We start from the raw sequence: 45,386 nt of genomic DNA, 5'->3' as shown, positions 1-45,386 counted from the left end.
GGAATGGGAGGGGCGTGCAGCATGGAGCGCCGGTGAGGCGTATTGGCATCCGTTCTACCTGACAGCGGGTCCGATGGTCGAGGCGCGCGGCCGGGTTGACGCGCGAACGCTGACCGTCACGCATGCGTCGCTGCAGATGGAAGGCACGCGCATGGTAGCCGCGTCGGCGGATTTCGATCTCGCCCGCGGTGTGCTGCGTCGTGGAGCGTTGACGGTTGCGGACGCCGATCTGGCGGTGATCGGGCCGCGTTTCCTGGCGCCCCTGCTGGCTCCCGAGAGGGCGAATGCTCTGCGTTTCGCGGGGCACGTCAGCGCCGGGCTGGTTTTCGACAACCAGTCCTTGCAGGCTGCCGAAGTAGCATTCAGCGATGCGGGGTTCAGCTTGACGGATCGCGAGCTGAGCTTCGGCCCCTTGAACGGGGCGCTGCCGTGGCGGGCGAATGGCGCGACGGAGGGGCAGTTGACAGTCGGTGGCGGTCGCTGGCAGAAGCTGACGTTGGGGGCTTTCGACGTCGTGGCGCGGCTGGACGGGAATGGCCTGGATGTCGATCGCGTCAGAATTCCGGTGCTGGATGGTGCGCTGGTGCTCGAAAAGCTCTCCTTGCGGCGCGCGCCCACTGGCTGGAACGGCCACGGCGGCGCGGTAGTGGAGCCCATCTCGATGCAGCGTCTCACCGACACAGTGGGTTTGCCGCCGATGCGTGGTGTGCTGGCGGCGTCGCTGCCTGGTCTGCGCGTCGCGCCGGGCGAAATCGCGCTCGACGGCGCACTCGTGATCTCGGTGTTCGACGGCTACCTGCAGGCGACGCGGTTGCAGGTGCTCGAGCCGTTTGGTGTTGCAGCGCGGGTGTATGCGGACATCGAGGCGCGTCACCTCGATCTCGCTCAACTGACCGATACCTTCTCCTTCGGAAGTGTCACCGGTTTTATCGATGCGGATGTTCATGGACTGGAACTGGTGCGCTGGCGACCGATCCGCTTTGATGCGCGGGTGGCGAGCAGTCCCGGCGATTATCCGCGGCGCATCAGTCAGCGGGCGGTACAGAACATCAGCGCGCTGGGTGGTCCCGGTGCGGTGGCGGCGATCCAGCGCAGCATGCTGGGGATCTTCGAGACTTTTGGCTACAGTGAGATCGGCGTGTCGTGCGCTCTGGTCGACGGAGTATGCCGGATGGGCGGACTCGACGAAGCGGGCGACACCGTGCGCGGTGGGGGCATTGCCCGGTTGGCGCCATCGGGTGTGGGGGGCGGCTTCCCGATCGTGCGAGGTGGCGGCGTCCCGGCGCTGAATGTCATCGGCTACAATCGCCGCGTCGATTGGAACGAGCTGATCGAACGTCTGCAGCGCGTGATTGCCTCGAACGCCGCGCCGATCATCGAGTAGTCCCGCTCATGCCATGAGCCCGGGCAGGGGCCGTGGACGTCCGAAAAGGAGATTCCCGTGATTTCTGTGCCGAAACTCGCGCTATGTGCCGCCATCCTGGCCGGCTTGAGCGCCTGCGTGACGATCAATATTTATTTTCCGGCTGCCGCGGCAGAAAAAGCGGCGGACCGCATCATCGAGGAAGTGTGGCAGTTGCGCGAGGGGGCAGCGGCGCAGCCGAAAGCGAACGGAGAGGCGAAATGAAGACGACGAACATGATTTTTGGATGGATCGGCGCGCTGCTGCTGAGTTTCGCCAGTCTGGCGGGGGCTCAGGGCAATCTGGAGGTGAACACGCCAGCGATCGAGGCCCTCAAGCAGTCGATGCAGCAACGGCATGCGCAGCTCGCGCCCTTGTATGCATCGGGTGCGGTCGGGCTGGCAGCGGACGGGACTGTTGCCTTGCGCGATGCGTCCGGCGTGCCGCTGGCTCAGCGTGGGCAGGCCAGTGCGTGGATTGCCGCGGAAAATGCGGATCGGGTGGCGCTATACCGTGAGATTGCGCGCGCGAATGGTCATCCGGAGTGGGAGCCCGACGTGCGCAAGACTTTCGCGCAGCGCTGGATCGAGCGTGCCCAGCCGGGCTGGTGGGTACAGGGTGGTGCCGGCTGGGTACGCAAGTGATGCCGGTCCTGGTTTTCGATATCGAGACGATTCCGGATGTGGCCGGAATCCGGGTCCTGAATGAATTGCCGGATGAACTGAGCGACTACGAGGTTGCGGAGTTCGCTTCCCAGCAGCGGCGCGCGGCCACCGGCAGCGATTTCCTGCAATTGCATCTCCAGCGCGTGGTGACCATTTCCTGTGCGCTGCGCGATGCGAACCAGTTCCGCGTGTTTTCATTGTCCGAACCCGATAGCGGCGAGGGTGAAATCATTCAGCGTTTCTTTGACGGCATCGAGCGCTATACGCCGCAGATCGTGTCGTGGAACGGGGGCGGCTTCGATCTGCCGGTATTGCATTACCGTGGGCTGAAGCACGGCGTGTCGGCGCCGCGTTATTGGGATCAGGGCGAGGGCGACTACCACGACTCGCGTGATTTCAAGTGGAACAACTACATCGGCCGATATCACAGTCGTCATCTCGATCTGATGGACCTGCTGGCGATGTATCAGGGGCGGGCGAATGCGCCGCTGGACGAACTGGCGAAGCTGATGGGTTTTCCCGGCAAGCTCGGGATGGACGGTTCGGCGGTGTGGCCGGCGTGGCAGGAAGGGCGCATCACGGAGATTCGCGACTACTGCGAGACCGATGTGGTGAATACTTATCTGGTGTATTTGCGTTTCCAGCGCATGCGCGGGCAGCTCGATGGGGCCGGATACGCCGCAGAAGTCGCGACCGTGCGTGAGGCGCTGGCGCGAATCGATGCGCCGCACTGGAAGGAATTTCTCGCGGCCTGGCCGGCGGCGTAAAAAGCCGATGGCCAGCACAAGGCTGGCCATCGACGCTCGTACGGCAGGGGGAGGGGGTTAGTCTCCCCTGCGCGTCCGAACTCTTAGTACACGTCGTGCTGGGTGTTATGCACGTTGAAGTGGCCAGTCGGCGTAATCAGCTTGGGATCCTTGATGACGGTCTTCAACTGCAGCGTCTTGTCATCGACGATCACGATGGCCGATTCCTTGTCCTTGGCCGACCACACCGAGAACCACACCTCATTGCCGTCCTTGTTGTATTCCGGCTGAACCACGCGCTTGGCGCCGTCATCCTTGAGGCCCGCCCATTCGCCGATCGGCAGCACCTTGAAGCCAGCCTGCAGGTTCGTCAGGTCATACACCGCAATCGACTGACTGACCTTGGCTTCGGGGTGGAGGGGATTGTCCACATACAGGTGCTTGGACTTCGGGTGGGTCTTGATGAACAGGGATCCGCCACCCTGGCTCTTCAGGCTTTCCACCAGCTTCCATGCGTACTGTTTGTGGTTCTTCGGATCGGTGCCGATCAGGGCGATCGATTCGTCGCCGAGGTGGCCGGTGGCCCACACCGGACCGTACTTCGGATGGGTGAAGTTGGCACCGCGCCCCGGGTGCGGGATCTTGCCGACTTCGACCATGCCGGCGAGCTTGCCTTCCTTGGCGTCAATGGCCGCGATCTTGTTCGACTGGTTCGCTGCCACCATGAAGTAACGCTTCGACTGGTCCCAGCCGCCGTCATGCAGGTAGCGTGCGGAGCCGATCTCGGTCATCTTCAGGTTCTGGATGTCGGAGTAGTCGACCATCAGCGTCTTGCCGGTTTCCTTGACGTTGACGACGAATTCCGGCTTGAAGTGCGATGCGACGATGGAGGCGACGCGCGGCTCGGGGTGGTATTCCTGGGTGTCTACCGTCAGGCCGCGGGTCGAGACGATCTTCAACGGTTCCAGGGTGTCGCCGTTCATGATCACGAACTGCGGCGGCCAGTAGGCGCCGGCGATCGCCAGCTTGTCCTCGTACCCCTTGTACTTGGACGTGTCGACCGAGCGCGCCTCGAGGCCGATGCGGATTTCGGCGACGTTGTCCGGCTTCTCCATCCACAGGTCAATCATGTTGACGCGCGCGTCGCGGCCGATCACGAACAGGTAGCGACCGGAGGCCGAGATGCGGGAGATGTGCACCGCGTAGCCGGTCTTGACGATGTTGATGATCTTCTTGGTATCGCCGTCGATCAGCGCGACTTCGCCGCTGTCGCGCAGCGTGGTCGAGAAGATATTGGCGATGTTGTAGTTGTTCATCTTCTTCTTTGGGCGCTGCTCCGGCGGGACGATGACCTTCCAGGTCTGTTTCATGTCCGCCATGCCGAATTCCGGCGGGGTGGGCGCGGTCTGCTGAATGTAGCGCGCCATCAGGTCGACGTCGTCGTCGCTGAGTTCGCCCGAGGTGCCCCAGTTCGGCATGCCGGCGGGAGAGCCGTATTTGATGAAGACTTTCAGGTATTCGGAACCGCGGGCCAGCGTCAGGTCAGGCGTCAGCGGTTTGCCGGTGGCGCCCTTGCGCAGCACGCCGTGGCAACCGGCGCAACGCTGGAAGTAGATGTTGCGGGCCTTGTCGAACTCCGCCTTGCTCATCTTCGGCGCGTCGGGATTGGTGTCCTTGTACAAGTCGACGTCGGCGAGTGGTGAGCCGCCCGCCTGGTATTTTGCCTCGGCCTCACCCACGTGCTTGGCGTCTTGGGCGAAAGCCTGCGACATGGCCAGCGGCAGGCTGGCAAGCAGCATCGCTCCGGACAGCCATTTTCCTTGCTTACTCATGGTCGATCTCCCTTCATGAAAGAATTCCTGCGGTAGAGCCCGCCGACGGCAAAGATTGATCCTCCTCTCACTGCAAATCCTTAACCTCGATCAAATTGGGGTCTTAATCATCGTGTTTATGACAGGGTGACCGCCGTGGGGGGGCGCATCACTCGGCCAGCACCACTTCGTCGAGCTCCTGCGGGTGCCCGAGAAGTGCGTGCAGCGAGACGACGGAACCGATCATGATCAGCGCCGGCGACTTGAGCTTCGCGCGTTTGACGGCCGCCGGCAGCTGGTCGAGTCGGTCGGTGAGGGTGAGCTGTTCGCGCGTCGTTCCGGCATGGACGACTGCCGCGGGGGTGTCACCGGGCAGGCCATGAGCGATGAGTTCGCGGGAGATGATCTCCAGTGCGCCGAGGCCCATATAGATGACGACCGTCTGACGGGGGCGTGCCAGCGCCGGCCAGTCGAGATTGACCGTGCCGTCCTTCAGATGTCCGGTGGTGAAGATCACCGAGCGCGCATGGTCGCGGTGCGTCAGCGGCATGCCGGTACAGGCGGAGATGCCGCACGCCGCGGTGATGCCGGGGACCACTTCGCAGGCGATGTCGCTGGCGAGCAGTTCTTCCATTTCCTCGCCGCCGCGTCCGAACATGAACGGGTCGCCGCCTTTCAGGCGCACGACGTCGAGGCCGGTGCGCGCCAGTTCGACGAGAAGACCATTGATCTGGTCCTGTGGCAGCGAGTGGTTGCCGGCTTCCTTGCCGACGTAAATCATGCGCGCGTTGCGGCTGACCAGCGCCAGCACCCCTTCGCCGACGAGGTGGTCGTATACCACCACCCGTGCGTCGCCGAGCAGGCGTGCAGCCTTGAGGGTGAGCAGTTCCGGGTCACCAGGACCGGCGCCGACCAGGTACACCTTGCCGGGTCGCCGGCGGATGGGTGCGGCGCCGGCTTTGTGCCGTACCGCATCAAGGCCGCTGATATGCTCGCTCATGAATCGCTCTCCGCATATGCCGCGAGGACGTGTCCAGACGGCTGGTTCTATGTTGGCAAACAGCTGGTTCGCGCCGACACTGTATCCCTACATGTCGTCCGGGAAATTAACCGATATCAAGGAGTGCCGGACGCCACGCAGCCGATACTTGGCCGGTCGGGTCGGACTGCTGCTGTGTGTCGGCGGCGTCAGGAGCGCAGGCAAGTCCGTGTGTCGATTCGCGAGGGATCAGGCGTGTTGTGTCGAGTAGCTGGAATGATGATGTCGGTATGCGTGGCGATGTCCGCCGTGCCGAGCGCGCAAGCGCAAGTGGCCGCGCCGCAGCCGGAGCGCATGCGCGCACTGGTGCACCTGGTGCGCCAGGACTGCGGCTCGTGCCACGGGCTCACCTTGCAGGGCGGCCTGGGGCCGGCGCTGACGGCCGCTGCGCTGCGCGACAAGCCGCGCGAAGGGTTGATTGCGACGATAGTCGGAGGGCGTCCCGGCACACCGATGCCGCCATTTCGTGGCATCGTCAGCGAAGACGAGGCGGTGTGGGTGGTGGATCGGCTGATCGAAGGTTTCCCTGCTGACGGCGGGCCGGCAGCGATCGCGCCACCCCCGCTCCAGCCGCGCATGCAATAACAGAAAGAGGCCGACGATGTTCCGCAAGGTAGTGAAATGTGCCATTTGCTGGATGCCGGTATTGCTCGTATCCGCATGCGCCACTTCGCAGCCGCAGCCGCTGCGTGGTACCGGCGATCTGGGTGTTGTCATCGAACGTGCCACCGGACAGGTGCAGGTGATCGAGACCACCGGCCGCCGCGCGCTCGCACAAGTGTCGGGGCTGGGCGATCTGTCGCATGCGTCGGTGGTGTTCTCGCGCGACAGCCGCTATGCCTACGTGTTTGGTCGCGACGGTGGGCTCACGAAAGTCGATCTGCTCACCGCAAGCATTGCCGGTCGCGTCGTGCAGGCGGGCAACGCGATCGGCGGCGCGATCTCGCAGGACGGACGCATTCTTGTCGCGCAGAACTACGAGCCCGGCGGCATCAAGGCCTTCGATTCGGACACGCTGGAACTTCTCGCCGACGTGCCGGCGAGTTACGGTGCCGACGGCAAGCGCTCCAAAGTTGTGGGACTCGCGGATCTGCCGGGCAATCGCTTTGCGTACGCACTGTTCGATGCAAACGAGATCCGTGTCACCGATCTTTCCGATCCGAAGAACCCGAAAACCGATCGTTATCCGGCCGGTAAGCAACCCTATGATGCGCTGGTGACGCCGGATGGCCGGTATTACATCGCCGGATTGTTCGGCGAAGACGGCTTGTCGATGCTCGACCTATGGCAGCCGGAGAAGGGCGTGCGCACGATCCTGCCAGGTTATGGTCGCGGTGAGCAGGCCCTGCCGGTATACAAGATGCCGCATTTGCGCGGCTGGGCGGTTGCCGCCGGGCGCGCCTACCTGCCGGCGATCGGCCGCCACGAGGTACTGGTTGTCGATCTCGACGACTGGAAGGAAGTCGCGCGCATCCCGGTGAAGAGCCAGCCGGTATTCGTGATGGCGCGGCCCGACGGGCGCGAGGTGTGGGTGAACTTCGCCTTCCCCGACAACGCCTGGATGCAGGTTATCGATACCTTCAGCAACCGGCTCGTCGATACTTTCCAGCCCGGTCGCGCGATCCTGCACATGGAATTCACGCCAAAGGGGGAGGCAGTGTGGATCTCCGCACGCGACGACAACAAGGTGCTGATCTACGACACCCGCAACCGACAAAAACTCGCTGAACTGCCGGCGGCGAGCCCGAGCGGCATCTTCTTCACCAGCCGTGCGTTCCGCACCGGGTTTTGACATGAGTTGCCACAGCGCCCGGGTGATCGATGCAGGGGCGGCGGACTTCGCTGGCGCCCCTGCGGGATCCGGCACTTTCCGCCTGCTCAACGACTATCAGCGTGGCTTTCCGCTGGTTTCCGAACCTTTTGTTGCGATGGCGGCAGCCTGCGGCCTGGACGAGGCTGCGGTGCTGAGCGCGCTGCAGGCCTGGGTCGCGTCCGGCGTCGTCAGCCGCGTGGGTGCGGTGTTCGCGCCGCGCCGCGTGGGTGCGAGTGCACTGGCGGCGCTCTCAGCGCCCGCCGGCCGCCTCGAGGAAATCGCCGCCCGCATCAGTGCGGTGGCCGAGGTAAATCACAATTACCAGCGCGAACACGCCTTCAACCTGTGGTTCGTCGTCACTGCCGCGTCGGCACAGCGGCTGCGCCAGATCGTTGCCGGCATCGAGCAGGACACCGGCTGTGCCGTCATCGTGCTGCCGTTGGAAGAAGAATTTCACATCGATCTCGGTTTCGACCTCGCCGGCGGAGCGCGCACGCTTACATGCGCGGCGGAAACGCGCCCGGCCCTGGTCGGCGAAGCGGCGTGCGCCTTGCCGGCGCTCGAACGTCGCTTGATGGTTGCACTGCAGGCAGGGCTGCCCCTGCTATCACGTCCGTTCGAGGCTCTCGGGCGCATGGCGGGGCTCAGCGAAGCGATGGTGATCGAGCTGATTGAGCGTTGGCTTGACGAAGGTCTCGTCAAGCGCTTCGGGGTGATCGTGCGCCATCATGAACTCGGCTTTCGCGCCAACGCGATGTGCGTGTGGGATGTGCCGGATGACGAAGTCACCCGCATCGGCCGTCTCCTCGCAGCCGAGCCCGCGGTCACGCTGTGCTATCGCCGCCGCCGCGCACAGCCCGACTGGCCGTACAACCTGTTCTGCATGATCCACGGCCGCTCGCGCGAGGCCGTTTGCGCGACTCGTGACGATATTGTCCGGCGGCTCGGGCTCGACGACTGGCCGCACGCCGTGCTGTTCAGCTGCCGGCGTTTCAAGCAACAGGGCGCCTGTTACCTCACGGATGCCGATACATGATCGATCCCGCCGTACGCCCCCGAACTGCATCGGTGATCGACGACACCGACCGCGCACTCATCAATGCGCTGCAGGGCGACTTCCCGCTGACGCGCCAGCCCTTCTTCGATGTCGCCGCGCGTCTCGGGCTGGACGAGGCTCAAGTGATCGCACGCCTGCAGCGGCTGCTGAACGAACGCGTGCTCACGCGCTTCGGACCGATGTTCCAGATCGAGCGCATCGGCGGCGCGTTCTGCCTCGCCGCGATGCGCGTACCCGAGGGCGAGTTCGGGCGCGTCAGTGCACAGGTCAATGATTTTCCCGAAGTCGCGCACAATTACCGGCGCGAGCACGCCCTCAACATGTGGTTCGTCCTCGCCACCGAGCGCCCCGATGGCATCGCCGACTGTGCGCGACGCATCGAGGTGGCGACCGGATTGCCGGTGTTCCTGTTCCCGAAGGAGCGCGAATACTTTGTCGAGATGAAGCTGGAGGCATGATGAGCACTCGCGGCGCCGAAATCCCCCAGACAGTCTCCGCGCCTGCCGATGACATCGATCGGCGCATCATCCTCGCCACGCAAGGCGGCCTGCCACTCGTCGCGGACCCGTGGAACGAGGTCGCCAGCAAGGTCGGAGTGCCGGTCGACGAGTTGCTCGTCCGGGTAGAAGCGATGCTTGATCGCGGACTCATCCGCCGCATCGGCGCCGTGCCCAACCACTACGCGATCGGTTACACCGCCAATGGCATGAGCGTGTGGGACATCGCCGACGAGGCCATCGACGCGGTCGGCGAATGGCTCGGCGCGCTCGACGCCGTCACCCACTGTTACCGCCGCCCGCGCCGCTTGCCGGACTGGCCGTACAACCTGTTCGCGATGGTCCATGGCCGCAGCCGCGATGCGGTCCGGCAGCAACTCGACGATATCGCCGCGCTGCTCCATGGCCGCTTCCCGGGCGCCTGCCGCAGCCACGACGTGCTGTTCTCGTCGGCAATCCTCAAGAAGACCGGCCTGCGGATTGGAACATCGGACTGACCCCGCGTGCCCGCATCAGCCGATCGCGGCAAGGTGTAGCCCCCGAGGGTGGGAGTTCCGCGCTGAGGCGTCCGCCACGCGTCCAACGAAGTGTGGAACTCCCGCGCTCGGGGGCGGGCCGTTCCCGCAGGATTCAGTTACGCGAAGGATCGCCCGGGCAATTCGCCGTGGCGTAACCGGGTATCCGGGCGCCACTTGATACCCGTCATTTTCCCGCCGCCCGCGCCGCGGTCTAATCGTCAGCGATACGGAGGTAAGCCATGTTTCGCATCTCACACTTCATCCGCGAGCTCGACCATCCGACACCCGTCGCTCCGCGCCGCAATCCGCCCGGGCCGGTCGTCATCTGGAACCTCATCCGCCGCTGCAACCTCACCTGCAAGCACTGCTATTCGATCTCCGCCGACAGTGACTTCCCCGGTGAGCTCTCCACCGCCGACGTGTTTCGCGTCATGGACGACCTCAAGGCCTTCCGCGTACCGGTGCTGATCCTCTCCGGCGGCGAGCCGCTGCTGCGCGCCGACATCTTCGATATCGCGCGCCATGCCAAAGCGATGGGCTTCTATGTCGGCCTGTCGAGCAACGGTACGCTCATCAACGGCAGCAATATCGACGCCATCGTCGATACCGGTTTCGACTATGTCGGCGTCAGCCTGGATGGAATCGGTGCCACTCACGACAAATTCCGCCGCCTCGATGGCGCCTTCGACGCCTCGATGTCCGGCATTCGCCTGTGCCACGCGCGTGGCATCAAGGTGGGCGTGCGCTACACGATGACCGAGGACAACGCCCACGACCTGTCCGCACTGTTGCGGCTGGTCGAGGATGAGGGCATCGACAAGTTCTACTTCTCGCACCTCAACTACGCCGGCCGTGGCAACAAGCACCGCGCTGACGATGCGCGCCATCAGACCACACGCGATGCGATGGATCTGCTTTTCGAAACTTGTCTCGATTTGCACCGGCGCGGCATCGACAAGGAGTTCGTTACCGGCAACAATGACGCAGACGGCGTATATCTGCTGCACTGGGTTACCCGGCGCTTCCCTGAACGCGCCGCGCACATCCGCGCCAAGCTCGTGCAATGGGGCGGCAACGCCAGTGGCGTCAACGTCGCCAACATCGACAACCTCGGCATTGTCCATCCCGACACCATGTGGTGGCACGTCCCGCTCGGCAAGGTCCGCGAGCGGCCGTTCTCCGAAATCTGGAGCGACGTCTCAAATCCATTGATGGCCGGGCTCAAACGCCACCCGCGCGTGCTCGGCGGCCGTTGCGGCGCGTGCCGTCACCTGGATATCTGCAATGGCAGTTCGCGCGTGCGCGCCCAGCAGATCACCGGCGACGCTTGGGCCGAAGATCCGGGCTGCTACCTCAGCGACGAGGAAATCGGCCTCAGCGCCGCAGAGTGTCGTGGCGAGCGCGTCGTCACCACGCCGTTTGTGTCGCCGCGCCGCACCGCCTGACTCCCCACCGAGACCCGCCATGCAATCCCCGAGCACCTATCCGGCAACGGTCGCCAATTCTTCCGTCTATGTGCAGTCTGCGGCACTGCTGCTCGGCGTGTTTCTGCTGTCGCTTGCTCCCGCCGCCCGCGCTGCCGATGTGCCGGACGCAGCACGCTCCTACCAGCAGCATTGCGCGGCCTGTCATGGAGCGGATCGCCTCGGCGGCACCGGTCCGGCCCTGCTGCCGGAAAACCTCGCGCGCCTGCGCAAGGAAGAGGCGCAGGCCGTCGTCCGCGACGGGCGCACCGCGACGCAGATGGCGGCGTTCGGCGCGCTGATCCCGCCGGACGACCTCGCCGCCCTCGTCGCGTGGATCTACACCCCGGTCGTTCCTGCGCCAAGTTGGAGCGAGGCCGACATTCGTGCCTCGCGCATCCAGCATGTCGATCCTGCGACGCTCGCGGCGAAGCCGATATTCTCCGCCGATCCGATGAACCTGTTTCTTGTCGTCGAAACCGGCGACCACCACGTCTCCGTGCTCGACGGCGACAAGCTCGAACGCATCCACCGCTTCCAGAGCCGTCACGCGCTGCACGGCGGGCCCAAGTTCACCGCCGACGGGCGCTACGTCTTCTTCGCGTCGCGTGACGGCTGGATCACCAAGTACGACCTGTGGAACCTCAAGGTCGTCACCGAAGTTCGCGGCGGCATCAATACCCGCAATGTGGCCGTCTCGCCCGACGGCAAGTACGTCGCCGTCGCCAACTATCTGCCGCACACGCTCGTACTACTCGACGGCGATCTCAATCTGCTCAAATCGATCCCCGTCACCGACCGCGAAGGCAAGGCCAGTTCGCGCGTCTCCGCGGTGTACGAGGCCACTCCGCGCAAGTCCTTCGTCGCCGCGCTCAAGGATGTGCCTGAAGTCTGGGAGATCAGCTTCGACCCCGCCGCGCAGGACATCCCCGCGGGCTTTGTCCATGACTACAAGTACCGTGAAGGCGCATTCATTCCCGGTTATCTGAATCCGCGCCGCACCGAACTCGGGCAGGTGCTCGACGACTTCTTCTTTACCCAGGACTATTCCACCGTGCTTGGCGCCTCGCGTGAAGGCGTCGGTCAGGTCGTCAATCTCGACGTGCGCAGGAAGATCGCCGACCTGCCGCTCGACGGCATGCCGCATCTCGGCTCCGGCATCTCGTGGGAATGGCGCGGCCGACGCGTGATGGCGAGCACCAATCTGAAGGCCGCCGAAGTCACCGTCATCGACCTCAAGGACTGGAGCGTCGTAAAGCGCATCCCGACGCGCGGCCCCGGCTTCTTCCTGCGCAGCCACGAGAACAGCCCCTACGCCTTCGTCGACTCGATGATGAGCCGCGAGGCGAAGAACACCCTGCAGGTCATCGACAAGCAGACCCTTGAAATCGTCAAGGAACTTAAGGCCGCGCCTGGACAGACCCTCGCACACGTCGAATTCACTCGCGACGGCCGCTACGCGCTCGCCAGCCTGTGGGAGATGGACGGCGCATTGATCATCTACGATGCGCAGACCCTTGAGGAGGTCAAGCGCATCCCGATGAAGAAGCCGGTCGGCAAGTACAACGTCTGGAACAAGATCACCCGCGAGGAAGGGACGAGCCACTGAGATTTGACGCTTTGCAGAAAAATGCCAAAAGTCGTCGAAAATATTTGACACGCTTCGAACGGCTTGTATAATTCGCGGCTCTTAGCAGGCGCGTAGCTCAGCTGGTTAGAGCACCACCTTGACATGGTGGGGGTCGTTGGTTCGAGTCCAATCGCGCCTACCAACACATGGAGTTGGACAATGAAGTTCCGAACTACTGTCGCAGCCGGAAAATAAACAATCGGGCTTCGCTGTAGTACTCCAGGAAAAAAGTGCGGCCCGCCCGCACTTTTTTTTCGTCCAGATTTTGCCAAACCCATTGTCCGAGGCTTCGAGATCATGCCGAACATCACGCTTCCCGACGGTTCCGTACGCAGCTTCGATAATCCGGTCACCGTTCTCGAGGTCGCAGCGTCGATCGGCGCCGGTCTCGCCAAGGCGGCGCTCGCCGGCAAAGTCGACGGCCGTCTGGTCGATCTCTCTTACTGCATCGAGGTCGACACGTCGCTCGCCATCATCACCGACAAGGGTGACGAAGGGCTCGACATCATCCGGCACTCAACGGCGCACCTGCTCGCACATGCCGTCAAGGAGCTGTTCCCGGATGCTCAGGTCACCATCGGGCCGGTGATCGAAAACGGCTTCTACTACGACTTCGCTTACAAGCGTCCCTTTACGCCGGAAGATCTCGAGCAGATCGAGAGGCGCATGGCTGAGCTCGCCAAGCGCGAAATCCCCGTATCACGGGAAGTCTGGGCGCGCGACAGGGCCGTCGACTTCTTCAAGTCGCAGGGCGAGCATTACAAGGCCGAGATCATCGCCTCGATTCCACAGGCCGAGGATGTCTCGCTCTACCGTCAGGGCGACTTCATCGATCTCTGCCGTGGTCCGCACGTCCCGTCGACTGGCAAGCTCAAGGTCTTCAAGCTGACCAAGCTCGCCGGGGCCTACTGGCGCGGCGACTCGAAGAACGAGATGCTCCAGCGGATCTACGGCACGGCCTGGGCCAAGAAGGAGGATCTGGAAAGCTACCTCCATATGCTCGAGGAAGCCGAAAAGCGCGATCACCGCAAGCTCGGCCGGCTGCTCGATCTCTTTCATCTGCAGGAAGAGGCTCCTGGCATGGTGTTCTGGCACGCCAAGGGCTGGACGCTGTGGCAGCAGGTCGAGCAGTACCTGCGTCGCACCATCCTCGAAAACGGCTATCAGGAAGTGAAGACGCCGCAGATCGTCGATCGCTCGTTGTGGGAGAAGTCCGGCCATTGGGGCATGTACTCCGACCTGATGTTCACGACGCAATCCGAAAAGCGCGACTACGCGGTCAAGCCGATGAATTGCCCGTGTCACATCCAGATCTTCAATCAGGGGCTCAAGAGCTACCGCGACCTGCCGCTGCGCATGGCCGAATTCGGTTCGTGTCACCGCAACGAGCCGTCCGGGGCGCTGCACGGCATCATGCGCGTGCGCAATTTTGTACAGGATGACGCGCACATTTTCTGTGCCGACGATCAGGTGCAGACCGAGGCTGCGGCATTCATCAAGCTGTTGCAGCGTGTGTATGTCGACTTCGGTTTCAACGACATCCAGATCAAGCTCTCGACGCGCCCGGACAAGCGCGTCGGCACCGACGAGCAGTGGGATATGGCCGAGGCTGCGCTCGCCGCGGCGCTGGATGCCCAAGGGTTGAGCTATGACCTGCAGCCCGGGGAAGGCGCGTTTTATGGCCCGAAGATCGAGTTCTCGCTGAAGGACTGCCTCAATCGCGTGTGGCAGTGCGGCACGCTGCAGCTCGATTTCAACCTGCCGGTACGTCTCGGGGCCGAATACGTTGCCGAAGATAATACGAAGAAGTTTCCGGTCATGCTGCATCGCGCGATCGTCGGTTCGCTCGAGCGCTTTATCGGCATCCTGATCGAGCACTATGCCGGCGCCCTGCCGCTGTGGCTTGCCCCGGTTCACGCCGTGGTGCTCAACATCTCCGAAGGTCAGTCCGAATACGCCACCGAAGTGACCAAACGCTTGAAGCAGGCGGGTTTCCGGGTTGAGGCGGATTTGCGTAACGAAAAGATTACCTATAAAATCCGCGAACATAGCGTGCAAAAGCTGCCCTACCAAATCGTCATCGGCGAAAAGGAAAAAGCGGCGGGCCTCGTTGCCGTGCGCGCTCGGGGTGGCCAGGACCTTGGCCAGATGACCCTGGAGACACTGATCGAGCGTTGGCAGCGCGAAGTTGAAGCGCGGTCGGGCTCGATCTGATTTTTTGGCATTCGTGGAGAACTGAACCATCGCTCAAGAAAAAAAGCAGCGCGTCAATGAGGAGATCAGCGCGCCCGAAGTTCGTCTGCTCGGTGAAGACGGCGAACTGATCGGAATTTGCTCCCTGAACGCAGCCCTGAGTGCAGCCGAAGAGGCCGGGCTGGATCTCGTCGAAATTGCGCCGATGGCGCAGCCCCCGGTGTGCCGGGTGATGGATTTCGGCAAGTTCAAGTATCAGGAGCAGAAAAAGGCCCACGAAGCCCGCCTCAAACAGAAGCAGGTGCAGATCAAGGAAGTCAAGCTTCGGCCTGCGACTGACGAGAACGACTACCAGATCAAGTTGCGCAATCTGAAGCGTTTTCTTGAAGAAGGCGACAAGTGCAAGGTTACCTTGCGCTTCCGCGGGCGCGAGATGGCTCACCAGGAATTCGGCCTGCGGCAACTTGAGCGTGTGAAAGCCGATCTGGAAGAGATTGGCCAGGTCGAGCAGATGCCCAAGATGGAAGGGCGTCAGATGATCATGGTGATCTCTCCGAAGAAGAATCGCTGATCGGGCGATGCGGAATTTGTTTCCCGTCCTCGGGCGGGAAGCACATACCGGCGGGCAAAGCCTGCCGGAATACAAGTGGTGTCAGGTTGAAAACGCGCCGCATGGCGACGCTACCTGACGGCATTCATAAACCTGGAGTTAGCAATGCCCAAGATGAAGACCAAGAGCGGAGCCGCCAAGCGGTTCAAGGTCCGCGCTAGTGGCGGGATCAAGCGGGGCCAGGCGTTCAAGCGCCACATCCTTACCAAGAAAACCACCAAGAGCAAGCGCCAGCTGCGCGGCATGACGGGAGTCCACGCCGCCGACGAGAAGCTGATCCGCGCCATGCTGCCTTACGCGTGATAGGAGACCACCATGCCCAGAGTTAAACGTGGTGTAACCGCGCGCGCGCGTCACAAAAAGGTTCTTGATCAGGCCAAGGGTTACCGCGGCCGTCGCAAGAACGTATATCGCATCGCCAAACAGGCGGTGATGAAGGCCGGTCAATACGCCTACCGCGACCGTCGTCAACGCAAGCGCCAGTTCCGCGCGCTGTGGATCGCCCGTATCAACGCCGCAGCGCGTGAAGTGGGCCTGACCTACAGCACCTTCATGAACGGTCTGAAGAAGGCTGCAATTGAAGTGGACCGCAAGGTGCTGGCCGACCTGGCCGTGTTCGACAAGCCCGCATTTGCGGCGCTCGCCGACCAAGCCCGGGCCAAACTCGCTGCGTAAGCCAACGCAGCACGAAAAAAGGAGGCCTGGCCTCCTTTTTTTTTACTGAATTTTCCACGGCAAGCAAATGGATAAGCTCGATCAACTCGTTCAACAGGCCACGGCCGAGTTCGCTGCGGTGGCGGACGGTGTCCAGCTCGAACAGGCCAAGGCGCGCTTCCTGGGTAAGACCGGCGTGCTCACCGAGCAGCTCAAAGGCCTCGGCAAACTCGCCCCTGATGAGCGTCGCGCCGCCGGCGCCGAGATCAATCGCGCCAAGGATGCCATCGAGGCGGCACTCGAGGCCCGTCGGCACGCGCTGCGCGAAGCAGTGCTGCTCGCGCAGCTTGCCGCCGAAGCGCTCGATGTCACGCTACCGGGGCGTGGTGCTTCGCAGGGTGGTCTGCATCCGGTGAGTCGTACGCTGGAACGCATCGAAGGCCTGTTCCGTTCGATCGGCTTTGTGGTTGCCGATGGCCCCGAAATCGAAACCGATTGGCACAACTTCACTGCGCTGAACACGCCGGAAAATCACCCGGCGCGCTCGATGCACGACACCTTCTACCTCGAAGGTCATGACGAAGTACTGCTGCGCACGCATACCAGCCCGGTGCAGATTCGCAGCATGCTGAATCACGTCGCACGCTACGGTGCACGCGAAAGCATGCCGGAGCTGCGGGTGATCATCCCCGGCCGGGTGTATCGCGTGGATTCGGATGCGACCCACTCGCCGATGTTCCACCAGGTCGAAGGGCTGTGGGTGGGTGAAACGGTGAGCTTTGCCGACCTCAAGGGCGTGATTGCCGATTTTCTGCGCAAATTCTTCGAAACCGAAGACCTGCAGGTGCGTTTCCGTCCGTCGTTCTTCCCCTTCACTGAACCGAGTGCCGAGATCGATGTGGCGTTCATGAGCGGCGCGCTCAAGGGTCGCTGGCTCGAAATTGCCGGTTGCGGGATGGTTCACCCGAATGTGCTGCGCTTTGGCGGCATCGACCCCGAGCGCTACACCGGCTTCGCCTTCGGCATGGGGCCGGATCGCCTCACCATGCTGCGCTACGGCGTCAATGATCTGCGCCTTTTCTTCGAAGGCGATCTGCGCTTCTTGAGCCAATTCAGGTAATCGAATCATGCAATTTTCGGAACACTGGTTGCGGAGCCTCGTCAATCCGCCGCTCGACAGCGAGGCGCTGGGTCACCTTCTGACCATGGCGGGTCTCGAGGTCGAAGAATCTGCCGCGGTGGCGCCGCCGTTTTCCGGCGTCGTTGTCGCGTGCATCGTCGAAGCCGAGAAGCACCCGAACGCCGACAAGCTCAAGCTGTGCAAGGTGGATGCGGGGCAGGGCGAACTGTTGCAGATCGTCTGTGGTGCGCCTAATGCCGCAGTCGGCATGAAGGTGCCGTGTGCCGTGGTTGGCGCGAAATTGCCGGGTTTCGAGATCAAGGCCGCCAAGCTGCGTGGTGTCGAATCGTTCGGCATGTTGTGCTCGGCACGCGAACTCGGTTTGTCGGAGGATCATGGCGGCCTGCTTGAGCTGGCCGCCGATGCGCCGATCGGCCAGAACGTGCGCGACTACCTCGCGCTCGATGACACGCTGTTCACAATCAAGCTGACGCCAAACCGTTCCGACTGCCTGAGTCTCGCCGGCGTCGGGCGTGAAGTGGCAGCGCTGACCGGGCAGTCGCTGGTTCTGCCGGAAATTGACGGCGTCGCGCCGACTCTCGACGATCGTCGTGAGATCGTGCTCGACGCGCCGGACGGCTGCCCGCGCTATTGCGGTCGCATCCTGCGCGGTGTCGACGCGAAGGCTCCGAGCCCGGAATGGATGAAGCAGCGTCTGCTGCGCAGCGGCGTGCGCTCGATCAGTGCACTGGTCGACATAACCAACTACGTGATGCTGGAGCTCGGTCAGCCGCTGCATGCGTTCGACAATGCCCGCCTGACCGGCGCGATTCACGTGCGCTATCCGCGTGAAGGTGAACAGCTACTGTTGCTCAACGAGCAGACCGTCACGCCGGCAGCTGACACCCTGTTGATTGCCGACGATGCGCGTGCTCTGGCGCTCGCCGGCATCATGGGAGGTGAGGAAAGCGGCATTACGCTCGACACGACCGATGTGTTTCTTGAAAGCGCATTCTTCGCGCCGAACGCCATCGCCGGACGTGCGCGCGGCTACGGTTTCGTGTCGGATGCCTCGCATCGCTTCGAGCGCGGCGTCGATTTCGCGCTCGCGGTGCCGGCCATCGAGCGTGCAACGCAGTTGATTCTCGAGATCTGCGGCGGTGCGGCCGGTCCTGTCGTCGAGGCCGTGTCCGTGGATCACCTGCCGGCGCGCAAGCCGGTGCGTCTGCGTCCCGGGCGTGCCCGTCGCCTGCTCGGGATCGATCTTGACGACGCTGCAATTGGCAAGCTTCTCGAAGGCGTCCACCTCACGGTGCAGCGCGATGGCGACAATCTCTTGGTTGTGCCGCCCTCGTTCCGTTTCGACATCGAGATCGAGGAAGACCTGATCGAGGAAATCGCGCGGCTATACGGTTATGACAACATCCCCGCGCTGCCGCCGCAGGGCGGGCTGGCGATGCTCGACCGTTCCGAGTCGGGTCGCTCCGCGTGGGACGTGCGCCACCTGCTCGCTGGGCGCGACTACCAGGAAGTCGTCAACTACGCGTTCGTCGAAGAAGCCTGGGAACGCGACTTCTGCGCCAACGATGCGCCCATCCGGCTCGCCAACCCGATCGCCAGTCAGATGAGCGTGATGCGTTCGAGCCTGGTCCCCGGTCTTGCAGGGAATCTGGTTGCCAACCGCAAGCGGCAGCTGAATCGCGTGCGCGTGTTCGAAATCGGCCGCTGCTTCGAACGCAAGGCTGACGGCGAGCCGGTCGCGGGATTCCACCAGCCTGTGCGCGTCGCCGCTCTCGCTGCCGGACCGGCGCTGCCCGAGCAATGGGGGGCACCCACACGGCTGGTCGATTTCTACGATGTAAAGGGCGACCTTGAGGCATTGTTCGCGCCGCGTGTTCTGAAATTCGAACCGGTTTCCGACCCTGCCCTGCACCCCGGGCGTGCCGCTGCGGTCCTGCTCGATGGTCACCGCATTGGCGTGGTTGGCGAGTTGCACCCGGTGTGGGTCCAGCGCTACGAGATGGGTGCTGCACCGGTTGTATTCGAAGTGGATATGGATGATGCGCTGCTGGCGTGCCTGCCGGCCTATCAGGAAATTTCCCGCCAGCCTGCCGTCACGCGCGACCTTGCACTGGTGGTGGAGCAGGGGCTTGCGGTGGCACGTGTCGTCGAAGTCCTCGGTGAGGTCGCGCCGGCCGTCGTCAAGGGTATCGAGCTGTTCGATGTTTACCATGGCAAGGGCATCGATCCCGGGAAAAAGAGCCTTGCGTTCAGGGTGTTGATGCAAGATACTCAGCGCACGCTTGAGGATGCCGAAGTCGACGCAGCGATCGCTGTCATCATTCGTCATGCCGAGGCTGTGCTCGGCGCCCGCTTGCGTGGATAGTGAAAATGAACATTACCTTGACCAAAGCGGAACTGGCCGACCTGTTGTTTGAGCGTGTCGGTCTCAACAAGCGTGAAGCCAAGGACATGGTGGAAGGCTTTTTCGAGGAAATCCGGCTGGCGCTGGAGAAGGGCGAAACCGTCAAACTCTCCGGGTTCGGGAACTTCCAGCTGCGCGACAAGCCGCAGCGACCGGGGCGCAATCCGAAAACTGGTGAGGAAATTCCAATTACCGCACGTCGGGTTGTCACCTTTCACGCGAGTCAGAAGCTGAAGGCAGCAGTGGAGCAGCTGAGCGATGCAGGCAAGCAGCCATAACGAGACCTCGGTACCTCTGCCGCCGATCCCGGCAAAGCGCTATTTCACAATCGGTGAAGTCAGCGAGCTGTGTGCGGTCAAGCCGCACGTGCTGCGCTACTGGGAACAGGAGTTCACCCAGCTCAAACCGGTGAAGCGGCGCGGTAACCGGCGTTACTATCAGCACCACGAGGTGCTGTTGGTGCGGCGCATCCGCGAACTGCTCTACGAGGAAGGTTTCACCATTTCCGGGGCAAGGAACAAGCTGGGCGAGACGGCGATTCATGAGCAGGAAGAGGCCGAGGAGGTTGATCGCCTGCGCGCAGTGCTGGCGTCCGTACGCGCCGAAATCGTCGCAGTGCTCGAGCAGTTGAAAGCGTGACGCAGGGCTGGTAAATGCGCCGAATGCTGCTATAATGCGCGCTTGTGTCGGGGCGTAGCGCAGCCTGGTAGCGCACTTGCATGGGGTGCAAGGGGTCGCGAGTTCGAATCCCGCCGCCCCGACCAATAGATACCGAAACCGGCCGCTGGCCGGTTTATTTTTTCTGCGTTATTCCTCGTGGGCGGCAGCCCGGAGCGCGGGGCGCCGTATGCTAAGATGCTCCGCCGCTTCTGCGATACATCAGGCACGGCGTGGCGGTTTGTAGCACTCCGAACGGAAGAATCATGCGCATTCTGGTCTGTAACGATGATGGCTATTTTGCCCCCGGCATTGCGGCGCTTGCCGCTGCTTTGGCCGAGGTAGGGGAAGTAACGGTTGTCGCACCCGAGCGTGACCGGAGTGGCGCCAGCAATTCCCTGACTCTTGATCGGCCTCTGTCGCTGCGGCGTGCTGCCAACGGCTTCCATTTCGTCAATGGAACCCCGACCGACTGCGTCCATCTGGCTGTCACCGGAATGCTCGATCATCTGCCTGACATGGTGGTCTCCGGCATCAATCACGGTGCCAATATGGGCGACGATACGATCTATTCCGGTACGGTCGCGGCAGCCACCGAAGGTTATCTGTTGGGCGTTCCGTCGATTGCAATCTCGCTGGTAAGCAAGAATCCCGGTGATTTTTCGGGAGCGGCGCGGGTGGCGCGCGACCTTGCTGAGCGTTTCATGCGCGAGCCCTTCCGTCAGCCGGTGCTGTTGAACGTCAATGTTCCCGATCGGCCGTATTCCGAGTTGCGCGGGCAGCGGGTAACCCGGCTAGGCAAGCGACACAAGGCCGAGCCGGTAATCCGCAGTGTGAACCCGCGCAATGAGACGGTCTATTGGGTTGGTGCGGCGGGACAGGCGGCGGACGCTGGCGAGGGAACGGATTTTCATGCGGTGGCAGAGGGTTTTGTCTCGATTACACCACTGCAGATTGATCTGACCCACAACAGTCAGATTTCCGGTGTTTCGGAGTGGCTGTGCCGATGATGTTGCGGCAGCCCGACCCGGCGCAGGCGGCCAGTCGTGCGCGTGCGCGAATGGTCGAACGTCTGCGTGCGCAGGGAATTTCCGACGAAAGGGTGCTGGCGGCAATGACGCAGGTGCCGCGCCATGCATTCGTCGAAAAAGGTTTGGCATACAGTGCATACGATGACACGGCATTGCCGATCGGCTACCAGCAGACCATCTCGCAACCGCTGGTTGTCGCGCGAATGATCGAAGTGCTGCGCGCCGGGCGCGAACTCGGGCGAACGCTTGAGGTCGGAGCGGGGTGTGGCTATCAGGCCGCAGTGCTGTCGTTCCTTGCAACGGAGGTTTATGCCGTGGAACGTATCCGGCCACTGCTTGATCTGGCACGAGAAAATCTTCGGCCCTTGCGTCTACCGAACGTCCGCCTGAAATGTGCCGATGGCAATCTCGGATTGCCCGAGGCTGCGCCATATGACACCATTATTGTCGCTGCTGCTGCGCCGAGCGTGCCGGACTCACTCAAGAAGCAACTGGCTCCTGGCGGGCGTCTGATGATTCCGCTGGGCGGTACCGATCAACGCCTGGTGATGATCGAGCGGCAGGGGAATGTTTTCAGGGAGAGCCGGCTTGAGGCTGTGCGTTTTGTCCCTTTGTTGACTGGTACGGAATGATCGATTCAGTGAAGTTTACCTATTCGCGCCGTTGGCTGATCCTGGCCGCGTTTGTTGCAACGTTGACGGGTTGTGCGGCACCGCGTCCGGCCCCCGTTCGCGATACCACTCCGCCCCCGCCTGCCGAAACCGGAACGGCACCTTCTGTGGTCAAGCAGGAAGGTACGCATGTCGTGCGCCCGGGCGAAACCTTGCTCGGGATTGCGCGGCAGTACGCTGTCAGCGTCAAGGACATCGTCGCGTGGAACAATCTCGCGGACCCAAACCAGATTGTCGTCGGTCAGACCCTGCGTGTGGCGCCTGGTGGCGCAACGGGGACGGTGGTCCAACCGATTGCGACGACTCAGCCGGTGGACATCCAGCCAGTCAAGCCGGCTGGCGAAATGCCCCCGACCGTCGCGGGATTAAAGCAGGAGCCCCGCGGGGGCAAGCAGCCCTACAGCGAGGAGGCTTGGGCGGCGATCAACCCCAAGGCCAGCAGTGTGCCAGCGCCGATCCCTCCGACTGCGGATCCGGACAAGGCGGCAGCAGGGAATACCGTATGGTTGTGGCCGGCGGGTGGGCAGGTTATCGAAACCTTCGATGAGGCAACGAACAAGGGCGTGGATATCGCGGGCAAGCCAGGTGATCCGGTCATTGCCTCGGCGGGGGGGAAAGTGGTGTACTCCGGGAGTGGCTTGCGCGGCTACGGAAAACTGGTCATCATCAAACACGACGCGAATTACCTGACTGCCTATGCGCATAACCAGCAGCTGCTGGTGAAGGAAGGTGACTCGGTGTCAAAGGGCCAGAAGATCGCCGAGCTCGGCAGTACTGACGCGGATCAACCCAAGGTACACTTCGAGATCCGCAAGCAGGGCCGCCCGGTAGATCCGCTAAAATATCTCCCTGCACGCTGACGAGGAGGCTATGTACGATCCGGCAAGTCATGACGACGTAGAAAGTCAGGAGCCGGATCTACCTCCCGAGGTGGAGGTGTTCGTCGAGCGTGCTGCCCCGGCTTTCGAGAACGAGTTTCTCAGCGACGTTACACAGATTTACCTCAATGAAATCGGCGCCAATCCGCTGCTGACCGCCGATGAGGAAGCCGCCCTCGCGCGGCGGGTAAGAACGGGCGATTTTGCGGCCCGTCAGACCATGATCGAGCGCAACCTGCGCCTGGTCGTCAATATCGCCAAGCATTACCTGAATCGCGGGATTCCGCTGCTCGATCTGGTCGAGGAGGGCAACCTCGGTCTGATGCATGCGCTGGAAAAATTCGACCCCGAGCGTGGCTTCCGGTTTTCGACCTACGCGACATGGTGGATTCGGCAGAATATCGAGCGTGCGATCATGAACCAGTCGCGCACGATCCGCCTGCCGGTACATGTCGTGAAGGAACTGAATCAGGTCTTGCGCGCACAGCGCAGTCTTGAGGCATCGGGTAACGGTGAGTACACCCTGGAGCAGGTGGCGGTCAGACTGGACAAGTCGGTGGAGGAGGTGCGAGCGATCCTCGCATTGAGCGAGCACACGGCGTCGCTGGACGCGCCACTGGAAATCGATCCGACGCTTTCAATCGGCGAGTCGCTGGCGGACGATCAGGCGACGTCGCCTGATGTGCATATCCACGATGCCGAGGTCGAAGAACTGATCCGTGAATGGATCGGCATGCTGAACGAAAAACAACGCCTGGTGATTCGCCATCGCTACGGACTCGACGAGTGCGAAGTAATGACACTTGAGGAGTTGGCTGCACGCCTGTCGCTGACTCGCGAGCGTGTGCGCCAGATACAGCTCGAGGCGCTCGGCCAGTTGCGTCGCACGGTGAAGCGTCGCGGGATCTCCCGCGACGAGTTGTTCTGACTTTGCCCGCGGGGCACCTTTACCGCGCGGGCGGCGTGTACTGATCGAGCAAGGCCCGCGCTAGCTCGAATACAGCCATCGCGTAGAAGCTGCTCTTGTTGTAGCGCGTGATTGCGTAGAAGTTCCGGTAGCCAAGCCAGTATTCGGTCTCGGCGCCGGGACTGGCGAGGTCGACGAGGGTTGCGGGTGCGGTATGCGGATACGCGGTTGCCGGCGTGACGCCTGCGTTTGCGAGCTGTTCCGGGGTGAGCGCAGGTTCGATGCCGATGTCAATGAGCGCCTGGGCGTTGGTTTCGGGGGCCAGCAGCGCGGGCACCGCGACCGGTTCGCCACGTGCCCAGCCATGTTGTGCAAGGTAATGCGCAATGCTACCGATGGCGTCGGCAGGCTCATTGTCGAAATCGATGCGGCCGCTGCCATCAAAGTCCACCGCATAGTTGCGGATGCTGCTGGGCAGAAACTGCGGATACCCGATCGCGCCCGCGTAGGAGCCGTAATAGGTGAAGGGGTCGCGTCCCTGTTCGCGGGCTAGCAGAAACAGCTGTTCCAGTTCGCGCAGGAACAGCTGTGCGCGTGGCGGGTAGTCGAACGCGAGCGTTGCCAACGCCGATACGGTCTCGAAATTGCCGGTGTTGCGGCCATAAAAGGTCTCGACGCCGATGATCGCCACGATGATTTCCGGCGGTACCCCATAGCGTTCGCTGGCAGTCTGAAGCGTCGCCTCGTGTTCCTGCCAGAAGGCGAGGCCGCTTTCGATGCGCCTGGTTTCAAGAAACCGCGCGCGATAGCGTTGCCATGAGCGAGTGCCGGGCGAACTGGGCGGGCGGATGAGTTCGAGTACGCGGGGTTCGTGCTGGGCTCGGGCGAGCGCAGCAAGTAGTTCGCCACTGTCAAATCCGTGTTTCTCCTGCATTTCCCGCGAGAATGCGATTGCTTCCTCGCGCTCCGCGTAGGAGCCGTTGGCGAGGCCCGGCCCGGCAAGCAGGCTGAGGCATAGCAGGGCGGCGCTGAAGGGGCGTTTCATTTCAGATTCAACCTCCGGATACATTGGACAAGATCACGTACGTGGCGATCATCGGTACTTGAGCCGTAGCGCAACCTGGCGTAGCGGCCGGCGATGTCTTTCAGGCGGGCGGCGTGCCGGGGGAAGGTCATCGCCAGACGCTTGCCGTAATCGACGGGTCCTTCCCACGGATGCCGCGCGGCACCGTGACGGGCGAGCTTGCGGCAGAATGATGACCACGCGCGATCGAGCGGGTCGCGCTGCTGGCGAAGTGCAAAGGCCCATATGAACAGGAGCAGCGTCAATATCCCGGCGCTCAATCCCAGCAAAAGGCCAAGCGTTCGCCAGTCAGGGCGCGAAAAACCGATGCGTTTAAGCAGATCTTGTTGTCGATCGGGATTGTATCCAAGAACCCAAATGTTCCACGTATTGGAGAGTGCTTCCCAGTGATGGCGCAGGTCGCGCAGCCAGGAAAAGCTCGGGCGCATCATGAAGGGCAGCGCTTCCCACTCGGGCAGGGCCGCAGCCAGTCCCGATTCGATGCGCCGGGGGGCTGCCACGGCAGTGGGATCGATACGTGTCCAGCCGCGCCCGGCGAGCCAAACCTCTGCCCACGCATGCGCATCCGACTGGCGTACCACCAGAGTGCGGTCGATCGGATTGATCTCGCCGCCCTGATACCCGGTGACGACACGTGCGGGGACTCCGGCGGCACGCATCACGAAGACGAAGGCGGAGGCGAAGTGTTCGCAGAAACCGCGGCGGGTGTCGAAGAGGAACTCGTCAATGGCGTGGGTGCCGAGGAGCGGTGGGTTGAGCGTGTAGGTCAGGTCGCTCCGCCTGAGATGTTCGATTGTCCGTGCCAGGATTAGGTCGTGCGAGGGGGTGCCTGTGGCCAAATCCCGCGCGAGGGCGCGGCTGCGTGGGTTGAAGGTGGCCGGCAGTCGAACTGCGTCTGTGAGCACGTCGCGGTTTTCGTCGACCCCGACAGCAGTCGTCGGGTACGCGCGCAGATTGAATCGTGCTCGGGTGCGCACCGGGGCGTTCGCTACTAGCCGGTAATCGCTGGTATAGCGTGCTTGTGGCACGCCGGGAGGGGGGAAGTCGAGCGCCAACAGCCAGTTCTGGTTGTGCGGCTCGAGCGTCAACCCGTAGTCGTAGGCGGGGCCGGCGGGTACATAGGCCGGTTCGGCGGCGGTCGTGAAACGGCCTGTGCGCCAGGTTCGGCCGTCAAAGGAGGTGAGCACCGGGCCACGCCAGTAGCGCTGCGTGGGTGGCGGTGGGCTGCCGTGGAATTCGACACGAAAGGCGATGGCGTCCGATAGACCCAGCTGGCTGATCGACCCCGGGGTCATCGAGTCGGACAGTCCGCTCATGCCACTGTAGGCGTCCGCCGGGAGCCCCCATAGCGGCCCCTGAACGCGAGGGAAAAGCACGAACAGAATAAGCATGAAGGGCAGGCCCTGGGCCAGCAGGACGGCGCCTGTACGCAGTTGCGCAACGGGGGGCGCGTTCTCGTCCTGCAGACTCAGCAGGGTGATCGTGGCGAGTAATGCGCCGGTCAGGGCAAGGCCGGCGATTGCTAGGGTCTGGTCGTAGAAGAACAGCCCGAGTTGCAGGAATAAACTTAAAAGTATCGCAGCACGAATGTCGCGCGTGCTGCGCCCTTCCAGAAGCTTCAGACACAGCAGCACGGCAAGCAGCGCGACCCCGGGATCCTTGCCGAAGAAATGGCCAAAGTCGATTTTCACGCCGACGCCGGCGGCGACCGCGATCAGCAGGATCAAGGCCTGGTGTGGAACTTTGCCTCGTCGCCACGACAACAGTACGCGCAGCCCCAACAGGCTTGCGCAAACCGCTGTAAGCCAGGCGGGCAGATGCGTCGCGTGGGGAGCCAGCGTGGTTGTGGTAGTGGCGAGCAGCCAGAGTTGCTGGACGACGGAGGGCGCGCGCGCGTCAGACATCGGCGGAGGCACCATTGCCGAAAAGTGCTAGCCGCTTGAGACAGGTGGCAGTGTGCTGTGGACCGCGGTCGACAGCAGTAATGCCGTCCGGCAGTGCAAGTGAATACGCCTGCGCGCCCCGTTCCGCTGCAAGCACCCAGGCGACGAGTCGCGACAGTCTGGCGTCTGTGCCAAGCGCCCAGGGAAGGGTGTCCCAGTCGAGGTGAATTTCTCCGGCAACGAGTCCCGCGAATTGCTTGGTGAGCATCGGCCCCCCACGCGCGAGGGTTTTCCACGCTACGTGGCGTGGCGAATCCGAGGGCTGGTGGGGGCGCAGTCCGGCAAAGTCGTCGTCGCCAGCGTGCCCCGGGCGACGTCCCGCGCTGTCGGCGGTGCCTTCGGGTAGCGGTGGCGGGAATGGTTCCGGGGCTGGATAGACAAGGCAGCGCTGATCCGGTACGAGTACGCTCCATGCGCGGATCAGGCCGAGCGGGTACGTCGTCTCGATCACCACGCGTCCGAGCCGCATCCAGCCGCGCCGTTCGGTCGGGCAGGACAGCGCGATGTCAGCGGTGTCGTTGGCCGCGAGTTCAAATGCCGCAATCGCGCCATGGGCATTCAGTCGCAGTCCGGGGCGCCGTGTCGGGCGTGCATTGCTCACGAGGATGCTGAACCGGGCCCGTTCGCCGGCAAATACCGGTTCGGACCGCCCGGGGCGCAGCGACAGATGCAGCAGGTTGCGAAACGCATGCACGATACTGGCGAATGCGACGCCGCCCAGAAGAAAGACCAGGGCGTAGCCGAGGCTCAGGTTGTAGTTGATGGACGTCAGCAGCATCACCATCAACGCTGCGGCGAAAGCCAGCCCTGCAGGTGTCGGCAGGACAAAAATGCGGCGTTGCCGGAGGACGAGCGGCGTGGGATCCGGTCGTCCGACGCGAAACAGCCAGCGGTCGACCTGGCGACGTAGGGAATCGAATCGTTGCCGCGCCATCACGCGACGGCAACGTCCCGCACGAGTTGCGCGAGTAACTCGGGTGGGGCGCTACGACCGTCACCGGCGGCGTGCAGGCGATGCCCTGCGACATGCGGGAAGACCGTCTGCACGTCTTCCGGGAGCACGTGGTCGCGACCGTCGATCAAGGCCCAGGCGCGTGCTGCGCCGATCAGTCCGAGACCGGCGCGCGGACTAAGGCCACCGGCAAGCTCGGGACTGTGGCGCGTGCTGCCGAGCAAGGCCTGGACATAATCCACCAGTCGCTCGGCGACGGTGACGCCGTGAGCGGCGCGCTGCAGCGTCAGCAGGTCTTCCGGGCGGATGACCGCGTTCTGGCGCTCCAGCAGTTCGCGTCGATCCTCGCCCATCAGCAGCGCACGTTCGGCGCTGCGGTCAGGGTAACCAAGGCGGATACGCATCAGGAAGCGGTCGAGCTGGCTTTCGGGCAGCGGGAAGGTGCCGATCTGATGCGACGGATTCTGTGTCGCGATAACGAAGAAGGGTTCAGGCAGGACATGGGTTTCGGCGTCGGCGGTGACCTGATGCTCTTCCATCGCTTCAAGCAGGGCGCTCTGCGTTTTGGGTGTGGCGCGATTGATTTCGTCTGCGAGGATAAGTTGCGCGAATACCGGGCCGGGGTGAAAACGGAAGGTGGTGGCATCTCGATCGAATATCGAAACGCCAATGATGTCGGCCGGCAGAAGATCACTGGTGAACTGGATGCGCTGGAACTGCAAGCCGCTGAGGCGTGCGATCACATGCGCCAGGGTGGTCTTCCCGACCCCTGGTACGTCCTCGATCAGCAGGTGTCCGCGAGCGATCAGACAGGTCAATGCGAGCCGCAACTCGCGCTCCTTGCCGAGAATGATGCAGTTGGCGGCTTCGAGGACGCGAATGGCGTGGCGATGGGGCATGTGGGCGTACTGTGAAATTGGCCGGGAAGCGGTGATAATAGACGACAAATATCATCAGGCTGCGCCCGGTGCAGGCGGCAAGCCATTTTGAAGGCCGTGGCGCGGGAAAGTTCGCCCGCATGCGAAAGAGGGGGGGTATGACGACGACTGCGTTCATTACGCACCGCGATTGCTGGCTGCACGACATGGGGACGTTTCACCCGGAATGTTCGGACCGGCTTGCCGCTATCAACGACCGACTGATCGCAGCGGGGCTGGATCTGTACCTATCGTTTTATGACGCGCCCGAGGCAACGCCGGAACAGATCCGGCGCGTGCATCCGGAAAGTTACCTCAATGAGCTGACCTCCAGCGTGCCCGAACATGGCATCCGCCACCTCGACCCGGATACCGCGATGAGTCCCGGTACGATGAAGGCGGCATTGCGCTCGGCCGGTGCAGGCGTGCTGGCAACCGATCTGGTGCTGAAGGGTGAGATCGAGAATGCCTTCTGCGCGGTGCGCCCGCCGGGCCATCATGCTGAGCGTTCGAAGGCGATGGGTTTCTGTTTCCTGAACAATATCGCGATTGCCGCGCGTCATGCGGTCGATGCGCACGGACTGGAGCGCGTCGCGATTGTCGACTTCGACGTGCATCACGGCAACGGCACCGAGGATGCATTCCGCGACGACCCGCGCGTACTGATGGTCAGCATCTTCCAACACCCGTTCTACCCATACAGCGGGGCCGACTGCACGGCACCCAACATGGTCAATGTGCCGATACCGGCAGGCACGCGTGGTGACGCATTCCGGCAGATCGTCACCGATACCTGGATGCCCGCTCTGCGCGCGCACAAGCCGCAGATGATCTTTATCTCGGCCGGGTTCGACGCCCATTACGAAGACGATATGGGCTCGATCGGTCTCGTCGAGTCCGATTACGTCTGGGTGACGCAACAGGTCAAGGCTGTGGCGGAAGAGTGCGGGCACAAGAACGTTGTCTCGATCCTGGAAGGTGGCTATTCACTGTCGTCGCTGGCGCGTTCGGTGGTGGCGCACATCAAGGCGCTGGCAGATCTCTGATTGCAGCGCTGCGGGCTCGTACTGTCGTGTGGGGCCGATGCGCGGTTTGTGGCCGTCGTAGGGTGCGTCATTGGGTGCCCATGCCGGTGAGGCCAAGCGCCGGAGTGGCCGTCTCGCGGCGATCAGGTAGAATCGACTTTTTAAACTTTCGGCCTTTTCCATGATTACCGGATCGATTGTCGCCATCGTCACCCCGATGAACGAGGATGGCAGCCTGGATTACCCGCGTCTGCGTGCATTGATTGACTTCCATGTGGCCGAAGGCACTGACGGGCTGGTCATTGTTGGTACCACCGGCGAGTCACCGACGGTGGACGTGGATGAGCATTGCGAACTTATCCGTGTGGCGGTTGAGCACACGGCCGGACGCATCCCCGTGATTGCCGGCACCGGGGCAAACTCGACGGCAGAGGCCATCGAACTGACGCGCTATGCCGAGAAGGCAGGCGCCGTCGCGCATCTTTCGGTCGTGCCGTACTACAACAAACCAACCCAGGAAGGCTTGTATCGGCACTTCCGTGCGATTGCCGAGGCCGTTGAATTGCCGCTGGTCCTGTACAACGTGCCCGGTCGTACGGTGGCGGATCTCGGCAATGACACCACGCTGCGCCTGGCGCAGATTCCGAACATCATCGGCATCAAGGATGCCACTGGCAGCATCGAGCGCGCCTGCGACCTGGTCGAGCGTGCGCCCAAGGACTTTGCGCTCTATACCGGTGACGACATGACCGCCGCGGCCTTTATCCTGCTGGGTGGCCACGGCACGATATCGGTGACCGCAAACGTGGCGCCACGGGCAATGCATGAGATGTGTGCTGCGGCGCTTGCCGGCGATGCCATCAAGGCGCGCGAGATCAATGCGCGTCTGGTGGCGCTGCACCGCGATCTGTTCTGCGAGGCCAATCCGATTCCGGTGAAGTGGGCCGTGCAGCAGATGGGCATGATCCAGGCCGGTATCCGGCTGCCGCTTACGACGTTGTCGGAAGGCTTGCACGAACGCGTCCGTCTGGCGATGCGTCGTGCTGGCGTGAACGTCTGATTTTTCAAGGATTTACTGAGACTCATGAATCGTACCCTGCGTACTTCTGCTTCACTGATTGCCTTGGCTGTTGCCCTGTCTGGTTGTTCCGGTTCCTTGCTGGAGTCGAAGAAGATCGACTATAAGAGTGCCCGGCAACTGCCGACGCTTGAGATTCCGCCCGACCTCACTGCGCCAACGCGCGATGACCGCTACGTGGTGCCTGACGTGTCGCCGAAGGGCGTCGCGACCTACTCTGCCTATGCCAACGATCGTGCAGGGCAGCCGCAGACGAGCGCGACCCAGCAACAAGTGCTGCCCGCCGTGGAAAGCATGCGCGTGGAGCGCGCCGGGACGCAGCGCTGGCTGGTCGTGTCGGGAACAGCAGACGCGATGTGGCCGAAGGTCAAGGATTTCTGGCTTGAACTCGGCTTCATCCTGAACGTCGAGCGCCCTGAAGTCGGTGTGATGGAGACCGATTGGGCCGAAGACCGCGCAAAGATTCCTCAGGATGTCATTCGGTCAGCGCTGGGTAAGGTGCTCGACGGCATGTTTTCCACGCCCGAGCGCGACAAGTTCCGCACTCGGCTGGAAGCAGGCAAGGAGCCGAATACCGTGGAGATCTATATCAGCCACCGCGGCATGATGGAAATCTATCCGAACGAAGCCAAGGACACCACCGTCTGGCAGCCGCGTCTGGCTGACCCAGAGCTGGAGGCCGAGATGTTGCGGCGCCTGATGGTTCGGCTGGGGGCGGCGGAGGAGCGTGCCGCGGCAATCGTGGCGGCAGCGCCCGCGGCTGAACGTGCGTCTCTGCAGACGGCATCCGGTGGCAAACTCAGTCTCTCGCTTGACGAGTCATTCGATCGTGCGTGGCGACGAGTCGGCCTGGCGCTGGATCGCATCGGCTTTACCGTCGAAGATCGCGATCGTTCGAAGGGCATGTACTTCGTACGCTACGTCGATCCGGATGCGGATGTGCAGAGCAAGAAATCCGAGGGTTTCCTGTCCAAGCTCGCCTTCTGGCGCAGCGATGACAAGGCCGTTGCAAAGGGCAGTGAGTATCGCCTGCGCGTGAAGGGCGAGGGCGATGCGTCAGTCATCACCGTGATGACCCGCGAGGGCGGAGAGGATTCGTCCGAGACGGCGCGCAAGATGCTCAACTTGTTGCAGCAGCAGTTGCGATAACAATCCGCTGCGGCGCGGCAACGGTCTCTTGCAGGCCGTGTGCCGTGTGCCGTGTGCCGTGAGCCGTGAGCAGCGGCGTTCCGTGTTTGCGGTTGGCACTAAGGCCGATCGGAGAAAGCGCGAATCAGACAGGAACAAAAAAGCCGGCTCGCGAGCCGGCTTTTTTGCGTCGCTGGAAGAGCGTTACTTCTTCGCTGCGTCGGCGGCTGCAGCAGCTGCGTCCTTGGCGGCGTCGACAGCGGTGCCGGCTGCGGCAGCGCTGTCCTTGGCGGCGTCGACGGCGGTTGCAGCAGCGTCCTTGGCGGCCTCAGCCGGGGCAGCAGCCGGAGCGGCGGCTTCCTGAGCCGGAGCAGCGGGAGCGGTCGGGGCGGCAGCCGGAGCCGGGGCCGCCGGGGCGGGGGCTTCGGTCTTGCTGCAGGCGGCAACGGCGAGGGCCAGCAGGGAGGCAACGAGGAGCGATTGTTTCATGTTCTATGTCCTTATCGATGGGGTCTAGACGTGGCTGAGGAGTTACGGCCAAGCGGGCTTTGTTGAGTATCCGGTTGGCGAACCTCGTAGAATTCTAGCACGCGCCTGGTGCATGCAAATATTTATTTGGTGCAATGCAATAAGTCGAAACGCGTGGCTAGATGCTAAGCGGAGCGCCGCTTGCATGATGCTCGCCACGTAACCACATTGTCTCGAATTGTGTGATTACGTATGCATTGGTGCTGGACGTTGCGAAACAGACCTTGCCGCGGGGAAGTTCCTGATGAAAGCGCGTTACCAAATAGTGGCGATCCGCAACGAGGAAGGGTTGTGTCCATGCGCGGGCACCTGGATCGGTGGTGCGAACACTTGCACAATGACCAAAGCGTCGGAGAACGCCGATGAGTCGAGGGCATTCCTGCTCAAGAAAAGTCGTGGTATGCACGAGAATACGCAGGGTGTCGGGGCGGGGTGATTGCGAGCACAAGGCTTCGAGCAGATTGGTGCCGGCGACGCTTTCGAGTCCCCATTCGCGTAGGTCCGGATCGAAGATCGACACAGTTTGGTGGGCCAGACCAAGCGCTTCGAGGACGGCGTCGCGGAATTCGCCGTAACTGTCGAGATATCGTTCCGAGAATGTGCCCACGTTCGTTTCCTGCGGGAGAGGGAAGCCCGCGGCGAGAGGGGATGTGTCCGTGCCGCTGGTTGGTGCCTGTGATTTTCCAACGAATTATAGGTACCTGGGTAAAAAGCGCTGCATCGCCCGGTAAAATCGCGATCTTTTTGGCGAGTTTCCCCATGCCGGTCGCAGTCATCGAATCGCTGGACCACGAAGGTCGCGGTGTCACGCATGTCGAGGGTAAGGTTGTCTTTGTTGACGGCGCCTTGCCGGGCGAGAAGGTCGAGTACTTGGTCCACCGCAGTCGCCCGAGCTTCGACCTTGCGGAGGTCAGCCGCATCATCAAGCCGAGTGCGCAGCGGGTAACGCCGCGGTGCCCGCATTTCGGAGTGTGCGGGGGCTGTTCGATGCAGCATCTGGACTCCGTGGCACAGACGGCGGTGAAACAGCGGGTGTTGGAAGATGCGCTGTGGCACGTCGGCAAGGTGACGCCCGAAATCATCTATCCGGCCATTCACGGTCCCTCGTGGGGCTATCGTTACCGTGCACGCATCGGCGTGCGACTGGTGCCGAAGAAGGGGGGCGTGCTGGTCGGGTTTCACGAGCGGCGCAGCAGCTACATCGCCGACATGCGCAGCTGCGCGATCCTGCCGCCGCATATTTCGGCGATGTTGCCGGCGCTGCGTGAATTGATCGCTGGCTTGTCGATCCCCGACCGCCTGCCGCAGATCGAGATCGCAGTCAGTGATACGGCGACGGTGCTGGTGTTCCGCAACCTGCTGCCCTTCACCTCGGGGGACCTCGCGCGGCTGGCTGCGTTTGCCGACAAGCGTGGGGTGCAGGTATGGCAGCAGCCGGGCGGGCCGGCGACGGCGCATCCGCTGCATCCGAAGACCGGAGCGGGGCTCGCATATACGCTGCCTGAATTCGGCGTGACGATGGAATTCCTGCCGACCGACTTCACCCAGGTGAATGTGGACATCAACCGGTTGCTGATCCGTCGGTCGATGCAGCTGCTCGATCCGCAGCCGGGGGAGCGAATTGCCGACCTGTTCTGCGGTCTGGGCAACTTCAGCCTGCCAATCGCCCGTAGCGGCGCGACGGTGGTAGGGGTGGAGGGCAGCGAGATCCTGGTCGCTCGCGCAGGTGAGAACGCCCGTCGCAATGGGCTCAAAGGGAACAGCGAATTCCACGCCGCGAACCTGTTCGAAGCCACGGAAGACAGCCTTGCGGCGCTGGGGCGGCTCGACAAGTTGCTGATCGACCCGCCGCGCGAGGGCGCGATTGCCGTGGTCAAGGCGCTGAGCACGCAACAGTCGCCGGCGCGCATCGTGTATGTGTCGTGCAATCCGGCGACGCTGGCGCGCGATGCCGCGGTGCTGGTGCGCGAGAGGGGTTACGTGCTGCGGGGCGCGGGCATCGCCAATATGTTTCCGCAGACCTCGCACGTCGAGTCGATTGCGCTGTTCGAGCGGGTCTGATTCGGGACTGATCCAGTCCGGCGGAATGATATACTGCGCGCCTTCCGGAGGTGTGGCAGAGTGGTCGATTGCACCGGTCTTGAAAACCGGCAACGGGCAACCGTTCGTGAGTTCGAATCTCACCGCCTCCGCCAGATGCCCCAAAAAACGCGCCATAGGGCGCGTTTTTTTTGGCCCCAATACCCGCAGCACAAAGACGATGCGTTTGATCAGCTCCAGGCGTGTTCCCGTGTCGGAATCGACGTAATTCGATCTTCCGATGGCGCGGACTTGTTGTGCTGGTAGCTCGGGCGGCTCGATGCACCGTACTCGGTGCTGCGCCACCACGTTTGATCGGATGCCCGAAGTGTCGGAAAAACTTACAGTCAAGCTCCACGCTGTCCGGCATTGGGCAAGAAATGCTTATCCAGACAGGATCTTGCGTTGCAGGCATGCGATGTGCTTACGGATTGTTTCAAAACATACAAAACGTACCAGGGAGGTGCGCAATGAACCTGTTTCGACAAGTCACCGGGGTCGCGGCCGCGGTGGTTATCCTCGCGGGCGCTTCTGTCGCGCACGCAGTGCCGTTCGAGATCAACGCCGCATCGTTTTCCGCGGGTGCGGGTTACGGGGTTGACTCGAGTGAAGGTAGCGGCACCCTTCTCGACGTGCGCTTCAGTACGTCAATCTTCAGCCAGCAGGATTTCTCACTGTCGTCGATTGACAGCGCATTCACTTTCTCTTTCGGCACGGTGAGTTTGCAGGAGCCAAATTCAAACGGTGGGATCAGAGCCAGCGAAACCGACAGTCTTGGCGTGCTGGCTTTCCTAACTTTCGCCAACCCGCAGGGGGCGACTTCGAACTTGGTGGCGAGCGGTTCGGCCTTTGCCGGTTCGATTGCCGATTCGGCGAGCGATTACACCCTGGTGTGGAACCCGCTGGATGTGAGTTTCGGATCCGGTGGTCTATTCCGCGTCGCGCTGAGCGATCTTTCATTCAGTGAAGGGGGTATGCAAACGCAGTTCGCGACGATTACGCTGCTGCGGCTCCCGAGCGAGCAGATCAGTGTTAACGCCGTTCCGGAGCCAGCGACGCTGGTCCTCATCGGAGCAGGCCTTTTCGGCCTCGCGACAGTGCGGCGGAAACGTCCGGCCTGAGCGTGCATGGGGGTGCCGCGGTTTCGCGATGACGCCGGGACTTGGCCGGGGCACCCTGCCTTTCGGCTGCCTGGCCGCGGGAGCGGGGACCGATCGTTGTGCCGAGTTTCCCCGGCGGTTATTCGAGCTGCTGCAAGACGGCTTGTGCCGCGACGTGGAGCGGCTCAATCTGATCGGGGGTCAGTTGCAGGGCCGAAAGCACGGATTCGCCCATTTTGTGCCATTCGTTGATGGTGGGCGGTGAGTCTTTACCTTGCAGGAACTCGGCCAATTGGGCCAAGGCGACGAGTCGGCGGGCCGCGGGTGACAAGTCGGCCGAGGAGTCCGCCAGGCTTGCCAGGTCATGATGATGCAGGATCGCTGCGCAGTGCGCTTCGGGCAGATACCAGCTTTGCGCCATCGCGCTGCCAACAATCGCGTGATTCAGTGCGAGATGCTCGGATTCCACCTCGGTGAATGGCCTCAGCGGCTCCGCCATGGCTTCGGCGAGTATGTCCTCATACGAAGCGTTCGCCCTTAGCAGCACCAGAATCCCGCAGTCACGGAATAGTCCGTACGTGTAGGCATCCTGCGGCCGGACGCCGTCCTTGATGCCGATCTCGCGGGCCAGCCAGCCGGAAAGGTGCGCGACACGCGCCGACGTGTCCCAGAATCCCGTGAGGGCAGGGCTTTCCGGCAGGGCTTGGCGCACCGCGTAGCCGGCGACAGTGCGCAGCACCATGATCAGCCCCAGCATGGTCAGGGCGTCGCGCACTGTGCGGGCTTTGGTGCGGTAGCCGAAGATCGGGGCGTTGGCCGTCTTGACCAGCCAGGCGGAGAGCCCGACATCGGACATGATCATTGTCGCGAGGCGGCGGTAATCGGGCTCCTCGCTCTGCATCTCGGCCATCACCTGATCCAGGATTGCCGGACGCGGCGGAAGCTCGATTCGTGCGAGCGAATCGGCCAATGTCGCATCAACGCCCGCAACGCTCACATCACTGCCTTCTCGACTCATCGCCGATTCCTCCTGTGCATCGTCGCCGGAAAAGCCGGAAGCCCTCGGCCACCGTCTCCGCGGTGCGTCACGCGATTCCCCGTCGCGCAACGGGTGCTCATGAAATTGCACCGCGCGCGTGGTAGTTGCGATATTAAAGGATAGGAAATCCAATGTGATGTGGGGAAGTATCGCCGAAGCTGGTGGCTGTGATCCATCGCCGATGGTGTTCCGCGAGCGACGATTCACCGCGGTGTGGACATTGCCTGCGCCAAGCGCTTTCCTTTACGCTGCGATGCCCAGACTTTCCTGCCCTTGGAGTTCATCTCTTCCCCATGTCTCGTGTAATTCTCCTCAACAAGCCGTTCGGTGTGATCTGCCAGTTTTCCGGTGAGCCGGGGCGGCCGACGCTGAAGGATTACGTGCCGGTGCCGGGGGTGTATGCGGCGGGGCGGCTGGACACGGATAGCGAGGGTTTGTTGCTGTTGACCGATGACGGCGCCCTGCAGCACCGCATTGCGGACCCGCGACACAAGCTGCCGAAGACGTATCTGGTACAAGTGGAGGGCGAGCCGGACGAGGCGGCGCTGGCGCATCTGCGCGCGGGGCTGGATCTGGGGGATTTTGTGACGCGGCCGTGCGAGGCGCGGCAAATCGCGGCGCCGGACTGGCTGTGGCCGCGTGATCCGCCGGTGCGCTTTCGCAAGAGTGTGCCGACAGCGTGGCTGGAGATCGTGCTGCGCGAGGGCAAGAATCGACAGGTGCGACGGATGACGGCGAAAGCGGGGTTCCCGACGCTGCGCCTGATTCGTATGGCAATCGGCGATTGGTCACTGGCGGGATTGTCGCCGGGAGAGTGGCGCAGCGAGGAGTGTGCGGGTTTCGACTCGCACCGGGCCGTGGCGCAACGTTCGGCGCCCGCACGAAGCGGCCGGGCTATGCCGGTGGCACGTGCGCCACAGCCACGTTCGGGTGGCGCGCGGCGCGCGGGGCGGTCTTAGCCGATTGGCCGGCGTCGGGTTAGAATCCTCCGTCCTCATCGTTTCGGGTCGTTCCGGTCATGATTTTCCAAGCTTTTTCCAGCCGCGTCGCGGCGCTCATCGTGGCCGGCTGCATGTGGCAGGTTCCCGTCGCGCGGGCCGAATTGCCGCTGGTCGAGCTGGGGGTGGGGATGCATCGCATCGAGGCAGAGCTTGCGCATACGGACCAGGCACGCCAGATCGGCTTGATGAAGCGGTCGTCGATGCCGCCGCAGCGCGGCATGGTGTTCGTGTTCACGCAGGAGGCGCGGCACTGCATGTGGATGAAGAACACCCTGATCCCCTTGTCAGTGGCCTTTCTCGACCGCGACGGGCGCATCCTGAATATCGCCGACATGAAGCCGCAGACCGAGGATAGCCATTGCGCCGCCGCCCCCGCTCGATATGCGCTGGAGATGAACCAGGGCTGGTTTGCGGGGCGCGGGGTCGCCGCCGGCGAACGTATTCGCGGAATCGAGCGCCTGCCCGCCGGGCGCTGAGTCGAGCCCGGACGTCGTCCGGATCGCGTTTTCCAACTGTCGAATTAGGGCCTTTTCCCCGCGTTTATCGGGCGGCGGGTCTTGCCGGTCGGCGGTGATAATTGCCGCACGTCGCAAAGTGTTCGTACTGAGGGGCCGCGCTGAGCGGACGCCTCGCGGCGCGCAGGCAAGGAGCCGGCCATGGCCGAAGACAGCGATCTCGAAAAAACAGAACAACCATCGTCACGACGACTGGAACAGGCCCGCGAGGAAGGGCAGATTCCACAGTCGCGTGAGCTGTCGACCTTCCTGGTTCTGATTACCGGGGTGAGTGGCCTGTGGCTGATGGGAGGTTGGATCTCCGGGCGCATCCTCGGACTGCTGCGCGAGGGGTTCCACATCGAGCGCGCCGTGGCGTTCGATACGCGTCTGATGCTTGCGAGCCTGGGTGGCCAATTTACCGACGCCTTGCTGACCATGCTGCCGCTGTTCGCGATCCTGCTGGTCGCCGCGGTCGCTGCACCGATCCTGATCGGCGGTTTTGTATTTTCGCCGAAGGCACTGGGTTTGAAGCTGGACAGGATGGATCCGATTCAGGGGCTGGGTCGCATGTTTTCGATGCACGGTCTGGCGGAGTTGGTGAAATCGCTGATGAAGGCCGCCATCGTTGGTGGCGTCGGCGCCTTTGCGGTGTGGCGCGAGCACGAGCACATCTTTACGCTGATGACGGAGACGGTGGAGAGTGCGGTGCCGGACTTTCTGCAGACGGTATTGTTTTCCGCCCTGCTGATCATCATGGGGCTGGCGATCCTGGCCTTGATCGATGTGCCGTTCCAGCTGTGGCAATACAACAAGAAGCTGCGCATGACGAAGGAAGAGGTCAAGCGCGAGAGCAAGGAGCAGGAGGGCGACCCGCACGTCAAGGCACGTATCCGCAGCATGCAGCGGGAGATGGCGCGGCGCCGGATGATGGCCGAGGTGCCGAAAGCCGACGTGGTGGTGACCAACCCGACGCACTTTTCGGTGGCGCTGAAGTACGACGCCAAGAAAATGGGGGCACCGATCGTCGTCGCGAAGGGGCGTGGCGAAGTTGCGCTGAAGATTCGCGAGTTGGCGAAGGAGCATAAGGTGCCCCTGCTCGAGGCGCCGCCGCTGGCTCGCGCGCTTTACAAGCATTGCGAGCTGGAGCAGGCGGTACCGGGTGCGCTGTACACGGCGGTGGCGGAAGTGATGGCCTATGTGTATCAGCTGAATCACTGGATGGCCAATGGCGGCCTTCCGCCCGCGGTGCCCGGCAAGCTGCCGGTGCCGACAGAAATGGACCCCGGCGCGCCCGAATGAGCGCGTGGCCGGAACGAATGCGATAGAGGTTGACAATGATCGAAGCCCTCAACCTGCGTGCGCTAATGACGCCCACGAACCTGCGGATGCTGGGTGCGCCCATCTTCATCATCATGGTCTTGTCCATGATGGTGCTGCCGCTGCCGGCATTCGCCCTCGACATCTTCTTCACTTTCAACATCGCGATGTCGGTGATGGTGATGCTGGTGGCGATGTACACGCGCAAGCCGCTGGAGTTTTCGGTGTTCCCGACGGTGCTGTTGGTGACGACGCTGTTGCGTCTGGCGCTGAACGTGGCCTCGACGCGAATCGTGCTGCTGGAAGGTCATACCGGCCCGGATGCGGCGGGCAAGGTAATCGAGGCCTTCGGCCACTTCCTGGTCGGCGGCAACACGGCGATCGGTCTGGTGCTGTTCGTGATCCTGGTGGTGATCAACTTCGTCGTGGTCACGAAGGGTGCGGGGCGGATCGCCGAGGTGAGCGCCCGCTTTACCCTCGACGCGATGCCGGGCAAGCAGATGGCGATCGACGCGGATCTGAATGCCGGTCTGATCGACGAGGGTGAGGCCAAACGCCGACGCAAGGAGGTGGGGCAGGAGTCGGAATTCTACGGCGCGATGGACGGTGCGTCGAAGTTCGTCCGCGGCGACGCGGTCGCCGGCATTGTCATTCTGCTGATCAACATCATCGGCGGCCTGATGGTCGGTATCGTGCAGCACGACATGGACGCGGGTATCGCGATCGAGACCTATACGCTGCTGACGATCGGCGATGGTCTGGTCGCGCAGATCCCCGCGCTGATCATTTCGGTGGCGGCGGGCCTGGTGGTGGCGCGCGTTGGCGACGAGGGCGATATCGGCGGGCTGGTCATTACCCAGGTGTTCTCGAATCCGCAGGTGCTGATGCTGACCGCAGCGATCATCGGGGTGCTCGGGCTGATTCCGGGGATGCCGAACCTGGTGTTCATCATGATCGCGGGCATTCTGGGATGGCTTGCGTGGCGCCGGATGGGCGTGAACAAGCGCGAAGCGGAAGCGGCCATGCGTGCGGCACCGCAGGCCGCAGCGGCGCAGCCGGCGGCGGAAAGCCAGGAGGCCAGCTGGAACGACGTGGCGCCAGTCGATGTGCTGGGGCTGGAGGTTGGCTACCGCCTGATTCCGATGGTGGACAAGGGACAGGACGGCGAGCTGCTCAAGCGCATTCGCGGGCTGCGCAAGAAATTCGCCCAGGATGTCGGCTTCCTGTCGGCGCCAGTGCATATCCGCGACAACCTCGAACTCAAGCCGAATGCCTACCGCATCGCGCTGAAGGGCGTAGAGATCGGCAGTGGCGAGGCCTATCCAGGGCAGTTTCTCGCGATCAATCCGGGGCGCGTCACCGGGCCCTTGGCCGGGCGCGAGACGCGCGATCCGGCCTTCGATCTGCCGGCGTTCTGGATCGACGCCAGCCAGCGCGAGCAGGCGCACGCGCTGGGCTATACCGTGGTCGACGCGAGCACCGTGGTCGCGACCCACCTGAACCACCTGATCCTGAACCATGCGGCCGAGCTGCTCGGGCGCCAGGAAACCCAGGCACTGCTCGATCACATCAGCAAGAACACGCCGAAGCTTGTCGAGGATCTGGTGCCGGCGCTGCTGCCGGTGTCGACGGTGCAGCGCGTGCTGCAGAACCTCCTCGAAGAGGGCGTCAATATCCGCGACATGCGCACGATCATCGAGATCCTGGCCGAAAACGCGCCGCGCATGCAGGATCCGCTGGAACTCACCTCGCGCGTGCGCCAGGGGCTCGGGCGCTCGATCCTGCAGAGCCTGTTCCCGGGCAACGCCGAGATCCAGGTGATGGCGATCGAACCGGCGCTCGAGCGCATCCTCATGCAGGCAATGGCCGCGGGTGGTGGCGAGGGTGGCGTCATCGAGCCGAGCCTAGCGGACGGCCTGCTGCGCCATACCGCGGAAGTCGCGCAGCGCCAGGAAGACATCGGCCTGCCGCCGGTGCTGCTGGTGCCGCCGCAACTGCGTTGGCTGTTGTCGCGCTTCCTGCGCCGCGCAGTACCGTCTCTGAAGGTGATCGCCAATTCCGAGGTCCCCGAGACGCGCACGATTCGCGTTACTGCCATGGTCGGTGCCGGGGCGCGCTGAATACGGGGCAGATTAACGGGGAGAAACCCGGTTTATTCCGCGCTATCGAGCTACCCGGCCGCGACCATAATCGGAACCATGCTGTGCTGCGAGCGTGGCAGTCGGGAGAGTCCAAATGAACGTCAAGCGCTATTTCGCCCAAACCGCCCGTGAGGCGCTGCGCGCCCTCAAGGCCGAACTCGGAGCGGATGCCATCGTGCTGTCCAATCGGGCGGTCGACGGGGGTGTCGAAATCCTCGCCCTGCCGGCCGATGATGTCGGTGCGCTGCCGGGTGCCGCACGCCCCGCCGCGCCCGCCGTGCAGGCACCGAGTGTCGAACGGGCCCCGCAGCCGCTCGTACGCGGCCTTGACGATGACGATTTCCAGGTGAGTCTCTCCGGGCGTGCACCGGCAGGCCGGCCGACGGCACAGCAACCGGCGCGCACGGCGCCGGCGATCCGGCCTTTCAATCCGCCGCGCATGGAAACCGCCGATTATCTGATGCGCAGTCGTGCCCCGTTTGCCGACGAATATTCGATCGACGACTGGAATACGCCGGAAGCGCTGGCCCGTCCCGTCGTGGCCGTTGCGCCACCGCCGCAAACCATGCCGGTGTACTCGGCGCCCGTCGTACCGCAGCCTGCCGTTGCTCCCGTGCCCGAAGTCGAAGACGATCGCATTCGTGCCCTGCAGGAGTCCAACGTCACACTGATGAGCGAGCTGGCCGGAATTCGCGGCCTGATCGAACGCCAGCTCGCCGGCTTTGCCTGGGGCGAGACGCGCCGCAAGGCGCCGGCACGCGCCGAAATCGTCGGCGAACTGCTCGAAGCCGGCTTTTCCGGCGTGCTTGCGCGCCGACTTGCCGATGCGGTCGGTGACGAGGCTTCGCCCGAGGCCGCGCGTGCCGCAGTAAAGAGTGCTCTGGCGCGCGATCTGCGTGCCGTCGCGTCGGACGCGGACATCATCGATCGGGGCGGCGTGTATGCGTTGGTCGGTCCCACCGGAGTCGGCAAGACTACCACCACCGCCAAGCTCGCCGCGCGTTGCGTGGTGCGCCACGGCGCCGATAAGCTCGCGCTGATTACCACCGACGGTTACCGCATCGGCGCGCAGGAGCAGCTGCGCATCTATGGCCGCATTCTCGGCGTGCCGGTGTTCTCGGTGCGCGATGCTGCCGACCTGCGCCAGACGCTGGCCGAACTGCGTAACAAGCACATGGTGCTGATCGACACGATGGGCATGAGTCAGCGTGACAGCATGGTCGCCGACCAGGCTGCGATGCTCAACGGCGCAGGTGACGTGCGTCGCCTGTTGCTGCTCAATGCGACCTGTCGCGGCGATACGCTAGCAGACGTGGTGCGTGCCTATCGTGGCCCCGATCTGGCCGGTTGCGTGCTGACCAAGGTCGACGAAGCCGCATCGCTTGCTCCTGCCATCGATGTGGCGGTCAGCAATGAACTGGACGTGTTCTATGTGGCCAACGGTCAGCGCGTACCGGAAGATCTGCATCTGCCGAACCGCGCGTATTTACTGCATCGTGCGCTGCGTGAACAGGCTGCTGATTCGCCGTGGAAGCTGCAAGGCGACGAGGCCGCGCTGATGCTCGCCGCGGCGGGTGCCGGGGCCTAGGATGCGGTCGCCACTTTGTTCGCGACCAGCCAGGGAGGCCTGACATGATCGACCCTCGTGAAGACCAGGCAGCCGGACTGCGACGGCTTTTTCGCCGCGCGCCGCCGACCGTCGTAGCCCTGTATGCGACTGGCCGGCAGCATGCCCATATCGCGCTGCAGGCGGCGCACCGCATCGCCGGGCGGGCCGAACGCGTGTTACTCCTCGACGAGGCGCAAGGCGCCGATTCTCTGGCCACCACGCTGGGTCTGCCGGCCGGAAGCGATCTGTTGACCGTGCTCGGCGGCAAGGTGCAGCCTCGTGAGCTGGTGCAGGCCGTGCCAGGCCTGCTGGGCCGGGTGCCGGTGGCCGCCGCGGCGCTGGCCTTGCCCCTGCTGGACGCCGAGCGTCGTGAGCGCCTGGTTGGCGCGCTGCATGCCCTGCAGCGCTCCGCCAGCTTTATCCTGATCCATTCGGCGTGCGAGGCTGCGGCCGATCCGTCGCCCTTCATCTTTGCCGCGCCGCGCCGGCTGGTGGTGGCGGAGGCCAGCCATCGGGGCGCGACCGAAGCCTATCAGGTCATCAAGCGGCTTGCGGCGGCCGGTGCCGGTTCGCTGCATGTGGCGGTGGCGCGCGCGCGTGGACGGGCCGATGCGACGGCATTCTTTGCAAGCCTCGACGAACTGGTGCGCCGCCATGTCGGCGTAGCGCTGGCCTGGGTCGGCGAAGTTGAGCGCGATGACCTTGCCTCCGGACTGAGCAACGGCATGTCCGAGGCCTCGCCGCGTGACGCGGAGGCCGCATTCCTGCGCCGTCTGGCCCATTCCGGAAGCGGTCGCGCCGATCCGTCCATCCCCTTGGGCCCGCGTTCATGATCCGCCTCACGTATTCGTCTGGCAAAGCGGGCGCCGCTGCGGGACAATGGCACTCCGTCGGGTTGGACTCCAGCCCGGAGCCCCGTTCAGGCCGGAAGAAGATACAGGCGAAGTGGATGTACGACGCTGAAGGAAATCTCGACAAGAGCCATCTGGTGGAGGCCTACGCACCGCTGGTGAAGCGCATCGCCTATCACCTGATGGCGAAGCTGCCGGCCAGTGTGCAGATGGATGACCTGATCCAGAACGGCATGCTCGGTCTGCTCGACGCGATCGGTCGCTACGAGGACGGCCTCGGGGCGCAGTTCGAGACCTATGCGGTGCAGCGGATCCGTGGCGCGATGCTCGACGGCCTGCGCGAGAATGACTGGCTGCCGCGCAGCATGCGGCGCGACATGCGGCGCATCGAGAGCGCAATCCACAGCCTCGAGCAGCAGCATGGCCGCCAGCCGACCGAGATCGAACTGGCCGCGTCGCTGGAAATGCCACTCGCCGACTATCAGCGCATGTTGCAGGACGCACGCGGCTACCAGCTGGTGCATTTCGAGGATTTCACCGATGGCGAGGGCGAGGATTACTTCGAACGCCATCTTGGCGAGCACGAATCGAATCCGCTCGATCTGCTCGAAGCGGCGGACATGCGCAGCACGCTGGTGCGCGCGATCGAAGATCTGCCCGAGCGCGAAAAGCTGATGATGGCGCTGTACTACGACGAGGAACTGAACCTGCGCGAGATCGGCGAAGTGCTGGGGGTTTCCGAATCCCGCGTGTGCCAGCTGCACAGTCAGGCGGTCGCGCGTCTGCGCTCGCGCATCGCCGGCGGTGCGGCGAAGGGCTCGGGGACCGGGGCGCGTCGCGGCCGACCGCCCAAGGTGCCGGCGTCGGACGCCTGAGCGCGGTCTGACGGGGGATCGCGATCATGGACAAGATCAGTCTCGTTGGCATCACCCTCGGCATCGCTGCCATCCTGATGGGACAGGTGATCGAAGGCGGCCACATCGCGTCGCTGGTGCAGCCGACCGCCTTCCTGATCGTGATCGGCGGCACCCTCGGGGCGGTGATGCTGCAGAGTCCGATACGGGTGTTTCGCGATGGTATGCGCATGACGAAATGGGTATTCGTGCCGCCAACCTCCAGCCATGCCGAGCTGATTCGCCAAGCCGCAAGCTGGAGCATGATTGCGCGCAAGGAAGGTCTGCTGGCGCTGGAGGCGCAGATCGCGCGCATATCCGACCCGTTCATGCGCAAAGGGCTGCAATTGCTGGTCGATGGCGTCGAGCCGCAGCGGCTGCGCGAGGTGCTGGAAGTCGAGATCGACGCCTGGGGGG

The 45,386-nt window shown here is 63.3% G+C and carries 45 protein-coding genes and 3 tRNA genes; 39 read left to right on the top strand and 9 right to left on the bottom strand.

Features of this window, described 5'->3' with window-relative positions; genetic code table 11:
* The 4 genes from GPA25_RS18590 to GPA25_RS18575 form a co-directional block, all read left to right on the top strand.
* Positions 1 to 1,384 (top strand): AsmA family protein (locus GPA25_RS18590; protein ID WP_169261899.1); only part of this gene is annotated, 1,384 nt, incomplete at its 5' end.
* Between the two features lie 57 nt (positions 1,385 to 1,441).
* Positions 1,442 to 1,627 carry a hypothetical protein gene (locus GPA25_RS18585; RefSeq protein WP_169261898.1) on the top strand — a complete coding sequence of 62 codons (186 nt, stop codon included), beginning with the start codon at positions 1,442 to 1,444 and terminating at the stop codon, positions 1,625 to 1,627.
* Positions 1,624 to 2,046, top strand: a complete 423-nt coding sequence (locus GPA25_RS18580) for a YdbL family probable chaperone protein (protein WP_169261897.1) — start codon at positions 1,624 to 1,626, stop codon at positions 2,044 to 2,046. Before GPA25_RS18585 ends, GPA25_RS18580 begins: the two co-directional genes overlap by 4 nt.
* The gene (locus GPA25_RS18575; protein WP_211163209.1) at positions 2,046 to 2,834 is read left to right on the top strand and encodes a 3'-5' exonuclease; all 789 of its coding nucleotides are present in this window, start codon (positions 2,046 to 2,048) and stop codon (positions 2,832 to 2,834) included. Before GPA25_RS18580 ends, GPA25_RS18575 begins: the two co-directional genes overlap by 1 nt.
* An 83-nt stretch (positions 2,835 to 2,917) precedes the next feature.
* On the opposite strand, the gene GPA25_RS18570 is transcribed toward GPA25_RS18575, so the two are convergent.
* The gene (locus GPA25_RS18570; RefSeq protein ID WP_169261895.1) at positions 2,918 to 4,645 is read right to left on the bottom strand and encodes a nitrite reductase; all 1,728 of its coding nucleotides are present in this window, start codon (positions 4,643 to 4,645) and stop codon (positions 2,918 to 2,920) included.
* Between the two features lie 148 nt (positions 4,646 to 4,793).
* Positions 4,794 to 5,624: a uroporphyrinogen-III C-methyltransferase gene (gene cobA / locus GPA25_RS18565; RefSeq protein ID WP_169261894.1), complete on the bottom strand. Its 831-nt coding sequence runs from the start codon at positions 5,622 to 5,624 to the stop codon at positions 4,794 to 4,796.
* A 258-nt stretch (positions 5,625 to 5,882) separates the two neighbouring features.
* Here cobA and GPA25_RS18560 point away from each other — a divergent pair, with 258 nt between their 5' ends.
* From GPA25_RS18560 to rpoS, 21 genes are all read left to right on the top strand, one after another.
* The gene (locus GPA25_RS18560; RefSeq protein ID WP_425486410.1) at positions 5,883 to 6,248 is read left to right on the top strand and encodes a c-type cytochrome; all 366 of its coding nucleotides are present in this window, start codon (positions 5,883 to 5,885) and stop codon (positions 6,246 to 6,248) included.
* Positions 6,249 to 6,264: 16 nt separating this feature from the next.
* On the top strand, positions 6,265 to 7,455 hold the full coding sequence (locus tag GPA25_RS18555; RefSeq protein WP_169261892.1) for a cytochrome D1 domain-containing protein: 1,191 nt from the start codon (positions 6,265 to 6,267) through the stop codon (positions 7,453 to 7,455).
* Position 7,456: 1 nt separating this feature from the next.
* Positions 7,457 to 8,512 (top strand): siroheme decarboxylase subunit beta, encoded by a 1,056-nt coding sequence (gene ahbB / locus GPA25_RS18550; RefSeq protein WP_169261891.1) that lies wholly within the window; start codon positions 7,457 to 7,459, stop codon positions 8,510 to 8,512.
* Positions 8,509 to 8,991 carry an Lrp/AsnC family transcriptional regulator gene (locus GPA25_RS18545; RefSeq protein WP_169261890.1) on the top strand — a complete coding sequence of 161 codons (483 nt, stop codon included), beginning with the start codon at positions 8,509 to 8,511 and terminating at the stop codon, positions 8,989 to 8,991. Before ahbB (GPA25_RS18550) ends, GPA25_RS18545 begins: the two co-directional genes overlap by 4 nt.
* Positions 8,988 to 9,527, top strand: a complete 540-nt coding sequence (gene ahbB / locus GPA25_RS18540) for a siroheme decarboxylase subunit beta (RefSeq protein WP_169261889.1) — start codon at positions 8,988 to 8,990, stop codon at positions 9,525 to 9,527. The genes GPA25_RS18545 and ahbB (GPA25_RS18540) overlap by 4 nt, the downstream gene beginning before the upstream one ends.
* A 260-nt stretch (positions 9,528 to 9,787) precedes the next feature.
* Entirely contained in the window at positions 9,788 to 10,993 is a 1,206-nt protein-coding gene (nirJ, locus tag GPA25_RS18535; RefSeq protein WP_169261888.1) for a heme d1 biosynthesis radical SAM protein NirJ, read from the top strand.
* 19 nt (positions 10,994 to 11,012) lie between these two features.
* Positions 11,013 to 12,620, top strand: a complete 1,608-nt coding sequence (locus GPA25_RS18530) for a nitrite reductase (protein ID WP_169261887.1) — start codon at positions 11,013 to 11,015, stop codon at positions 12,618 to 12,620.
* Positions 12,621 to 12,706: 86 nt separating this feature from the next.
* Positions 12,707 to 12,783 (top strand) — tRNA-Val (locus tag GPA25_RS18525).
* Between the two features lie 155 nt (positions 12,784 to 12,938).
* Positions 12,939 to 14,855 carry a threonine--tRNA ligase gene (gene thrS / locus GPA25_RS18520; RefSeq protein ID WP_169261886.1) on the top strand — a complete coding sequence of 639 codons (1,917 nt, stop codon included), beginning with the start codon at positions 12,939 to 12,941 and terminating at the stop codon, positions 14,853 to 14,855.
* A gap of 28 nt (positions 14,856 to 14,883) precedes the next feature.
* The gene (gene infC / locus GPA25_RS18515; protein WP_169261903.1) at positions 14,884 to 15,405 is read left to right on the top strand and encodes a translation initiation factor IF-3; all 522 of its coding nucleotides are present in this window, start codon (positions 14,884 to 14,886) and stop codon (positions 15,403 to 15,405) included.
* A gap of 144 nt (positions 15,406 to 15,549) precedes the next feature.
* Complete coding sequence (gene rpmI, locus GPA25_RS18510) at positions 15,550 to 15,747, top strand: 50S ribosomal protein L35 (protein WP_169261885.1); 198 nt, start codon at positions 15,550 to 15,552, stop codon at positions 15,745 to 15,747.
* A gap of 12 nt (positions 15,748 to 15,759) precedes the next feature.
* Positions 15,760 to 16,119 (top strand): 50S ribosomal protein L20, encoded by a 360-nt coding sequence (rplT, locus tag GPA25_RS18505; protein ID WP_018988925.1) that lies wholly within the window; start codon positions 15,760 to 15,762, stop codon positions 16,117 to 16,119.
* A gap of 67 nt (positions 16,120 to 16,186) precedes the next feature.
* Positions 16,187 to 17,218 (top strand): phenylalanine--tRNA ligase subunit alpha, encoded by a 1,032-nt coding sequence (gene pheS, locus GPA25_RS18500; protein WP_169261884.1) that lies wholly within the window; start codon positions 16,187 to 16,189, stop codon positions 17,216 to 17,218.
* A 7-nt stretch (positions 17,219 to 17,225) separates the two neighbouring features.
* Entirely contained in the window at positions 17,226 to 19,604 is a 2,379-nt protein-coding gene (gene pheT, locus GPA25_RS18495) for a phenylalanine--tRNA ligase subunit beta (RefSeq protein WP_169261883.1), read from the top strand.
* 5 nt (positions 19,605 to 19,609) lie between these two features.
* Positions 19,610 to 19,921 (top strand): integration host factor subunit alpha, encoded by a 312-nt coding sequence (locus GPA25_RS18490; RefSeq protein ID WP_169261882.1) that lies wholly within the window; start codon positions 19,610 to 19,612, stop codon positions 19,919 to 19,921.
* Positions 19,902 to 20,282 carry a MerR family transcriptional regulator gene (locus GPA25_RS18485; protein ID WP_169261881.1) on the top strand — a complete coding sequence of 127 codons (381 nt, stop codon included), beginning with the start codon at positions 19,902 to 19,904 and terminating at the stop codon, positions 20,280 to 20,282. Before GPA25_RS18490 ends, GPA25_RS18485 begins: the two co-directional genes overlap by 20 nt.
* Positions 20,283 to 20,330: 48 nt before the next feature.
* Positions 20,331 to 20,407: transfer RNA gene (locus GPA25_RS18480), tRNA-Pro, on the top strand.
* Between the two features lie 159 nt (positions 20,408 to 20,566).
* A complete protein-coding gene (gene surE, locus GPA25_RS18475) occupies positions 20,567 to 21,310 on the top strand; it encodes a 5'/3'-nucleotidase SurE (protein ID WP_169261880.1) in 744 nt (247 codons plus the stop codon).
* Positions 21,307 to 21,963 (top strand): protein-L-isoaspartate(D-aspartate) O-methyltransferase, encoded by a 657-nt coding sequence (locus GPA25_RS18470; protein WP_169261902.1) that lies wholly within the window; start codon positions 21,307 to 21,309, stop codon positions 21,961 to 21,963. Before surE ends, GPA25_RS18470 begins: the two co-directional genes overlap by 4 nt.
* Positions 21,960 to 22,862, top strand: a complete 903-nt coding sequence (locus tag GPA25_RS18465) for a peptidoglycan DD-metalloendopeptidase family protein (RefSeq protein WP_211163208.1) — start codon at positions 21,960 to 21,962, stop codon at positions 22,860 to 22,862. The genes GPA25_RS18470 and GPA25_RS18465 overlap by 4 nt, the downstream gene beginning before the upstream one ends.
* 10 nt (positions 22,863 to 22,872) lie before the next feature.
* Positions 22,873 to 23,808 carry an RNA polymerase sigma factor RpoS gene (gene rpoS, locus GPA25_RS18460; RefSeq protein ID WP_169261879.1) on the top strand — a complete coding sequence of 312 codons (936 nt, stop codon included), beginning with the start codon at positions 22,873 to 22,875 and terminating at the stop codon, positions 23,806 to 23,808.
* Positions 23,809 to 23,827: 19 nt separating this feature from the next.
* Here rpoS and mltB read toward each other — a convergent pair whose 3' ends face one another.
* The 4 genes from mltB to GPA25_RS18440 are packed head-to-tail and all read right to left on the bottom strand — an operon-like array spanning position 23,828 to position 28,665.
* Positions 23,828 to 24,832, bottom strand: coding sequence for a lytic murein transglycosylase B (mltB, locus tag GPA25_RS18455; RefSeq protein WP_169261878.1), 1,005 nt, complete (start codon positions 24,830 to 24,832; stop codon positions 23,828 to 23,830).
* On the bottom strand, positions 24,829 to 26,775 hold the full coding sequence (locus GPA25_RS18450) for a transglutaminase TgpA family protein (protein WP_169261877.1): 1,947 nt from the start codon (positions 26,773 to 26,775) through the stop codon (positions 24,829 to 24,831). Before GPA25_RS18450 ends, mltB begins: the two co-directional genes overlap by 4 nt.
* Positions 26,768 to 27,748 carry a DUF58 domain-containing protein gene (locus GPA25_RS18445; RefSeq protein WP_169261876.1) on the bottom strand — a complete coding sequence of 327 codons (981 nt, stop codon included), beginning with the start codon at positions 27,746 to 27,748 and terminating at the stop codon, positions 26,768 to 26,770. The genes GPA25_RS18450 and GPA25_RS18445 overlap by 8 nt, the downstream gene beginning before the upstream one ends.
* The gene (locus GPA25_RS18440) at positions 27,748 to 28,665 is read right to left on the bottom strand and encodes an AAA family ATPase (RefSeq protein ID WP_169261875.1); all 918 of its coding nucleotides are present in this window, start codon (positions 28,663 to 28,665) and stop codon (positions 27,748 to 27,750) included. The genes GPA25_RS18445 and GPA25_RS18440 overlap by 1 nt, the downstream gene beginning before the upstream one ends.
* Positions 28,666 to 28,802: 137 nt before the next feature.
* On the opposite strand from GPA25_RS18440, the gene GPA25_RS18435 reads away from it, so the two are divergent.
* The 3 genes from GPA25_RS18435 to bamC all read left to right on the top strand — a co-directional run bounded on the left by GPA25_RS18435 (position 28,803) and on the right by bamC (position 31,935).
* A complete protein-coding gene (locus GPA25_RS18435) occupies positions 28,803 to 29,729 on the top strand; it encodes a histone deacetylase family protein (protein ID WP_169261874.1) in 927 nt (308 codons plus the stop codon).
* A 160-nt stretch (positions 29,730 to 29,889) separates the two neighbouring features.
* The gene (gene dapA / locus GPA25_RS18430) at positions 29,890 to 30,768 is read left to right on the top strand and encodes a 4-hydroxy-tetrahydrodipicolinate synthase (protein WP_169261873.1); all 879 of its coding nucleotides are present in this window, start codon (positions 29,890 to 29,892) and stop codon (positions 30,766 to 30,768) included.
* 24 nt (positions 30,769 to 30,792) lie between these two features.
* Positions 30,793 to 31,935 carry an outer membrane protein assembly factor BamC gene (gene bamC, locus GPA25_RS18425; protein WP_169261872.1) on the top strand — a complete coding sequence of 381 codons (1,143 nt, stop codon included), beginning with the start codon at positions 30,793 to 30,795 and terminating at the stop codon, positions 31,933 to 31,935.
* A gap of 183 nt (positions 31,936 to 32,118) precedes the next feature.
* Here bamC and GPA25_RS18420 read toward each other — a convergent pair whose 3' ends face one another.
* Positions 32,119 to 32,403 (bottom strand): hypothetical protein, encoded by a 285-nt coding sequence (locus GPA25_RS18420; RefSeq protein WP_169261871.1) that lies wholly within the window; start codon positions 32,401 to 32,403, stop codon positions 32,119 to 32,121.
* A gap of 157 nt (positions 32,404 to 32,560) precedes the next feature.
* Positions 32,561 to 33,049: a DUF7931 domain-containing protein gene (locus GPA25_RS18415; protein ID WP_169261870.1), complete on the bottom strand. Its 489-nt coding sequence runs from the start codon at positions 33,047 to 33,049 to the stop codon at positions 32,561 to 32,563.
* Between the two features lie 152 nt (positions 33,050 to 33,201).
* Between GPA25_RS18415 and rlmD the strand changes: the two genes are divergently transcribed.
* The 3 genes from rlmD to GPA25_RS23855 all read left to right on the top strand — a co-directional run bounded on the left by rlmD (position 33,202) and on the right by GPA25_RS23855 (position 35,642).
* Positions 33,202 to 34,503, top strand: coding sequence for a 23S rRNA (uracil(1939)-C(5))-methyltransferase RlmD (rlmD, locus tag GPA25_RS18410; RefSeq protein ID WP_169261869.1), 1,302 nt, complete (start codon positions 33,202 to 33,204; stop codon positions 34,501 to 34,503).
* A 46-nt stretch (positions 34,504 to 34,549) separates the two neighbouring features.
* A tRNA-Ser gene (locus tag GPA25_RS18405) sits at positions 34,550 to 34,637 on the top strand.
* 354 nt (positions 34,638 to 34,991) lie between these two features.
* Positions 34,992 to 35,642 carry a PEP-CTERM sorting domain-containing protein gene (locus GPA25_RS23855; RefSeq protein WP_211163207.1) on the top strand — a complete coding sequence of 217 codons (651 nt, stop codon included), beginning with the start codon at positions 34,992 to 34,994 and terminating at the stop codon, positions 35,640 to 35,642.
* 118 nt (positions 35,643 to 35,760) lie between these two features.
* Here the strand turns inward: GPA25_RS23855 and GPA25_RS18395 are convergent, their stop codons facing one another.
* Positions 35,761 to 36,792 carry an HDOD domain-containing protein gene (locus tag GPA25_RS18395; RefSeq protein ID WP_169261868.1) on the bottom strand — a complete coding sequence of 344 codons (1,032 nt, stop codon included), beginning with the start codon at positions 36,790 to 36,792 and terminating at the stop codon, positions 35,761 to 35,763.
* A 161-nt stretch (positions 36,793 to 36,953) separates the two neighbouring features.
* Here GPA25_RS18395 and GPA25_RS18390 point away from each other — a divergent pair, with 161 nt between their 5' ends.
* The 8 genes from GPA25_RS18390 to GPA25_RS18355 form a co-directional block, all read left to right on the top strand.
* Positions 36,954 to 37,619, top strand: a complete 666-nt coding sequence (locus tag GPA25_RS18390) for a pseudouridine synthase (protein WP_169261867.1) — start codon at positions 36,954 to 36,956, stop codon at positions 37,617 to 37,619.
* A gap of 113 nt (positions 37,620 to 37,732) precedes the next feature.
* Positions 37,733 to 38,137, top strand: a complete 405-nt coding sequence (locus GPA25_RS18385) for a DUF192 domain-containing protein (RefSeq protein ID WP_246265838.1) — start codon at positions 37,733 to 37,735, stop codon at positions 38,135 to 38,137.
* A 180-nt stretch (positions 38,138 to 38,317) separates the two neighbouring features.
* A complete protein-coding gene (gene flhB / locus GPA25_RS18380) occupies positions 38,318 to 39,457 on the top strand; it encodes a flagellar biosynthesis protein FlhB (RefSeq protein ID WP_169261865.1) in 1,140 nt (379 codons plus the stop codon).
* Positions 39,458 to 39,492: 35 nt separating this feature from the next.
* A complete protein-coding gene (flhA, locus tag GPA25_RS18375) occupies positions 39,493 to 41,595 on the top strand; it encodes a flagellar biosynthesis protein FlhA (protein ID WP_169261864.1) in 2,103 nt (700 codons plus the stop codon).
* Between the two features lie 115 nt (positions 41,596 to 41,710).
* On the top strand, positions 41,711 to 43,204 hold the full coding sequence (flhF, locus tag GPA25_RS18370; protein ID WP_169261863.1) for a flagellar biosynthesis GTPase FlhF: 1,494 nt from the start codon (positions 41,711 to 41,713) through the stop codon (positions 43,202 to 43,204).
* A gap of 44 nt (positions 43,205 to 43,248) precedes the next feature.
* The gene (locus tag GPA25_RS18365) at positions 43,249 to 44,058 is read left to right on the top strand and encodes a MinD/ParA family ATP-binding protein (protein WP_169261862.1); all 810 of its coding nucleotides are present in this window, start codon (positions 43,249 to 43,251) and stop codon (positions 44,056 to 44,058) included.
* A gap of 116 nt (positions 44,059 to 44,174) precedes the next feature.
* Positions 44,175 to 44,951 carry an RNA polymerase sigma factor FliA gene (locus GPA25_RS18360; protein ID WP_169261861.1) on the top strand — a complete coding sequence of 259 codons (777 nt, stop codon included), beginning with the start codon at positions 44,175 to 44,177 and terminating at the stop codon, positions 44,949 to 44,951.
* Positions 44,952 to 44,977: 26 nt separating this feature from the next.
* On the top strand, positions 44,978 to 45,386 hold a 409-nt coding region (locus GPA25_RS18355), incomplete at its 3' end, for a motility-associated protein (RefSeq protein ID WP_343035000.1).

The sequence above is a fragment of the Aromatoleum diolicum genome, from assembly GCF_012910955.1.
Lineage (GTDB): Bacteria > Pseudomonadota > Gammaproteobacteria > Burkholderiales > Rhodocyclaceae > Aromatoleum > Aromatoleum diolicum.
Note: the sequence above shows the minus strand (reverse complement) of the source record. Positions and strands in the feature narration are given on the sequence as shown.

What these genes read in the sequence shown, in the direction of transcription:
- GPA25_RS18580 (WP_169261897.1), top strand. Translation starts at nt 1,624, where the DNA reads ATGAAGACGACGAACATGATTTTTGGATGGATCGGCGCGCTGCTGCTG.
- GPA25_RS18575 (WP_211163209.1), top strand. Translation starts at nt 2,046, where the DNA reads ATGCCGGTCCTGGTTTTCGATATCGAGACGATTCCGGATGTGGCCGGA.
- GPA25_RS18570 (WP_169261895.1), bottom strand. Translation starts at nt 4,645, where the DNA reads ATGAGTAAGCAAGGAAAATGGCTGTCCGGAGCGATGCTGCTTGCCAGC.
- cobA (WP_169261894.1), bottom strand. Translation starts at nt 5,624, where the DNA reads ATGAGCGAGCATATCAGCGGCCTTGATGCGGTACGGCACAAAGCCGGC.
- GPA25_RS18560 (WP_425486410.1), top strand. Translation starts at nt 5,883, where the DNA reads ATGATGTCGGTATGCGTGGCGATGTCCGCCGTGCCGAGCGCGCAAGCG.
- GPA25_RS18555 (WP_169261892.1), top strand. Translation starts at nt 6,265, where the DNA reads ATGTTCCGCAAGGTAGTGAAATGTGCCATTTGCTGGATGCCGGTATTG.
- ahbB (WP_169261891.1), top strand. Translation starts at nt 7,457, where the DNA reads ATGAGTTGCCACAGCGCCCGGGTGATCGATGCAGGGGCGGCGGACTTC.
- GPA25_RS18545 (WP_169261890.1), top strand. Translation starts at nt 8,509, where the DNA reads ATGATCGATCCCGCCGTACGCCCCCGAACTGCATCGGTGATCGACGAC.
- ahbB (WP_169261889.1), top strand. Translation starts at nt 8,988, where the DNA reads ATGATGAGCACTCGCGGCGCCGAAATCCCCCAGACAGTCTCCGCGCCT.
- nirJ (WP_169261888.1), top strand. Translation starts at nt 9,788, where the DNA reads ATGTTTCGCATCTCACACTTCATCCGCGAGCTCGACCATCCGACACCC.
- GPA25_RS18530 (WP_169261887.1), top strand. Translation starts at nt 11,013, where the DNA reads ATGCAATCCCCGAGCACCTATCCGGCAACGGTCGCCAATTCTTCCGTC.
- thrS (WP_169261886.1), top strand. Translation starts at nt 12,939, where the DNA reads ATGCCGAACATCACGCTTCCCGACGGTTCCGTACGCAGCTTCGATAAT.
- rpmI (WP_169261885.1), top strand. Translation starts at nt 15,550, where the DNA reads ATGCCCAAGATGAAGACCAAGAGCGGAGCCGCCAAGCGGTTCAAGGTC.
- rplT (WP_018988925.1), top strand. Translation starts at nt 15,760, where the DNA reads ATGCCCAGAGTTAAACGTGGTGTAACCGCGCGCGCGCGTCACAAAAAG.
- pheS (WP_169261884.1), top strand. Translation starts at nt 16,187, where the DNA reads ATGGATAAGCTCGATCAACTCGTTCAACAGGCCACGGCCGAGTTCGCT.
- pheT (WP_169261883.1), top strand. Translation starts at nt 17,226, where the DNA reads ATGCAATTTTCGGAACACTGGTTGCGGAGCCTCGTCAATCCGCCGCTC.
- GPA25_RS18490 (WP_169261882.1), top strand. Translation starts at nt 19,610, where the DNA reads ATGAACATTACCTTGACCAAAGCGGAACTGGCCGACCTGTTGTTTGAG.
- GPA25_RS18485 (WP_169261881.1), top strand. Translation starts at nt 19,902, where the DNA reads ATGCAGGCAAGCAGCCATAACGAGACCTCGGTACCTCTGCCGCCGATC.
- surE (WP_169261880.1), top strand. Translation starts at nt 20,567, where the DNA reads ATGCGCATTCTGGTCTGTAACGATGATGGCTATTTTGCCCCCGGCATT.
- GPA25_RS18470 (WP_169261902.1), top strand. Translation starts at nt 21,307, where the DNA reads ATGATGTTGCGGCAGCCCGACCCGGCGCAGGCGGCCAGTCGTGCGCGT.
- GPA25_RS18465 (WP_211163208.1), top strand. Translation starts at nt 21,960, where the DNA reads ATGATCGATTCAGTGAAGTTTACCTATTCGCGCCGTTGGCTGATCCTG.
- rpoS (WP_169261879.1), top strand. Translation starts at nt 22,873, where the DNA reads ATGTACGATCCGGCAAGTCATGACGACGTAGAAAGTCAGGAGCCGGAT.
- mltB (WP_169261878.1), bottom strand. Translation starts at nt 24,832, where the DNA reads ATGAAACGCCCCTTCAGCGCCGCCCTGCTATGCCTCAGCCTGCTTGCC.
- GPA25_RS18450 (WP_169261877.1), bottom strand. Translation starts at nt 26,775, where the DNA reads ATGTCTGACGCGCGCGCGCCCTCCGTCGTCCAGCAACTCTGGCTGCTC.
- GPA25_RS18445 (WP_169261876.1), bottom strand. Translation starts at nt 27,748, where the DNA reads ATGGCGCGGCAACGATTCGATTCCCTACGTCGCCAGGTCGACCGCTGG.
- GPA25_RS18440 (WP_169261875.1), bottom strand. Translation starts at nt 28,665, where the DNA reads ATGCCCCATCGCCACGCCATTCGCGTCCTCGAAGCCGCCAACTGCATC.
- GPA25_RS18435 (WP_169261874.1), top strand. Translation starts at nt 28,803, where the DNA reads ATGACGACGACTGCGTTCATTACGCACCGCGATTGCTGGCTGCACGAC.
- dapA (WP_169261873.1), top strand. Translation starts at nt 29,890, where the DNA reads ATGATTACCGGATCGATTGTCGCCATCGTCACCCCGATGAACGAGGAT.
- bamC (WP_169261872.1), top strand. Translation starts at nt 30,793, where the DNA reads ATGAATCGTACCCTGCGTACTTCTGCTTCACTGATTGCCTTGGCTGTT.
- GPA25_RS18420 (WP_169261871.1), bottom strand. Translation starts at nt 32,403, where the DNA reads ATGAAACAATCGCTCCTCGTTGCCTCCCTGCTGGCCCTCGCCGTTGCC.
- rlmD (WP_169261869.1), top strand. Translation starts at nt 33,202, where the DNA reads ATGCCGGTCGCAGTCATCGAATCGCTGGACCACGAAGGTCGCGGTGTC.
- GPA25_RS23855 (WP_211163207.1), top strand. Translation starts at nt 34,992, where the DNA reads ATGAACCTGTTTCGACAAGTCACCGGGGTCGCGGCCGCGGTGGTTATC.
- GPA25_RS18390 (WP_169261867.1), top strand. Translation starts at nt 36,954, where the DNA reads ATGTCTCGTGTAATTCTCCTCAACAAGCCGTTCGGTGTGATCTGCCAG.
- GPA25_RS18385 (WP_246265838.1), top strand. Translation starts at nt 37,733, where the DNA reads ATGTGGCAGGTTCCCGTCGCGCGGGCCGAATTGCCGCTGGTCGAGCTG.
- flhB (WP_169261865.1), top strand. Translation starts at nt 38,318, where the DNA reads ATGGCCGAAGACAGCGATCTCGAAAAAACAGAACAACCATCGTCACGA.
- flhA (WP_169261864.1), top strand. Translation starts at nt 39,493, where the DNA reads ATGATCGAAGCCCTCAACCTGCGTGCGCTAATGACGCCCACGAACCTG.
- flhF (WP_169261863.1), top strand. Translation starts at nt 41,711, where the DNA reads ATGAACGTCAAGCGCTATTTCGCCCAAACCGCCCGTGAGGCGCTGCGC.
- GPA25_RS18365 (WP_169261862.1), top strand. Translation starts at nt 43,249, where the DNA reads ATGATCGACCCTCGTGAAGACCAGGCAGCCGGACTGCGACGGCTTTTT.
- GPA25_RS18360 (WP_169261861.1), top strand. Translation starts at nt 44,175, where the DNA reads ATGTACGACGCTGAAGGAAATCTCGACAAGAGCCATCTGGTGGAGGCC.